Source organism: Candidatus Binataceae bacterium, from assembly GCA_036495685.1.
Taxonomy (GTDB): domain Bacteria; phylum Desulfobacterota; class Binatia; order Binatales; family Binataceae; genus JAFAHS01.
This window is the reverse complement of the sequence record DASXMJ010000206.1, coordinates 1-50,379: the sequence shown is the minus strand read 5'-3', so window position 1 is coordinate 50,379 and position 50,379 is coordinate 1. Positions and strand designations below refer to the sequence as shown.

Sequence of the window (50,379 nt, the reverse complement as noted above, 5' to 3'; positions counted from 1 at the left end):
TCTAGTAGAACCACGCGCCGGCCGAGGTGCGCGGCCTTTAGCCTGCCGCGCTTCACTTCGAGGCGCAGAAAAGGAACCGATACGCTCAGGCTCCTCGCCAGTTCCTCGAACGTCCATCCGAGCTTGGGACTTTTGGATTGGGTTTCCTGATCCATGATCACACCCAGTGAATTGGAGTCGCGCGCGGAGTTACTGAAGAGGCCCGAGGCGCACCGCGCGCTATCTAAACATAGGCTCGATATGGCGGAATTGTCAAATTCCATAATCACAATGCGAGAGCAGGCTTTGGAGCTGATCTCAGGGTCTGCAGGCCGCCGGTTGGCATCTAGACGCTTATCCCTCCAGAGTGGACCGCGAAAACGAACATGGCCGAACTCATGGCCTAGGGTCATCGGAAGCCGGTTCTCGTAACGCGGATCGGAAAGCCGCTTCGCGATCAGGACCTGTGGCTTTCGATCGAAAAAGAAATCCGCGTGCCCGTCCAACTCTTCGGGCAGATGCGCATACATATCGAGATCGTCAGTTTCGCTCTCGATCATGCGGATGATGTCGTCGGGTGGGTACGGGAAGCCTGAAGACGCCCGAATGTCGATACATGAGGGCAGCTACGATCTGCTCACACTCTTCGTCCAGTTGCTCCAGCTTGAAATAAAGCAGAGGATTTGGCCGGTCCGAGCGGATCGCGAAGCAACTTCATTTTCGCTTGCCACTCGGTAATTTCACCCCCAGCGCCTTGCGGAATGCTCGGTAGGCGGCTTCGACCCGTTCCTGGTCGGCCTCGGTCTTGACGTCTGGCGGCTGCCGGTTCGCATGAAAGCACAGCACATCGGGCGAGATGCCGACAATCTTCGCCATCTGCTCGATCAGGTGGTCTTCTGGCGATGGTCATGTTCGACTGCGTTCAGATATGGAGGATCGATGTGACGCCCGTCTTCACGCTTCAATCGCGCCGCAAGCTCCCTCTGCGTAAGCCGCGCTTTCTTCCGAGCGTCTCTGAGCACCTGGCCGAAAGTTTTCATTTCAAGGGATCAGCGCCGTTCATCAAAGCTCGCCGCCTCCACTTCGCTACAGTAATGCACCGTACAAGAAACGTCATCAAACCCTACAATCGTAAAATTCCGAAAATCCACAACTATGGCCATAACTGAGCGATGAACCGCTACGTCCTCGGTAGGTATGGGGAACCTCGGCTTCTGTTTATGCGAGCAATTTAAGGGCGCGCTCTCCTCACCCGAGTTTGGGAGAGCGCGGAAGATTCCAGACGCGCTCAGTGGAGCGCTGCACGGCGTCACAAGCGCAGCGTTCGGCGTCGGCGCCGATGGCACGCCGTGTCCAGCGGAGCGAGCGCCACCGAATTTTGCCTGTTTGCTAGCCTATCTGTGGAGCGTTATTTTCCTCGGCAAAATGCATATTCGAATTCTCATGGTTTTGCCGGTGTTACTTGCGACCGGTCTTTCGATGGCCCAGGCGGCGCCCTCTACCTCTTCATCCGAGGCTCCTAAACAGATTCCCAGCTTTGATCTGACCGCGCTCGACAAAACCGCGGACCCTTGCGTGGATTTCTATCAGTACGCCTGCGGAAACTGGCTCAGGAACAATCCGATTCCGCCGGACAAGACGGTATGGGGCCGCTTTGCGTCTCTGTCCGAGCACAACCTATATGTCCTGCGCGACATCCTCGAAAAAGCCCAGGCTCCAGGACCCCATAGCGCCATCGAACAGAAAGTTGGCGACTACTACGCCTCTTGCATGGATGAAGCGACGATTGAGAAAAAGGGCACCACGCCGCTGCGGCAGGAGATGGAGCGCATCGCCGCCATCAAGTCGAAGAAAGACCTCATCCTGCAAGTTGCGCACATGCATAGCAACGGGTTTGAGGCGTTGTTCAACTTTGATTCGATGCCCGACATGCACGACTCGAACCTCACTATCGCGAACCTTGACCAGGGCGGCATCACGCTGCCTGACCGCGACTACTATCTCAAGGCGGACGCGAAATCGGTGGAAACACGGCAGAAGTATCAAGAGCATGTGCAGAAGATGTTCGAGCTTGCCGGCGACAAACCCGAAGTGGTCGCTGCTGAGGGCAAAACCGTGCTTGCCGTGGAGACCGGGCTGGCCAAGGCCGCGATGGATCGCACCGAACGCCGCGATCCCAGGAAGCGCGATCACATGATGCAGATGGCGGAAATCGCCGCCGCCGCGCCTAATTTCAATCTCACAGAGTATTTCGCCAACAATGGCTCTCCGAAGTTCTCAAAGTTAAATGTGGGCAATCCGGACTTCTTCAAGGCGGTGAACGAGCAGCTCAACGTTGCGACGCTCGATGATTGGAAGACCTACCTCCGCTGGCGCACGCTGATCACATTCACGCCGGTATTGCCCAAGGCGTTCGTCGACGAGGAGTTCGAGTTCGGCCGCAAATTTATGGCGGGCCAAAAGGAAATTGAGCCGCGATGGAAGCGATGTGTGCATTCTACCGACGATCTTGTCGGGATGGCGTTAGGCCAGCTCTACGTCGATAAAGTGTTCGGCCCGGATAGCAAGTCGCGCACATTGAAAATGGTGCAAGCCATCGAGCAAGCGATGCATAGCGATATCGGGCAAGCATCATGGATGTCGGAAGCGACCAAGCGGCAGGCGTACGCGAAGCTGAAAGCGGTCGTCAACAACATCGGATATCCCGATAAATGGCGCGATTACAGCACGGTCGTCATCACGCGCGATGACTACGCGGGCAACGCGGGGCGCGCCTTGGCATTCGAAGTGCAGCGTGAGAACAAAAAAATCCAGAAGCCGACCGACCGCAAAGACTGGGAGATGACCCCGCCGACGGTGAACGCTTCCTACAGCGCCTCACTGAATGATATCAACTTCCCGGCCGGGATCCTGCAACCGCCGTTCTACAACAAGGAGATGGACGATTCCGTCAACTTCGGCGGCATCGGCCTCGTGATCGGACACGAGCTGACCCACGGCTTCGACGATCAAGGACGCAAGTATGACGCGGCGGGTAATCTCAAGGACTGGTGGACTCCCAATGACCGCAAGGCCTTCGAACAGCGCTCCGCCTGCATCGCGGACGAGTATTCCGGCTTCGTAGCGGTGAAGGATGACAAAGGCGAAGTGCATCTTAACGGCAAGCTCACTCTGGGCGAGAACACGGCGGACAATGGTGGTCTCAAGCTGGCATACGTGGCGCTGATGAACATGATCGGTAACACCGCCGTGAAGCCCATCGACGGGTTTACGCCGCCGCAGCGCTTCTTCCTCGCATACGGCCAGATCTGGTGCCAGAACGTTACCGATGAGCAGGAGCGCGTGCTGGCTATCGTCAATCCGCATTCGCCGGGACGATGGCGGGTCAATGGCGCAGTACAAAACTCGGCCGCCTTCAAGGAAGCATTCGGATGCAAAGCCGGCCAACCTATGGTTCGTCAGCCCGCATGCGGGGTGTGGTGACCAAGATTTCTTCAGCCGAACGGTTCGAACGCGAGGGGTCGTTCCGAAGCCCCAGTATGGAAAGCAACCTAAGCTCGAGCTGCCGGGCTACCCGCGATCTCGATCTAAGATCTCCACGAATCTCACGCTGCGGTTCGGAGTAGCGACTTCTGCGCGGTGTACGGCGAAGTGGGCGATCTGAGAACTGCTGCATCAAGAAATGCACCTGATCGTTTTTGACATTGATGGGACCTTGACGGACATGGGCACGGTGGACTCGGAATGCTTTTGGCAAACCGCGAAGGAAATCTTTGGGCTGCCGTCCAACTATCCCACCTGGATTGAAGGATTGAAGGACGTCACGGGTCTCGGAATCGTCGCGCAACTGTGCGAACAGGCGTTGGCTCGAAAAATTAGCGATTCTGAGGTGGATCGTTTCAAAGGTCGGCTGGTCGCCGTACTCGAAGCCGTAGTACGCAAGGACACGGAGTGTATCCGTGCACTGCCCGGGGCCGCAGCGGTGTTGACCACGCTCCGTTCGATTGCGGATCTCAAGTCCGCTATTGCGACCGGATGCTTCCTCGCTGAGGCCGAGCTGAAGCTCCGCAGAGCCAGGCTGTTCGATCCTGGTATTCCGATGTCGAGTTGCGACGATGCGCGGTCTCGCGAGGAGATCATGACGATCTCTGCTCGCAAGGCCGTCGCCTGTTATGGCGGCAGCTTCTCCGCCGTCACATACGTGGGAGACGGAGTCTGGGACTGCCATGCTGCGCAGCGTCTGGGCCGGAACTTCATCAGGGTTGGTAGCGGCGATACGGCCCAGCGATTGCTGGATGCAGGCGCAGCAACGGTGTTGCCGGGCTTCCAGCCGAGCGGTGCGTTTTTCGATTCGATGCCATATCCAACGCGGCGATCCGTCGTCAGCCAAGTGGGACGTGACGGTGAACGCGATGGAAAAGACCGCGCTACGCGTCGACACCTGACCTTGTACGCAAGGCGCCTGATTTCCCCCCACCTTTTTCGACCACCGCGAAGTTCTTCATCAGGGAAGTTGGCACCTTGAGATGGGTGAGCGCGACCGACGAGGAAGTCTCGAATTTGGACAATCGCTTGCGACCTGCCAAACATTTGACGCAAGCATCAGAGTTTCACCCACCCTTTATCCGCCTCCGCGGCCTCCCAGATCGAGAAGCTCCAATGTTTCCTCGCTTCTCAACGAACTGTCAGACAGTACCCAGGGTCAGCATCAAGAAGCTGACTTCACGCCAAGCCCGCAACAGAGCAATGCACATTTTTGGCATTTTCCGCAACAGCGAGTTGATTTCACGTTGGCTCTGGAAGCGGAAGTACGAAACGTCGAGGCGAGTTACGAAGGTATACTCAGAGTTACATGACGTTTCATCGCGATTTCTAAGAACTCGCTTGTGCGCGGCTTTTCGGCTCGCAATACATTGCTGTCACGCCAAGCGCGAGTCCGGGCAGCGGACACTCCTCAACGAAGAGCTTTACGCCCTCTTGAGGACGGGCGTTGATAGTCTTCGCGTCGGGGCCGGCCAACGCAAGGCCGTGGTCAATAAACGCTTATCGTCGCGAAACTGACCGATCAAACGGCCAATGAGTGCGCACGAACTCACTATACAACCGGGCCATGGCAGGCGGGAGTAGCGCGGGCTCACGCCGTGTGATGATTAGGACCCCAGAGTCCACGTGGGGCACAGGTCGGAAAGCTGCAGCCGTTAGGTGCCGACCAAGGCGGAATTCCCACCAGGGTAACCACGTTGTGGAACGCAGCGTGGAGGGAGATAACGCCGCGCGCTTGCGCGCCACTTCCCACTGCACGATGAGATCGGCCCGTTCCAGGGCCATGTACGGATTTTCTAACAGGCGGCGAAGGACGTCGGTCGTATGTCCGAAAGGAAGAGATCCGATCACGCGGAACGGCCGGCTAGGAAGGGACAAGGAGAGAAAATCGCCTTCCACAACTCGCACGTTGTCTGGAAACGCCTCGCGGGTACGATCGCGCAGTCGCTCGGCCCACACCGGGTCGATCTCGATGGCGACTACCTCAACCTGGCGCCTCGCCAGGGCGATAGTGATTGCGCCGAGACCGGCACCGAGCTCGATGACGAGCTCGCCGGGGAGAAAGTCCGCTTCGGCGACGATGCGGTCAGCGATTTCGGGACGAAGGAAATTTTGACCGAGGCGGCGTCGTCGCTCGTCGCGCGGTGTCCGCCGAGGGGCGGACACGGAAGGTCACCATCATGGGCATGGCCGTACTTTACTGTCGCCGATGCTTGGCAGCAAGGAGATCCGCTGAGCCGGCGCCCCCTTAGCTCAGATGGATAGAGCAAGGAAATAGCCGTTAGCCTACGCTGGTCGCTTTGATGGCGACCGCGCTCGTGCTGGGCCTTTTCCTCCTGACCAGCGGCGTCAGCCTGATAGAAGGAATCGCGGTCTGTGCGGTCGCCGGCGCCGTGATGTACTGTGCTCGCGCACCGCACCTTCGTCTGAACCTGCCGCGGATTCAAGCTATCCCGCGCTTCGCCATCGCAAACGCGATTTTGGTGAAACGCCGACCGCGCGTGAATCGTATTGGTTAGTGGAGCGATGTCGATCGAGGCTCCAGACGTGGGAGGTATCAGTTCATGACGCGGCGATTTTTGATGGCGATTGTTGGCGCGGCGTTCATGTTCGCGATGCCGGTCGCGGCGCTGGCGCAGAACTTCGGCGGCTACGGTGGAGGGTCGTACGTCTCCGGCGGCGGTTATGGATGCGCTAGCAATCCTCAGGTCGCCCAGTTGATGCAGAAGCGCGAGGACCTCAACAACCAGATTTCGCAGGCTGACTACTATCACGACTATAACAGCGCCCATCAGTTTGCTTCCCAGCTCGACTCCGTCATCCAGCAGATCGGCCAGCTCGGTCCGAATGGATGCGCGCCTTCCGGCAGCGGCTATTCGCAGAACCAGCCCTCGTTCGCGCCGTCTGGATCGCCACAACAGTACATGAGCCAGGGTAACGGCTACGGCGCTGACGCTCAAACAGGGATATGGCGCGCCGCAAGGGTACAGTGCGCAAGAATACAGTGCGGCGAATGGCGGCGCCCCAGCTCCGAGCGGGTCTGGCTCCCTACTCGGCGCCCTCACCGGAATGGGAGCGCAGAACGGCGCACCCGGTTCCAGCGGCACAGCCAACCCCAACGGCGCAGCAGGCAGTCCGCTGACATCAATGATCGGTCCGCTCCTGCAGGGCTTCATGCACGAGCATCACCTCTGTCCCTGCACTGCTTACATTCGTCGCACATCAAAATGTCTCCGTTGGCGGTTTGCTTGCGTGGAATTCCGACGATTCGGGCGCAGGGCACTCGCTGGAAGGTTGAAGGTGTAGAGTGATTGGATCGCAGATAAAGAACAAAAAAAGCGACCTTGTTCTCGAGCATGCGCGCCCTGACGATCTCAGAGCCCTGACGCAGGTACTCATGGTGTTGGCGTCTCTTGCGCTGGTCTGGTGCGCCGCAGTGGCGAGCTCTGACATTTCGCTGTGGCTCACGTGCGCGGCGGTGCTGCTAATAAGCCTTTTCAACATCCGCGCCTTCGCGTTGATGCATGAATGCGGTCACGGGAGCTTGTTTCGAACCCAGCCTCTCAATCGCGTATTCGGTTTTGTCCTGGGCGTCGTATGTGGGATGCCGCAATTTGTATGGTCGCAGCATCACAGCTATCACCACGCCACCAACGGCGACTGGGAACGATACCGCGGACCGTACACCACACTGTCGGTCAACGAGTACGAATCGATGAGCCATAGCCAGCAGCGGCTGTATCGCGGCAAGTGCAGCATCGCTCTCGCGCCGTTCGTCGGGTTCATCTACTTGATTTTCAATCCTCGCTTCACCTGGCTGAAAGGCAGTATGGAGCTGATCAGCCACATCGTGGCGGGTAAAATCGCAAGACCGCATACGTCGATGCGGACGATCGCCTCCGGCTTTGAAACCCCCTGCTGGCAATCGCGAAAACAGTACTGGCACATGTTTTGGAACAACGTGGCGCTGCTCAGCGGATGGGCACTGATGTGCTGGGCGATCGGCCCGACGCGGTTCTTCGCGATTTATGTTGTCGCCTTATCGCTGGCGGGTGGCGCGGGGATATTGCTGTTCACGGTGCAACACAATTTCGAGCACTCCTACGCGAGCGACACCCGGCACTGGGACCACGAAACCGGCGCTATCAAAGGAACCAGCTTCCTGATTCTGCCGCGATGGCTGAATTGGTTCACAGCGAATATCGGCTACCATCACATCCATCACCTGTCCCCTCGGATTCCCAACTATCGCCTCGTCGCATGCCACGACCGATATCGAGATCTATTCGTCGGTGTGGCACGCGTGAAATTGTCTTCCGTCCCACGCGCTTTGAAATTCATTCTCTGGGATGAGCGCACGCAGCGGATCATTTCAGTCGCGGAATATCGGGCGCCGGTGGATCAGCCAGTATAGCCAGGTTGGCTAGTGGGTGGTTAGCAAAACCGCCTGTGCGCAGCAATTTGCGTCGCACCTGGGCCAGACAGCGCGCCAATTTCATCATCTGGCGGCGAGTTCGGCAAACCCTCTCTCGCCGGTAACAATCACCGCATTTCATTCTGTCCATCGCCGGATCTCCCTTTTCCCAACGGAGAAGGATCGGAGCCCTCCGCCCGCTCCGCTCGTGCATCTAGAAATCTGCGCAGGCACCTCCAGTTCGGTTTGAGAGCAACTGTCCCCAAGTCTCGAGATCGGGAAGCTACGTACAATAAGCCCATTGGAGCAAAACTGCCGCTCTTCGCGAGCGACGCAGTTACGACTAAGTCGATTCCGATTCACGCACTCACGCCGACAGTCCTACAAGTTCGGCGCTGTCGTTCCAGACGCTGACCATTAGGTCGTCGCGCCGCGCTAGCTCCGAGGGCTCCGGCCAGGTCAGCTGCCCGCGTCGAAGCGCCGCATAAACTCTCCCGTCGGGAGGACGTGTTTTCGCGAGAGCAAGCTCCGACAGCGTACGGCCCGCGTCCTCTATCGTGTTTGATTTACGCAGAATCAGCCGTAATGGCGCCGCCAGAGGTCCCCACGCGAATCGGACAAGCGCGCCCTGGTCGCGAACCAGTCCAGTGCCCGGAGTCGGTCCCGGATCGTACGCGACTACCCCGATTCCCCGAGCCCGAGCATCGGCGCGCGCCGCGAGTGCACGGGCCGTGAGGATCACGCAGAGTTTTGACGACGCATAGGCTCGCGCCGCCGCCGCCCTCGGCGATTGATCCAGATGCGGATCGATCTCGGGCTTCGCGAGCCATAGCGCATTCGCGTGACGCGGGGGCGGAATCACGGTACGTTCCGCAGGATCATGGGTGCCGCTCGTCGTGAGCAGTACGGTTCCTCCGGGACTGACACGCTCCCATAACAAGCGGACCAACAGGTAGTGGGCCAAGTGATTCAGCACGAAGGTCATCTCATAGCCTTCGGGAGTACGACCGCGGGCATAGCCGCCGGCGTTCAGAATAAGTGCGTCGATCGTGGAGTTTCCAAGCGCCCGTTCGACCTCCGCGGCGAAGATCCTCACCTGGTCGAGTTTCCTCAGGTCGAGAGGGAGGGTCTGCTCGGCGAGACGATCGCTGCTTCGCGCACCCAGGAGGAGTCTCAGGTTCTCTCCGAGGATTCGTTGCGCCGCTACTGCCCCGAGTCCCGACGTTCCACCTGTCATCACGACTGTGCCCATAAGCCTTGTCCTTTGATTTATCTTGCTGATGATTATTTGACATTACTCAGGCGACTTCATGTCGCACACATCCCACCCAATTTTCTGCAGGTTGAACTCTTCGTCCGCAAATAATGCAGACGTCCATTTTCAGCTCCCCTCTCATGGTGGCTTCTCCATAGCGAAGGCTCCTTTATTGCGCGCACAGAGCGATCGCCTTGCTCGCAGCCCGCATGGCGTACGCCAACCGACGCAGCGGCGGTCCCTTTTTTGACAGAACGCGGCTCTTCAGGATTTCGTGCTCGATTTGCTCCCGAGAGAGATCTGCTCTGGTTGCCTGGGCTTACGAATCGTGGCTGCTGGAACCGGGTCACTGGCAATGAACTTTCACCATTATCACGGGGGGGCGAATAGGCTGATCGAAGCGATTCACGATCGAATGTCGGTGATTCTCGACGAACCAACTGCAGAAGACTGGATGATTCCTGGCGAACTAGCACCGGCCCGACTGAAATCGCTACTGATGCCCGCTGCCGACGATAGTCTCGTCCTCAGTCCAGCGTCATCACTCGCGAACAGTGTGAAAAATAATGGGCCCGAGTTGCTCGTGCCCATCGAACTATCCTTGCGCAACGGAGCTTGTTTTTAGAAAGCGCGATCCGGACGCGCATTGGATGGTCACACTCTAATCGGAAAGCCTCCCGCGCACGAAAGTTCGTCGAGAAATTGTTCTGCTCCCCGCGCTGAGTTCCGGCCAACTCGCACGTAGTATGTTCTGGACCGCTCTTTCCGTAACTACTCTGTATTTACCTTCGATGTATTTTCGCCACGGGGCGTCTGGGTCATCTATCTATCGACAGGTTGATCACTCGGTTGATCGTTAACGAGCGAATGTCAGCGCTATCTACTGATAGGACAAAGGTCGGGGCAGATTCGAGATCCTCTAGCTGCGCCGCGTGTCAGACAGTCTCGTTCAAACCTGACCTCGCGCCGCAGACATGTTGCGAGCTGAGCGATGTCAACGCAGCAAACTGCTGCCACGGCTGTGGCGACCGAGCAAGTCATTTGAAAAGATGGGCAACTCCGGGTCGATCTATCGATAGGTCAACGGCCTTTTTGGAGGATGCTCGTGCGGATTTGCGAGTCGCTCCCTGCGCAACGATGGAGCCATTGGACGCCGCCCGGCGAACGAAGGTGTCGCTTGATCAGATATGAACCGGATATCCTGAGCACAGGCCTAGACGTGATTTTCTGCGGCCTGAATCCGGCCGCGAGCGCTGCAAGAGCCGGCCATAACTTCTCTAGTCGAAGCAATCGCTTCTGGACGGTGCTGCATCTTGCCGGTTTCATGGACGTTCGGCTCCAGCCAGAAGACGAGCATCGTCTGCTCGAATATGGCTGCGGTATCACAGCGGTCGTCGGCCGGCCGACCAAGCGACCGAATGAGGTGTTGCCCGAAGAATTCATGAAGGCTCGACGCAGGTTTGAAACCAAGATTCGGCTTTATGCTCCTCGTTCGATCGCCTTTCTCGGAAAGCGCGCCTTGTCGAGCATGATCGGCCGGCCAGATGTCGAGTGGGGCCAGCACGCGATGGGATTTGCACGCACGATGGCCTGGGTTCTTCCCAATCCGAGCGGTCTCAATAGGAGTTTCTCGCTTGATGCTCTGGTGACGTCGTATTCCGAGTTTCGGACGGCGCTGCTCGGCAGCTCGGCGAAGCGGGTGCCCAGGTCGATATGATCTTTGACGACATCGATCGTCCGGTCACGCACGAGTACGCTCGCGATGAGCCCGGGATATCCTGATGAAATTGGAGATAACCAGGAAAACATCCAGCCTGCGGAGGTGCCCCGGCTAACCGCTCGCTTCCGTGCGCGCGGGTCTTCGTTTTATCGAAGACAGGCTGGACCGAAGAGCGAGCACAGCCGTCTGACTTGAGCACGCGGACCGCCGGACGCGGAAATTTCTCCGGCCTGTCGACAAGCCGGATTGAACCCGTTGTGTTTTGAGGAGGCAAGGAGCTATCTATCAACAGATAGTGGTAGAATGGACCGATGAGTGACATGAAGGCTGCGATCATGGATGCGGCCGAACGGCGTATACAGCAGGGCGGTTTCGGGGGCTTCAGCTTCCGAGAAATCGCCGCGGATGTGGGCATCAAAAGCTCGAGCGTCCACTACCACTTCCGGACAAAGGAGAATCTCGCGGCGGCCGTCATTCGTCGCTGGGCGGAATATACTTCCGAATTGATCGACAAGGAGCTGAAGAAAGACCCTGATCCCGTTCGTGTCTGGACGAAGGCTTTCCGAGGAACTGCTTACTCCGAAGCTCGTATGTGCCCCTGTACCGTACTGGGCGCCGCCTCGCAGGATCTGCCGCAACCGGTTGCGAAGGAAGTGAAAGGCTTTTTCAAGATGTGCCGGGACAAGCTAGTCGCGGAAGGGCTCTCGGCAGGCAATGCGGCCGAAGTGCTATCGACCATCACGGGCGCCCTGGTCGTCGCCAATGCCCTCGGCGACACTGCCGAATATGACCGGGCCACCCGCGACTTGCTGCGTCAGCGCGCGATAGCTCCAACGGATCGTCACGGACGCCGTGGACCACGAAGGAAGCGTCTTGCGAAAATGGCCGCGAGTGATTGATGAGGCCGCTGGCCCGCGAGGCACAGCCCTCAGCGTGTAGAGGCGCGCTGGGGTGGTATCATCCCGACTGTGCCATCACTTATCCGCGCAATTCACGAATGTATGGATATTTCGTATCTAGGTTGCTGCGGTCGCCAGGGAACCGCGGATCGATGCGTCCAACCCGAATGACTTAACCCCGAACATTGCCCTTTCCTGATCAGATAGCGAACGGTACAGGTCGTCGTGCATGCTGGCGGCGTAACCGTCTTGCGGGTGTGTTTGCCCTGTCGAAATCGCGCGTTGGGCGAGGGAAATCATCGTAAAGCATGTGATTCTCCTGTCATCTCTACGACCGCGAGGCGGAGGCTGGCGGCGCGACCTCGTCTCGTGAAACCGATTTCCGCGCACGCCATTTCTCCAACATCCGCGGCAGTTCGTGTTGAATGAACTCAAAAAACGACAGCGTCTCGGCAAGTCGCCGGCCCGCCCCACTGTTGCGGCCGACCACTTCGAGTCCTTCACGCAGGCGATCCTCTATCTTGCTGAGTGTACGGTCGCGGCGCGCGATCGCCTCATACCAGACATCTTCCTGAACACAGTAGAACTCGCGCCGTGAGCCAGGTTCGCCTTCGCGGGTCAGCAGGTTGACCTGGCTCAGGTAGCGCACCGCGCCGGACACGGCTGCGGGGCTTACCTTGAGCAAGGTGCACAGTTCGGCGGAGGTGAGCCGCCCGGAATCCGACCCGAGCAAGGCTGCGAATACCCGCCCAGGCATTCGGGGAAACCCCGCCTCGATAAGTGCGTCAGCGAAGCGCGCGATGAATCGTCGCAGAGACACGTGTTCGTGCTTCACTATCTTCACATAATTGTGAATATAGTGTAGATAATGAATTATGTCAATTGCAATCAAGGTCTCCGCACTCCGCAAGTCCTTCGGTCCGGTTAGTGCCCTCGACGGGCTCAATCTCGCCGTCCATGCCGGCGAAGTCCACGGCTTCCTTGGGCCCAACGGCGCCGGTAAGACCACCACGATCCGTATCCTGCTCGGCCTGGTCCGCGCCGACGCTGGGATCGCGCGATTGCTTGACACCGACCCCTGGCGCGACCGCGTCGCACTTCATCGCCGCCTAGCCTACGTTCCCGGCGACGTCACACTCTGGCCCGACCTCTCCGGCGGCGAAGTGATCGATCTGCTTGCGCGGCTGCGCGGAGGAATCGATCCGGCGCGAAGACGAACCCTGCTCCAGCGGTTCGATCTCGATCCCACAATGAAGGGGCGCGCCTATTCGAAAGGTAACCGACAAAAGGTAGCGCTGGTCGCGGCGCTCGCCTCCGATGTGGAGTTGCTGATCCTCGACGAACCCACCTCCGGACTTGACCCCCTGATGGAGGCGATGTTCCGTGAGTGCATCAGCGACGAGCGCCGGCGCGGGCGGACCGTGCTGCTCTCCAGCCACATTCTTGGCGAGGTCGAAGCGCTCTGTGATCGGGTGAGTATCGTCCGGGCGGGCCGCACCGTCGAAAGCGGAACGATCGCCGACCTGCGTCATCTCACCCGCACCTCGATCACGGCCGAACTCGCGAAGCCCGCAGACAGGGTGGCCGCACTGCCCGGGGTGCACGACGTGGCCGTCGATGGCGGGCGTCTCCGATGCCTGGTCGAAGGCACTGAACTGAACGCCTTGCTTCGCCACCTCACGACGCTCGGACTGAAAAGCCTGATCAGTCAACCGCCTTCGCTCGAGGAGTTGTTCATGCGTCACTACCGCGACGAAACCGACGGCAGTGCGCAAAGGCAGATTCTTCGATGAACTCACTAGCGGGCACCGCCTCGATGCTGCGCCTGCATCTGCGGCGCGACCGGATAGTACTTCCGGTCTGGATCGCACTGTCCTCCTTGCCCCCGCTAGGCGTCGCCCTCGGCATTGCGAAGCTCTACCCGACGCCCGCCGCGCTTCGAGGATTCGCAAACGAATGCATGAGCAATCCAGCGATCGTAGGCATGCTGGGGCCGATTCTTGAGCCGACACCCGGCGCAATCGTAGCGTGGCGAACTGGCGTGATGGGGATGCTGGTCGGTGGAATTCCGAGTCTGCTGCTCGTCGTCAGACATACGCGCGGCGAAGAAGAAAAGGGGCGACAGGAACTGCTCGAGGGATCAGTGATGGGCCGCCATGCTGGCCTTACCGCGGCACTGATAGTGGTCATGCTGTCCAACCTGCTGTTGGCCGCGCTGATTGCTGGCGCCTTGATAAGCGTCGGGCTTTCCGCGGCGGGATCGATCGCGGTGGGAATCTCATGGGCTGCTGCGGGATGGATGTTTGCGGCGATCGGGGCTGTGACCGCGCAGTTGACCGTAACCGCGAGCGTCGCCAATGGTCTTGCGCTCTGGCTGTTCGGAGGATTTTTCATTCTCCGGATGGTGGGTGATTCGGGCGGCGAGCGCGGCCCGCTCGCATGGGTGTCGTGGTTGTCGCCGTTAGGATGGACGCGACTTACGCGCCCATTTGCGGGCGAACGCTGGTGGGTATTCGCGATGGTGGTCGGTTTCACCGCCGCAATGACGGCGGCAGCATATGCACTTGCCTCGCGGCGTGAGCTCGGGGGTGGTCTGCTCCCTCTGCGCGCGGGGCGCACCGCGGCCGCTCCGTCCCTCAGCGGTCCGTTCGCGCTCGCTTGGCGCCTACAGCGCGGTATGCTGTTCGGATGGATCGGGGGCTTCGTTGCGCTTGGCGTGCTGCTTGGGGCTGTCGGCCATAACCTCACCCCGCTGCTCGACACTGCAACGCTGAATCGTTGGCTTGCGCAGATACGCGCGCACGATCCCGCCCACGCCTTCCTTCGCTTGGTCATCTACACGTTGGGCCAGGTGATCTCCGCCTACGCGATCTTGGCCGTGATGAAGCTGCGGGAGGAGGAAACCGCTATCCGCGCCGAACCGATCCTTGCCACCGCGGTGAGCCGCGCGCGATGGGCCGCGAGCCATCTGGTCTTCGCTGCCGCGGGACCGGCGCTCGTGTTGACCGCTTCGGGGCTAGCGATCGGCCTGGGCTATGGAGTGGTCACCGGAAACCTCAGCCATGAGGTTCCGCAGATGCTGGCTACGACACTGCGCACCTTGCCTGCGGTATGGGTGATGGGCGGCATCGCGATGCTCTTAATCGGGGCCGCGCCGCGCTACGCGAACTTCACGATCTGGCTCGTGCTTGCCTCCTACCTGTTACTAGAACTGGCATGGGAGCTGAGGCAGGTTGGCCAATCGTTGTTCGATCTGTCGCCGTTCGCCTACGTCCATTGGACGTTGGGGCAAGGGAGCACCGCGTCGTTTGCTGGCTTGGCGGTGACCGCTGCTGCCTTGACCGCGGCGGGCATGCTCGCTCTCGGCCGTCGCGATATCGGGTGATTTAGCCGATTCACCAGCGGTTGGGATGTTTTCGCGAAATTTGAATTGGGCTCACGTAGCCGTCGCGGGCTGAACGGTCGCCCCAAATCGATACGGCTCAGGGGTCGGCCCACCTTGCTACCTGTGCGGGGTAATCTTGTCAGTCTTTTTGTTGTACGACCCGTCCTTGGTAGGTCACGATCTATCGCTCACCACGAAAGGCCAGTTCCCACCAACCGTCCAGGGAATCGTCCGGAGGACGGTGGCTTGGGCTTCTTCGGTGGTGGACGCCAGCCCCGAGGGTACTTCCGAGTCCTTACGCTCCCACATAGCAGCTATGTAGTCCGCCTGGGGTGCGCCGAGCTGATGTATCTGTCCGTCGTCGACTACAATGACTCCGGAGCTCTCGAAGCAACGGTCCCCTCAATCTTCTAGGACAGTTGTCTCCACGGCACGACAAATGCCGAACTGAGTCTGAGGACCCAATGCCTGCCTGGGACAAGGCCGCCTTCCTCAACGATAGGCGAACGTTCATCGAGCACCTGTAGATACTGGAGGCAGAGGGCTGCCGATGGTTGGTCGTTCCGCTCGCTGAAGACGAGTCATCCGAAACCTTCCGATGCAGCAAATGCGAGATGATCGCGTCGGACGCCGCACCTTTATATTCGCCGCTCATCTTCAGGGAGCGATTCTAACTTTTTCTCGGCAGCCTTGGTTTGCTGCATCAAGACATTCATGTGGGCACCGTAAAGCTCCCGCACTTAATTTACTGGCGCTAGCCGAGAGGCCCAGCAGAGCTAGCGATTGCCGAGCAAAAATACTCCTACTTCCCTATGTAGGGCCTTCGCGAATTCGTCTACCATCGCTTCCCCATAGGGATGCCGATAACGATTGCCGGATTTGCATCAATTTCGTATTCCCCGGAAAATCTACTAGTTCTCACCGAGCTTAGTCTGAGCTGATTTTTTCAATTCCCTGCCTTCAATGGTCCTTCTCGTGCTTCATCGAACACGAATCGTATGGCATTGGATCAGTGCTCTCAACGCCGCTTCGCTTGGGCGCGGGCGCTATCGAAGTCATCCAGGCTGGCGCGCACCTTTTCCGGGGTATGCGCGGCGCCCTCGCGGACATTGGTCATGAAGCCGAGCAGTTCGTGCGCCAGATGGAACCCAGCGTCCTGCACGTGCCGCTGCTGCAGTTGCCGGCGAACGATTTGCTTGCTCATCAGGCGCGCGAGCTTGGGCATGCGGAGGATACGGGCGGCGATGGCGCGAGCGCGAGGCATCAGTTCGGCATGCGGCAGCACTTCGTTGACCATGCCCAGACGGAGCGCCGTCTGCGCGTCTATCGTCTCGCTGGTGTAGAGATAATAGGCCTGTTGCTTGGGATTCATCAGGTGCTGGAAGGCGAGGCCCAATCCGTCGCCAGGCGCGAGGCCAAAGTCGGCGTGAGGATCCTTGAAGACAGCATCATCGGCGCACAAGGTAATGTCGCACATGAGCGCGGTTTCGAAATGCACGAATGCAGGACCCTGGATTACTCCGATGGTCGGCACATTCAGGCCGAAGACGACATTCTCCGTATTTTTGAGGGCGTCGTAATATAGCCGGAAGGCATTCTCCGCGGTGCACGCGCCGGCGAACGCCGCGCGCATCTCGTCAGTGATCTCGCCTGTCCGCCCCATCTGATACTCGATCCACTGGTCGCCCGAGCCGGTGACGATGATCACCTCGTTCTCTGGATCGTTGCCCATCTCGAGCCAAGCCTGGCTCCAGACGTTGAACCATCCGCTGGCGCCTTGCACGCCACCGTTATGATGCAGGCGTGCTTCGAGCACGCCATCGTTGCGTTCGAACGCGAATACGTGGCCATACTTCTTCGCGTAGTCCTCCAATCGTGGCCGCGGAACGTCGCCCCTAAGGTTGGCGCCCTGGCTTCTTTGCTCACTCATCGTTTTGCTCCTTTCGTGCGCCTCTGCTGAATTAGAGTCGCCATTTGCGGCGAGCCTACCGAACTAAAAGCGGACTACATTCCGCGTGGAGGCTCGCTAAATTTCAAGGCGACTGTCTTCAGAATATCCGACCTACCACGCCACTCCTTCCGCCTTAAAGGCTAGGATTTCGTCCATCGTATAGCCGCAGACCTCCTGGAGTATTTCGTCCGTGTGTCGGCTGAATTGTGGGGCCCCTTTCTTCAGCGGGGCCGGCGTCTTCTCGAGCTGAAAGGGACTCGACACCGTCTTGAGTCCATTATCCAACTCCACCAGGTACTCGTTACTCACGACCTGCGGGTCGGTGGGCAGGTCGCTGACCCGGTTCACCACCGAGAACCAAAACTCCTTCTCTCGAAAGAGCCGCTCCCAGTGATCCCGCGGCCGAGCGGCAAAGGACCGGTCGAGGAGAGCAATCAGCTCCGTGCGATAGGCCGCCCGTTTGTCATCGGTGGTAAAGCGTGAGTCATGTTCCAGCTCCGCAAGTCCCATGACCTGACAGAACTCCGGCCAGAACCGCTGTGCGACCGCCATCCCACATGCGATCCACTGCCCGTCGCTACAGCGGTAGAGATTCATCAGCGGGTTGGCAACCTTGGTGCGATCGTAGGGTGCGAAGTCTTCCCCCATGTTGAGATACTGAGCCACGTTATAATACTGCAGCCACATCATGGTGCTGAGCTGAGACGCCGACACTGCCTGGGTGACGCCGTGCCGCTCGCGCGCGAGCAGCGCGGTCAGGACCCCGAAGCCGAGCATAGTGCCGGACAGAATGTCGCTGAGAGCGCCCGTCAGGTAGACCGGAGAACCATCAGCGGCAGGAGTGTTAAACATTATGCCGGCGCGAGCCATCCCCACGGTATCCTGGCAGGGATCCTCGGCGTGCGGGCCGCGCGGACCAAACCCGGTCGCATGCGCATATATAAGATGGGGGTTGACCCCGAGGAGCGTCTCACGATCGGCGCGAAATTCTCGCAGTGCACTCGGGTGCAGGTTGGTCACCAGCGCATCGGAATGTTGCGCGAGCCGATAGAGCACCTGCTGCCCCTCTGACCGTCGGAGATCTACGCTAATTGACTTCTTGTTACGATTGGCGAGCTCGAACATGAGATTGCGCCCGTCGGGGAGAAACTGCGGCTGCCCGAACAGGGAGCTGATTCCTCGTGCAAAGTCGCCCTGCCCGGGTTTCTCGACCTTGATCACTTGGGCTCCCAAATCCGCGAGCACCATTGCGGCTGTTGGTCCTTGAACCCAAATCGTCAAGTCGATGACCCGGATCCCTTCTAAGGGCATCCGGTATGTTTCTTCCATCAGGTCCTCCTTTAGGACCAAGCCGACGTCATTGGCGGCTTCTGGAGGACAGCTGGTCCTTAGAACCTAACGTTCTGACCCGCTTTCTCTCGAGTCCGAAGCAGCCTTGCAGATTCGCCTCGTTTCGCGTGTCGTCCCTCGCGATGAGTTACCGTCCACTGCCAAAGAGTTAGAACGCAAGATAGCCTCGAATCCGGCCAAAGCCCAAGTTACTACCGACAGTGAGGGATAACCTCGCGGGCGAACAGCTCCATAGAACGCCGGACCACGGCGGGCTCAACGAGCCCGCCCTGATTGAAGTAACAGATAAATTCATTCATCCCGAATTCACGTTGCAGCGCGCGCACCCGCTCCACACAGTAATCCGGATCGCCGAAGGCGGCTCCTAAATCTTCCACCTCCTCGTATGTAATCTTTGCGAGTCGATCGACGGCCCGTTGCAGCGATTGATAGCTTTCCGGCAGTGCCTGTATATCGGGTCGCCGTTGATCGAGGAAGCTGAAAAAGTGCATAATGCTCGGTTCAACTTCGCGGCGCGCTTGCTCACGACTGGGTGCTGCATGAACTGGGAAAGCGACCGCGACATCCTGCTTCACCCCGGACGGAAGACTGTCACGATGTGCGCCAATATACTCTCGCAACTTCTCCATCGAACCGGCAATCAACGGGGTGGCAAAGATCGGCAGTCCCAGACGGCCAGCTATCGTATAGGTTTCGGGGCTATTGGCCGCAATCCGCAGCGGCGGGTGCGGCTTTTGGACCGGCCGGGGAAAAACCTGCAAGTCCTGCATACGCCAGTACTTTCCCTCAAAGGTGAGCCGGTCGCTGGTCCAGGCCTGGCGGATAACCGCGAGTGCTTCCTCGAACCGTTCGCGGGTCTCCTCCACCGGCACATTATAGGCGGTGAACATCATCGGTGCGGCGCCTCTGCCTACTCCCAATTCCAGGCGTCCGTCACTAAGAATATCGACCGTGGCGGCATCCTCAGCGATTTTCAGCGGATTGTGTAGCGGTAAGAGGGTAACCGCGGTGCCCAGGCGAATGCGTTCAGTCCGCTGGGCGGCGGCGGCCAAAACCGTAAGCGGCGACGCAATACGAGAAACATTGGGAAAAAAATGAATCTCCGCCAGCCACGCCGTATCGAACCCAACTTTATCCCCCAGCTCGATCTGGCCCAGAATATCGCTGTAGCGCTGGCCCTCAGACTGCCACTCCGCACACGGTAAATGATCCATAAAGCCAAAACGCATTTTTTTCTCCTTCACTCACAAGCCGGGCTGGAATTCCGATGCAGCATCGTGGCTATTTCAGAAGCGACCGACTGCTCTGATAGCTTCATACCTGGATAGAATCGCACCAGCGCGCCGTCGGGCGAGCAGGAATAATTTCATCGCGTGCATCATGGCGTCATCTGAGCCTCGTGCGTGACCCAGTAGACGCGTATCAGCGGCTTGATTCTATCTTCAGAGCCGTTCGCAAGAATCCATCCCTTGTTGGGCGGTTCCTGGTTCTTTGCATACTGCAGCAGCTGCGGCGTCCGGTCGTTGGCCGGATCAGGGGTGACCATGAGCATCGTCGCCTCGGCGGCGGCCCCCGGTAACAGGGCAGAAGCCACCGAGCGCATCTCGGCGACCATCATCTCGCATACCCCTTTACATATGATATCGGTGCCAAAGCACCATGCCTCCGCATGCCCCGACTCGATCTTTTGTCTTCTACTTCTTTGTCCCTACCCCATCGAGGAACGTGGTCAAAGCGGTCTCGGTCTCCATGGGTCTCTCAATCCAAAAGCCGTGGCCGGCGTCCGGAACGACTACCAGCTTGGCTCCTGGAATAGCATCGGCCAAGTCTGAAGAGAGATGGGGCGGGACCATTCTGTCTTCGGCCCCGGTGATGACCAGGGTCGGGCAATGCACCGCCGAGAGACGATCGGTCGTGCCACCCCACGACACCAAGGATTCCCCTCGCCGCTTTACACCAACCTGGTTGAGAGGTAGCGCTTCACGCTGTCGCACCAGCTCCAGTACGACCTCAGGGTGAGATTCGATGAAGCCGCACGCAAAGAGCACGCTGGCCACAGCCGTCGCGCGCTCGGAGGCCGTATACTGGCGGTCCGTCGCGGTCGAGGCGGTCGCCGAAGTCATGTCTGCTGATGCTGATGCGTCCCTTTCGCTCAAGCGCCGCACGTCGGACGTCGTACAGCCGAGGACGAGGCTTAGAACCTGGTCCGGATGCCGAAGAACGACCTCCTCCTGCGCGATCACTCCACCCATCGAACAACCCACCACATGCGCCGGGCTGAAGCCCGCGTGCTTCATCAACTCTACGGTCTCGTCCGCGATCAGCTCCACCGTATAGGGTTCGTCAGGTTTGTCGCTCTGGCCGGTACCCCGCTGATCAAACAAAAGGACACGGTTCCGCGCCTGGAGCATTCGAACGAAGCCGCCCATTAGCAGGTGGTCACCTTGGAAGCCGTGGATCACGACAACAGGCGACCCATCCTCGCCATGCACTTCGTAATACATTCGTACGCCAGTCACCGTTGTAAAAACATCAAGGGTGGTCCTTATCTGTACCTCTAGCCGTCTCGGTCGCGACGCAGGATGCCCTTCAACGAGAGTGCTGGAGACGTCGCCGGATTTGCCGCGGTTGGGCGGCTTCTATCGACTCGCCGCGCTGGCTCCCTCACGATCGGCTCCAGAACCGGCATTTCTTGGATTGCCGGTAAAACCTCCTTGGCGAACAGACGCAAGCTCTTTTCTGCGAATTCCATTGGCATTCCGCCAAATTTCATCGCGGCCGCGATGTGGCTGGGATGCACCAACTCGCGTATGTCTTGTATAGTACTCAAGGCTTGATCTGGCGTCCCGACGGGCATCTGGGAAAAGACCTTATCGAATAACTGCGTGGCTACATTCACGGCCGAGGCTCCTGGCGTCTGTTTCGCTAACTCCAGCTGAGCCTTTTGCAGACCGGCGTAGTACTCGTAGCCTCTGATCTGATTGATTGCCCGGGTTTTCATTGTTGAACAGTGCGAAGCCTCAAGGGGTTCTCCAACCTATTCCCAAAATCGAGACTCGCGAGCACGTGCCGATCGCCGTGTGTGCTCGCAAAACCTGCGGTTCTTGTTTCCGCGCGCTCTCCGGAGACTTTGTCTACAACGACCCCGGCGCAGCTGCTTACCAGCGACTCCAGCGCACCTGTGAACTCAAATCACTGCGCAGCCGCGCCCGCCTTTTCGGCTTTCAGCTACTCGATCAAACTACTGGCGAAGTTCTAAATGCTTTTTCGTAGAAAAAGACACAGGGCTGGTCCCGAGCGTAAGATTCATCGAAAGTCAGTTAGGCGCTCTCACTTTTAAAGGAGGACTTGGATGCCACAGAATGCTGCACCCAATATTATCGTCATCATGGGTGACGACATCGGGTGGTTTAACCTCGGGTCGTATCACCAGGGCATGATGGCGGGCCGAACGCCGAACCTCGACCGAATGGCGGCCGAGGGCATGCGCCTTACCGACTACTACGCGGAGGCGAGTTGCACGGCCGGTCGAGCCAACTTCATCACCGGACAGTTGCCGATCAGAACCGGTCTGACTACTGTCGGCCAAGCGGGCGCGAAAGTTGGGATACCGGCCGAAGCACCCACCATTGCTACCACTCTCAAGGCGATGGGCTACGCGACGGGCCAGTTCGAAAGAATCACTTGGGCGATCTCAACGAATATCTGCCCACAGTTCACGGCTTTGAAGAGTTTTTCGGCTATCTCTATCACCTCGACGCTATGGAAGACCCGGCGCATCCCAACTACCCACCGGCTCTCATCGACAAGATCGGCCCACGCAACATGCTGCACTGCTGGGCGACCGACCAGAACGATCCGACCGTCCAGCCTCGTTGGGGCGAGATCGGCAAGCAACGGATCGAGGACGCGGGCACGCTCTATCCAGATCGGATGAAGACCGTCGATGACGAGATCCTGGCACACACCATGAAGTTCATCGACAGGGCCAAGGCTAGTGGCAAGCCGTTCTTCTGCTGGCTCAACCCGACGCGCATGCACGTCATCACCCACCTCTCCGAGAAATACAATAAGCTGCGCACGCCGGAGAACGGCTGGTCCATCCACGAGGCCGGCATGGCCCAACTCGACGACATCGTCGGCGCGGTCATGAAGAAACTCAAGGACGATGGCCTAGACGACAACACCCTGCTCGTTTTCACGACCGACAACGGGACCGAGAATTTCACTTGGCCGGACGGGGGCCAGACGCCATTTGCGGGCGGCAAGGGAACCGTGCTCGAAGGTGGCTTCCGCGCTCCATGCCTCGCTCGCTGGCCGGGCAAGGTCCCAGCCGGCAAGGTCGAGAACGGGATCATGTCGGGGTTAGATTGGTTCCCGACCCTAATTGCTGCCGCCGGAAACCCGAACATCGCCGAGGAGCTCAAAAAGGGCAAACAGCTCGGCGACAAGACCTACAAGGTCCATCTCGACGGCTACGACCAAACCAACCTTATCACCGGCAAGGGACCGTCGAATCGGCACGAGATCTTCTATTTTGCCGAAGGCACCTTGGGCGCAATCCGCTTCAACGATTACGAGTACCGCTTCATCGACCAGCCCGGCGGCTGGCTTGGCGCCACGCAAAAAGTCGATTGGCCAATCCTGGTCAACCTGCGGCTGGACCCGTTCGAACGCTGCGGTGCTAGCGGATCGCTGGCCTTCTACGATTGGTTCAAGTACGAGTTCTGGCGCTTCGTCTTTGTGCAAGAGGTCGTCATGCGGGCGGCGCAGACCTTCATCGAGTTTCCGCCGATGCAAAAGGGCGTCTCCTTCAACATGGAGTCGGTCAAAGAACAGGTCGCAAAAGCGATCGCGTCACACTCCGGGAATTGACGCGGTACCGAATAGGCTGCACCGCCGCGTTCGACAAGAACGCAGCGGCGACAGACATGCTTAAACTTTTGGTTGCTACTCATCCAGCGGATCTAGGCGGGGGTTGAAGGTTTATATGGCAGCCACCTTGTCACGTGGATTCGCCGGAGCAGGCAGATGGTTACGCAAAGAGTTCGTCGCCCTCTTGCCCGTCTTCCTCTTTTTTCTGGTGGGATTCTTGCTCCTAATTACGCTCATCAAGCTGGCGCTCGCGCAATTCTCGGTTGAGATGACGGTAGTTTCCCGCGCGGTAATTGGCGCCCTGTTGGCTGCCAAAGCAGCGCTCGTACTTGACGAGACGCCGCTCGCACGCAGCCTCGAGCATGATCGCCGGATTATCGCGGTCGCCGTCAAGGTGCTTTTCTACGGGGTCGCCAGTCTGCTCCTCCTTAGTGTCGAACGAGTGCTGGAAGCGCTACCTAAGGTTCACAGCTTTGACGCGGCCTTCCGATACGCATTCGAGCACGCGACTCGATATCGGGCCCTGTCCTGGGCGCTGGGAATAAGTATCGTATTTGCGCTCTACTTCGCGTTTCTCGAGATCAACGAGCGCATGGGCGAGGGGGAGTTGTGGAGACTGTTTTTCGAATCGTCAAAAACTGCCACAAATTCGGGCCGACCCTCGACTTTTAGTACGGGCAAACGTCGAAGCTGAGGCGGTTTGCGCTGGATGCCGTCGACCAGGGCTCGCTAGATGTCACGGATAACGCGAGAACTTGGCGGGCAATTATGCCTAGCAAAGGTGATGCTACTGGTTCTGGCTACTGCTGCTGACTAGCACGTGGGTTGCTATGAGCGGACTATGCCTGCCTGAGTCAGAACCGCGACTTCGCTCATTACTTTTTGGCTTCAGCGTTTTCAAATTCTTTCAGATCGTGAGAGAGGGCGGGGAGCAACGCAACTATCTCATCGGCGCACGCCAATTTGGACTTTTGCTAGTGAGCATCGGCCTGATCTCGCTGGTACTGGCCACGCTGCAGTATCGGCAGAATATTCGGATGCTGGGCGAGGAGTATTAAGGCCGCCCGCGCTCGCCGGCGGTCATCGTGGCGGGGCTAATTTCAATTCTCGGCGACCTCGCATTGACTGTAATGATTTTTCGTCAATGATTCCTTAACAGTTTCGAAAGGACCTGCAAGCTCCTTTTGACGCGCACTCCGAGTCAATTTCGAACGACATAGCCGTAAGGGATGAAATCTCATGAGCAATGGAAACTATGACATCATCATTATCGGCAACGGCGGCGGCACGCTGGCGCGTCACCTAGCGCCCACGGGCAAGAGCATTTGAACGGACTTCACCACGAGTGCTGCCTCTCGGCCCGTGCTGCATGACTGTCGTTGAGTTTTTGTGGACGACAGAGAAGACTCATCACTGCCCAAAGCGGAAATCAGCGACGGGCCGGTTGAAGAATACTAAAACATGATTTTAGCCTCAGACAAAACGTACATTAACCGGAAGTGATCGTGGCTGGTTTGGTTTGTACGAGGCTCGTTGCTGCGGACTTCACCAGTTGCCCAACAAGGACGACGTACGGGTGAATTCGGCTGCCGCAGATGCCGCCCGCCTGTTCGAGATCGTAGGCGTCAACATACTGCTGAGCGGCGATAACGCCATCGCCGTCGGAATGGCGATACACAACCTGCCCACGACACAAGGGCGGATCGCGTCGGCGGCGGGAATCGGCGCGGCCATACTGCTGCAGATTGCTGCGACGTTGACGGTGGCGCGGTTGCTGAAACTGCCGGCGGTTTCGTTAGCCGGCGGATTCCTGCTCTGCGTTATCGCGATCCGTCTAACGCGTAAAGATGGAGACCTCCCGCAACCCACTCCTCATGCTTTCCCCGATCAGGGTTTGTATCGCTCGATCATGACGGTAACCGGCGCTTATTTCGTCATGTGTTTTGACAATATCCTGGCCATCGCGGCGGTCGGACGCGGTCATCCGGTGCTGCTGGTCGTTGGAGTGCTGCTCAGCAGCGCGGTGATCATCCCCGCCAGCCTGGTGATCGCCAACCTGATGAAGCGCTATCCGGTAATGCTGGCCATCGGTTCCGCAATTTTGGGCTGGGTCTCAGGCTCGATGCTGGCCGCGGTGGCGTCGCGGCTGGGCCATTTGCCTATCGGTCCAGTCTTAATCCCCGCTGTGATTACAGTGATCGTAGTGACCTCTCCGTGGTGGTGGCGCTCCAGGAATAGGAACGCGCAGCCGGACTTACCCACGTTATTGAGTTGAAGGCTGCGTCGGTAGACCGTTGCGTCATCTGTAGCCGTTTCAAAAAGAACCGGCGCCGTTGTAAGCCACCCGCCAAAATGGTTCCGGCGAGAGGTTTTGAAAATGCCTGGAGAACTTCGTTCGGCACTACCGGTGTGTGTCGCCGGGACAGCTTTCACGACGCCATCGCTCGCTGACCTCACGCGCGAGCCTTTGGAAGTGCAGCGTGCCGACGTGGAATGCGCACAGATCGCTCGAGTCAAGGTCTACGCTGAAGTTGCGCCTGCATACCACGCGCAGGACCGATGGAGTAAATGATTGCCGCCAACCCTGACGGTTTGGCCAAGTGTTCTTGACCACTTGTGAGTGTCCCCCGGTTGCATCCTGGTCCTCCCTGAACCCGACGGTCCCAGGCAAGAGCGACGAAGAATGCGCCGTACGGTGGTCCATGAAGACTAAACAAACGTTCCCTCGAGGCTCAGGTGTCTTTCATGGCGGGCCTGATGGCGCCCTGGTTGCTGGAGTTGCTATTCGCGCTGATAATGCTTCAGTCGGTCTATTTCGAATTGACCAAGAAGGGCGACGACATCTTGCCCAAGGGCAGCCCGGTTGCCGCGCGCCTGGAGCTGGGGGGCGCGAATTGCCCAGCTCCGGCGGTGGCGTGGCGCTGCATTATGGCGTGACCAACCTGGCCGGCGGCGGCGCTATGATGGTCATCGCCGGGTTGATGTCGGGTCTGCTGGGAATCGGATCGGGGTCGCTCAAGGTGATTGCGATGGACTACCTGATGCACATTCCGCTCAAGGTCTCCAGCGCGACCAGCAACTTCATGATCGGCGTCACTGCCGGCGCCGGCGCGCTGGTGGGCAGCCGTATCCTGCCCTACGCCGACGTAAAATGGCTGCGCATCGGCTGCGTGATAATCCTGGCCGTGATCGCGATCGTGATGGGCTGGCGCGCACTTACCCGAATCTGAGCATGAAGGCACAAGACGAAGATCGGATCCTGTGCGTGTGGACGCCCGTAATCCTGCGCACGGTGCTGGCGGCGGCCGGGATTGTGCTGATCGCGGGCCTAATCGCAATCAGCCTGACGCGGGGCCAATATTTCATGCATTTCCGGGCCGTGCAGCACAACGCTGGCGTAAAGGACTACCTGACATTCGGGCACCTGATGATGCGCGCGTTGCAAGGCAACACACGCTCAATCATGACCCGAGGGCTGATGAGCCTAACGCTGGTGCCGCTGGTGCGCGTCGCCTTCTGCCTGCTTTTCTTCATCAAGACCCGCAACAGGGCTTCGTGGTTTTCACCGGGTACTTGGTGGCCGGCGTACTGCTGGGCGTATCAGGTGAACTATGGTGAGAATTCTGGTTAAGTCCGAATCGGTCCGCGCGCCTATCTCCGAGCCCACGTCCGCCGGCTCGGGTGGACTGAGTAATCTTCAACTCGTCACGATGGCGATAGCTGCTGCCGTCACTGCCGCTAATCTCTATTACTGTCAGCCGCTCCTGAGTCAGATCGCGCGCAGCCTTCACATGACTGCGCGCGAGACCGCCGATATCCCCATGCTCACCCAGATCGGTTACGCCCTGGGACTTCTGTTCTTTGCGCCGCTAGGCGATATGGTCGAGCGGCGCAGACTCGCGACGGCGCTGCTTCTGATCGTCACGGTAGCGCTCATGGGGATCGCTTCGGCTCCAGACCGCTGGGTGCTGCTGGCAACCTCGCTGATAACCGGGATATTCAGCGTGGTGCCGCAAGTGATGGCGCCGATGGCGTCGGCGCTGTCGAAAACGGAGGCGCAGGGGCGGGCGGTGGGAATCGTGCTGGGCGGCATGCTCATCGGAATTCTGCTTGCGCGCACAGTGGCTGGCTTCGTCGGCACCTGGTTCGGCTGGCGCGTGATGTATGCCGCTGCCGCGGTGATGATGGTCGCCATGGCGGGACTGCTGCGAGCGATATTGCCGGTTAGCCGCCCCGATGCGCGAATCCGATATCGAGAGCTTCTTTCGTCACTAATTCCGCTCGCGCGCAAGCTGCCAGCGTTGCGCCAGGCAGCGATCATGTCGGGCTTCGCCTTCGGCGCCTTTTGCGCCTATTGGACCGCGCTGGTCTTCTTTCTGGAGAAGCCGCCCTATCACTATGGTGCTCAGATGGCCGGATTGCTCGGGCTGGCCGGTGTTGCGGGCGCGCTGGCTGCTCCTGCGGCCGGATGGCTCTCCGACCGTGGCTACCCGCGGCTCGCATCGGGATGCGCGTTGTCGATCGGGATGATCGCGTTTGGGTTGCTGTGGACCTTAGGAAGAACGATAGCTGGTCTCGCTATCGGCGGCATTGTTCTGGACCTCGGCACGCAGGCTAATCTGGTCACCAATCAGACGCGCGTCTACAGGTTGATCCCCGAGGCACGCAACCGCATCAATACTGTCTTCATGGTCACGTACTTTGTCGGCGGCGCGCTTGGCACCTTCCTGGCTGGCTTTGCGTGGACCCTGTGGCAATGGACCGGCGTCTGCACGTTGGGTGGGTCGTTCTTCGGCGCCGCGCTAATCGTATGGGCTGCCGGAAGCTGGGAGTCAGAGGTCGGAGTGCAACGTGCCGGAGCGGTCTGAGTTCAGGCCGGTGACAGACTTCGAGCGCAAGCCGCAGCTGGCCCGATCCTGCAAGAGATCTGACAATCTTTGTCCGGCGGTATGACGCCTTTGCCTCTTCGGAGATCATCTTGAATCGCTCTGAGCGCACGTGAGCGTTGGTCGAGGAACGACGCGCCGGTGGCCCTCTTATCGGGGACGCAAATGTCGAGCACTTTCTCCGCCAAGGATAATAAGGCGTTGGTGGCGATCTGCATCGCTTGCGAGAAGACAATACCGACCGCGTCGATGATCAGTTTAGCCGATCGAGAAAATGACCAGGTTAAGCACTTTCCGGTTTGCCTTATCGTGCGCAAATGAGGGCTGGCTGGCGACCGCCAGGGTTCAGCGGAGTTTATCAACCACCTTACGCGTAACGCATCTTTGCGAATGCCCGTCCGGCCATCGATAGGGTTGATCCGGTATCAAGAGCGCTGGCTCTGGACGATGATTTGTGCCTTGGTGGCTGCGGACCCGGCGCCGCGCCTGGATCAAGTAAATCCGCTCGGCCGTGGCTTCACGATTCTTTGTCCGTGTCGGCCGGTCAGTTCTTCCCTTGCTGCTGGCCGGTTTTGGCTCTCTAGTGATTGGTCTTGAAAATGGTAGTTGCTGGATTTCGAAAAGCGCAGTATCTGCGGAACCATTTGCAAGCACGCTCGTCCATTTGTCGGATAGCCCCGTGACACTGATCGCAGAGAATTAGGGTTTTCCACTTACCGGAGATAGCGGGGCCGTGAATGGAGCACCGCCTACCTGGCCTGCCGCAGCGCTCGCACGCATCTCCCATTGCATCATCATGCGCCGTGGACGGCCGGAAAGCGAAAGGGTGCAACCTTTTTGATCCGGCCCGCTGGTCCGCGACCCGTGCTTGGCGAACATTGACCCCTGGCGTATTGGGCAGGTCGTTTTACGAGGACCGGCGGACCCGTGAAGAGAAGTGATGGCTGGGAGAGGCTTACGCGCACTATGCGATTGCATCGGGCAGGTTCGCGACCGCGAAGGCTCTCTCACTTCGCGGGCGACTCTAACCACCAGGCGCGGATTCGCCGCCATCTGCGAAATCGAATTCGGCTTGGACTCGCTTCTAATCGAGCGGCTGGCGGTACTCGGCGATTGTGATAGCATTTCAGTTACGCGGGTGATTGCATGAAGGGGCTTTCAGTGATTCCATCTCCAATCCACGAGGCGCTCGGAGCGGCAGACCAAACCCTGCGGGCTACGCTAGCCGAACTTGCTGCTGACAAGCGCAAGCAAATGCCGAACATCTCGGACCGCGAGCTGGCGGAATATCTTGCCGATCAGATGGGCTATCGCGGTCCCGGCAACGTGCGAGCGCTGGTAGCCTCGCGTGAGCGAATAACCAAATCTCGACGAGCGGTCGGTTTGCACAAGTAACAGCGCTGGCCGGTCGTAGCTTTCTCAAAACTTGATTCGCGCTGCGAGCGCAGGGATGAACCTTGGTGACGATCAAAACCGTGGTGCGTAAAGACTAACTATCGCTGGGCAACTCTGCGGCTCTGCAACTATGAGATAGTTCGTGCGCGACGCCATTTCGGCTGCGTTAAAATAGAGTGCATCTGGTGGATCGGGTTTTGAGAAGCGAAGGTGAAATGAGAATTGAGGACTCAATGCCGATGTGGGACAAGGCAGCACTTTTCAAAGACAGGCAAGCGTTTATTAAGCACCTGCAGCGGCTGGAGGCGGAGGGTTGTCTATGGCTGGTGGTTCCGCTCGCAGAGGATGAATTGTCGGGATTATTCAAGTGCAGCAAGTGCAAGACGGTCGCTCCCGACGCGGCACCCCTCTATTCACTCGCGACGCACATCGCATTTGAACAGGAAGTGTTGCGCGCGATCGAGGCTAGTAACTCGGACACCGAATTCGAGAGCATGGTTTCCCGAATCGTCGAGGAAGAACCGACCCCGATGGTATGCGCCTCATGCTGTCCCCGCGGTAAGCCCCACCGTCACGACCTGAACCACGCTTTCTAGTCATCGAATTTGACGACCCGATAGCCGCAGAATTCCGTTCCCAAAGCGGTGTCTATCCGGGGACTCCGCTAGCGTTGCGAGGAGCGTGGTTGCGCGCGGCGGGGCGTCCATGCGATGCATCGCATATTCCGCTATCACGAGGCATGATCATGACGCAGGAATTCCGCCGAATCGTCACCGGACATGACGCCGAGGGAAGATCGATTATCCTGAGCGACGGGCCGCCGGCTCCGATCGCAGAATTCTGGGTCACTGACGGCGCCCCCGCCGACAACTCGACTTCGGGCGATGCTGCCAAGCGTCCACGAAAGCTCGAGCCGCCGTCCAACGGGAGCAAGTTCCGCTTTTTCATGGTCGAGCCCGAGGATCCGAGTATCCCTGCCCCACAGCGCGAGGAGATGGCGGCGCGCCGGTTCGAGGCGATGGGAGCGTCACATTGCCGCGTCGACATCCGGCGCCATCCTGCGATGCACAAGACAAGCACGGTCGATTACATAATCGTGCTCTCGGGCCAGGTAACGATGCTGCTCGATAAGGCCGAAGTGGACTTAAAGCCGTTCGACGTCGTGATCCAGCGCGGGACCAACCATGCGTGGGTGAACAAGGGCAAGGAGCCGGCGCTGCTGGTGGCGGTGCTGATTGACGCGAAACCTGTGTAGGTCTTTCGCGATGGATTCAAACGCGGTCTTGAGAAGTGCTGCAAATTCCCGATGATCCGCCGAAAAGGATCCTCTGACTTCAGAATTTCGTCTCTCAGTCGGATCGACAACGACAGCGACCGCTACAGTGAAATTGATTCCATGGAATGCTTCGTTTAGTCCTCGGTAGTTGGAGCAGAGACGGCTATCGAACCTACGTCGGATGGACAATCGATCTGGACCGGCGTCTGGCCCAGCACAATGCCGGCACCGACGCTCGCTCAACCCGAGGGCGGGTCTGGGTCTTGCTTTATGCGGAGCGGCACGCGACGCGAAGCCATGAGCAATGAGTGGCACCTGAAACGTGATCGACAGCTGCGCAGGCGGCTGACGCGGTGGTGGCACGCCGCATGAGCGAAGACGCAGTTCATGTAAGGTTGAGGCTGCACGTCAACACCGCGACATGGAGAGACACGACCCCGTTCGACTGTGGGGACTTTCGTGGGACTCTGGGTACAAATCCGTATCAGCCAGTACGTGCAGCTAGTGTCGGCCAGAATTTAGAAAACCCTTCTGCCACAAGGGTTTCGCACCTATTGAGTGATCTAGGCTGATGGCCTACGAAAACGGCGGTCATGGTTGCGCGTCGGGATCGAGTCAAATAGAGTCACCTGGATGGTTAGGCGCTCGGCCATCGTGCTGCTGTCGGTGCTGATGGTTTTATCGTTGGGCGGAATCTTGTGCGCGCAAGTCTATGCTGGGAGCGCAGCCTATTGTTGCAAAACGTCGTGCCCTAAATCGCAGCATCGCGATCCGGTGAAATGCTGCGCCGTCAATCCCGCGAAGACCACGGCCGAGGTCGCATCAACTCATCAAGTCGCCCCTGACCCGACCTGGATGGCGCGGGTGAGTTCTCTAGCACCCTTTTCGGCCAAGCCAGAGCTGAGAGCGGTCGCATTCGAAAGGACCCACCCGCCGCCCGGGTTGGCGCCATCACCTGAGCGGCTCTGTTCGCTGCAAATCTGATCCGGTTCCATCGCATTCTCTGATTGCGTCCGCGGCCTCGCGCTTGTCACGAGATCGCCGACGTTCAAGGGCGACCCGCTCACGCGCGTCGCGTGCTCGCACCGATGTAAATCACCGGCTGCGACCGAAACGATGGATGGATACAGATGACGCTGCACTTACGTTATCGGCGTCTGATGCTTTGTGGTGCTCTGCTAGTGCTAATGCTCCAGACCGCTGCGGTCCGAGCTGAAACAACTTCATCGCGCCCTGGACCGGAGCCGATCGCTATCGAGGCGCTCGTCGCCGAGGCGATGCGATCGAATCCCGAGATCGCCGGCGCGCGAAGCCATTGGCAGGGCACGACCAAAGTTCCGCGGCAGATAGGCACGCTCGACGATCCGCAGATATTTCTTCAGGAATTTACCGTCGGCAGCCCCGCGCCAGCATCGGGTTACGAGACCAGCGATTTCTACTACACGGGCTTTGGCGCATCACAGGACATCCCGGGGCCAGGCAAGCTCCGGCTGCGCTCGCAGCATGCGGAAAAAGACGCCGAGTATGCGCGGGCGAACGTCGAGTCGATCGAGAGGCGCGTAACGGAAAAGGTGCGCGAGTCCGCCCTCAACCTGTTCTACCTGACCCGGGTGACTCCCCTTCTGATGCGGACTCGTAGCGAGCTGCAGGACATCGCGCGCAGCGCAGAGCAGCAATATCGCACCGGGATGGCGCAGCAACAAGACGTGCTGAAAGCGCAGCTCGCTGCCACTTCGATTCTCAAAGAGAGCGAGATGAACCGGAGCGATATAGAGGCGGCCGAGGCAACGCTGAAGGCGTTGCTGGGGCGCGAGCAGGACACCCCCGACATCGCCATCGCCGAAGTCTCGCCGAACTCGTTCAATTTCCCCGAAGCGCAGCTTACCGATGCTGCCGACGCGGGTTCGGCCGATCTCAAGATGGCACGCGCGATGTTGGCGGGGAGCAAAGACGCGCTCGACCTCGCGCGTCAGGACTATTGGCCCGATTTCAGCATCGGCTACCAGTACAACAAGACGGGGCCCGGCTTCCGCGACTATTACATGCTCACGGTCGGAGCGAAGGTCCCGCTGTACTTCTGGCGCAAGCAGACTCCTGCGGTCGAACAGGCGGCCGCGGAAAAGCAATCAGCGGAAAGCCAGCTGCGCGCGGCGCGCCTGAGCACGGTTTCCGATTTACGCAGCGCGGCGGTTGAAGCGCGCAGCCAGGAACGCGTCATCAATCTCTATCGCGACGGACTTATCCCGCAGGCCGAAGCTACGCTGGGTTCAGCCACGGCGGCATATCGTACCGGCAAGGTCGACTTCCAGACCCTGCTGTCGGCGGTGACCGACCTGCTGAACCTGCGCGAAGGCTACTATCGCGCGATTGCCGATCATGAAATCGCCGTCGCACGAATCAAACAGATCATCGGTGAACGGTCATGAAGTACCTATTCAAGAGCACAGCACTGTTTCTGGCGTTCCTGGCAGCGTCTCAAGTGGCGAACGCACAGACGAATCTCGCGCCCATCGAAATTTCGCCCGAACGCCGCCAGCTCATCGGCCTTCAGACTGCGACGGTCGAGGAAAAGGATCTCGTCGGAAAAATCGCTACCACCGGAACGGTCGAGGCCAACGAGCAACTCGAGGGAGCGGTGCAGACCCGGTTTGCAGGATGGCTACGGCAGGTGTTTGTGAATCAGACCTACCAGCCGGTCCGCAAAGGGGAACCGCTCTTCACGATTTACAGCCCCGACCTGGTCAACACTGAAAACGAATATCTGATCGCGCAAAACGCGAGTGCCCACCTGGGTCAAAGCACGGTCGATGGCGTGGCGAATGGCGCGCAGTCCCTGACCTCTGCGGCGCTCGATCGTCTGCGGCTATTCGGCGTACCGGGGGCAGAGATAGCGCGGCTAAAGAGAGAGGGTAGGGTGCGTGAAGCGGTCGAGATCGATTCTCCGATGACAGGCTACGTGCTCGAGCGGAACGCACTGCCCAACATGTACGTGCAGCCCGACACTAAGCTTTACGGGATCACTACGCTCTCCAGCGTTTGGATCTATGCGGCCGTCTTCCAGGACCAGCTAGGCGAGGTGAAAGTCGGTGATCCGGTCGCCGTGACGGTTGATGCCTATCCGGGCCGTTCATTTTTGGGCCGGGTAGATTTCATCTGGGCAGCGATCGATTCGAACACGCGCACCGCTCGGGTGCGATGCAGCTTTGACAATCCGGAGCGGCTCCTCAAGCTCGGCATGTACGTCAATATAGCGATCGCTCCCCACTTCGGGCGGGGACTGGTGATTCCCGACTGCGGAGTGTTCCGCACCGGGACTCACAACGTGGTTTTTGTCGATCGCGGGGACGGCTACCTGACCCCGGTCGAGGTTGAATTGGGAGCGCACCTAAACCGAAGCTTCGTAGTGCTAAAGGGCCTCAGCCCGGGGCAGCGGATCGTCAGCTCGGCGAACTTTCTCATCGACTCCGAGAGTCAGCTTCAGGCCGCGGCGGGTTCATATGCGCCGCCTCCGCCCGGTGTGAGCTCGGCGGCAGGGCAACCTCAGGGCCAGGGTCCGAGTGCAAACGCGGTTTTGACCAGCGATCCGAATCCGACCGCTCGAGGAAAGAACAAACTGACCGTAGTGGTCACGGATAGCTCGGAGAAACCTGTTTCAGGTGCACAAGTTTCAGTCACGTTCTACATGGCAGCGATGCCCGCCATGGGAATGGCGGCGATGAAGGCGCAGTCAAATCTCACCGAACAGGGGAGCGGAACTTACACTGGCACCATCGATCTGCAAAGCGGCGGGACCTGGCAGGTGACGGTGAGCGCCAGCAAGGGAGGTCAGGCAATCGCCGGAAAGCAGTTCAACGTTTCGGTGTCCGGCCCGATGGCGATGTGAGGAGCGGGTACGATGATCGAAAGAACCATCGATTGGTGCAACGAAAATCGCTTTCTGGTCTTTATCGCGGTTGCAGCGCTGGTGTTCGGTGGAATCTGGTCCCTGAACCAGATTCCGCTCGATGCGCTCCCAGATATCTCAGACGTTCAAGTTATCATCCACACCGAGTGGATGGGGCAGCCGCCGAACATTATCGAGGATCAGGTCACTTATCCGATCGTAACAGCGATGCTAGCCGCGCCCCATGTGAAAGCGGTTCGCGCGCAGACCATGTTCAACGATTCGTACGTCTTCGTGGTGTTCGAGGATGGTACCGACATCTACTGGGCGCGAAGCCGGGTGCTCGAGTACATGCAGCAACTGGAAGGCAGCCTTCCAAGCGGCGTGCATCCAGTCATTGGGCCGGACGCAACTGGAGCCGGATGGGTTTACGAATATTTGCTGATTGATCGACGCCACAACCTCAATCTTGCGGACCTGAGAAGTCTGCAGGATTGGCAGGTCCGCTATGCGCTCGAAACCGTACCGGGTGTTGCCGAAGTGGCGACCATCGGCGGATTTGTCCGGCAATATCAAGTCAAGCTGGATCCCAACCGCCTGCTTGCGTTGCATGTCCCCCTACAAATGGTGATCGACAAGATTCGGGCGAGCAACAACGAGGTTGGAGGGCGAGTGCTTGAAATGACGGGCGCCGACTATCTGGTGCGCGGCCTTGGTTACATCAAGTCGCTGGATGACATCGAGAACATCTCGGTCGCGACTAACAATAGCACGCCCGTACTCATCCGCGACCTTGGGGTCGTTTCCTATGGGCCCGATCTTCGCGAGGGCGTCTCGGAATGGAATGGAGAAGGCGAGGCGGTCGGCGGCATTGTCGTGATGCGCTACGGTCAGAACGCGCTCAACGTGATCAATGGCATCAAGGCAAAAATCGCCGAAGTCAAAAGAAGCCTTCCGCCAGGCGTTGAAATCGTTTCCGGATACGATCGGGCGGGATTGATCCAGGCTTCAATCGACACCTTGAAGCGGGATCTGATTGAGGAAGCGATCATCGTGAGTCTCGTGATCATCGTCTTCCTGTTCCACATCCGTTCGGCGCTGATTCCGATTTTGACGCTCCCGCTGGCGGTGCTCGCGACCTTCATCCCGATGTACTACTTCCAGGTCAGCTCCAACATCATGTCGCTCGGCGGTTTGGCGCTTGCGATAGGTGTGCTGGTCGACGCCTCGATCGTGATGGTCGAGAACGGCTACCGGCACCTCTCCGAACGGCAGCACGAAGCGCACATGACTGGCGAAAAGGTAGACGAGCCCGAACGGCAGCGTTTGCTGCTGAGAGCAGCCAAGCAGGTCGGACGCCCGCTTTTCTATTCGCTGCTGATCATCGTGGTGTCGTTTCTGCCGGTTTTCCTCCTGGAATCGCAGGAAGGGCGAATGTTTCGCCCCCTGGCAGACACCAAGACGCTGGCCATAACGTTTTCCTCGATTCTGGCGATTACTGTCGTGCCGGTACTGATGGTGCTGCTGATCCGCGGTCGACGCCTGAGACCCGAAGAAGACAATCCGGTTTCGGGGTTCTTTCAGGCGCTCTATCTGCCAGTAATCAGGTGGTGCCTGCGGCACCGATGGGCGACGATCGCGGGCAACATGGTTTTTCTCGTGGTGACGCTACCCTTGGCCTTCAAGATCGGCAGCCAGTTCATGCCCCCGCTCTATGAAGGGTCCGCTCTGTTTATGCCCACGGCGCTCCCCGGAATTTCGATAACGTCAGCCAGCGATCTCCTGCAGAAACAAGACCGAATCATCCGCAAGTTCCCGGAGGTCGAGAGTGTGTTCGGCACGATAGGGCGCTCCAACAGCGCAACGGACAACGCACCGCTCGACATGTATGACACCACCATCATGCTCAAGCCGCGCGAGCAGTGGCGCAAGGGTATGTCGTACGAAAATCTGATCGCTGAAATGGACAGCCAACTCAGGTTTCCGGGCCTGTCGAACAGCTGGACGATGCCGGTTGAGAACCGGCTCGACATGGAACTCACCGGCATCAAGACTCCGGTCGGCCTCAAGGTGCAGGGCCCCGACATCGGAGAGATCCAGCGGATCGGCTCAACGATCGAGGAAATTCTCACTCCGGTCGAGGGCACCCGCGCGGTTTTCGCCGAGCGTGTATCGCAGGGCTTCTACATCAACATCACCGTGGATCGTCAGTCGGCGGCACGCTACGGACTCACCGTGGATGACGTCCAGATGGCGATCAGCTCCGGTATAGGCGGCGACAATATCGCTTCCACGGTGCAGGGACGTGAGCGATATCCGATCAACGTCCGCTACCTGCAGGACTACCGCAACGACCTGGACGCACTCAGGGCCGTGCTGATCATGACACCAACCGGAGCACAAATACCTCTGGGTGAGGTCGCGAAAGTCGAACTCAGCCCCGGCCCCTCCATGATCCGCGACGAAGATGGCCGCTTGACTGGGTATGTGTATATCGATTTGGCCACCAGCGACTATGGTGGTTACGTAGCGCGGGCGCAGCGGGTGCTCGACAAAAAACTACAATTACCCTCGGGGTACGCTCTGAAGTGGTCGGGCGAGTATGAGTTCCAGCTGCGCGCACGCAGGCGCCTTTCCTACATCATGCCCATCGTGTTCGGCGTGATCTTCGTTCTCCTATATATGCTGTTTCATTCGGCAACCGAAGCCGCGGTATTGATTTTCCCGTGCCTGTACGCGATGACCGGCGGCCTGCTCCTGCAATACCTGATGGGTTTCAACTTCAGCGTGGCGGTGTGGGTCGGATACATTGCGCTGTTCGGAATCGCGGTCGAGACCGGAGTGGTGATGGTGATTTATTTGCACGAGGCGCTGGACAAGAAGATCTCGGCGGGAGTGGTGACCGATGCGGACATCGAAGCGGCGACCATCGAGGGCGCCGTGCAGCGTCTACGGCCGAAACTGATGACAGTGGCGGTGGTGATGCTGAGCTTAGCGCCCATTCTGTGGGAGAGCGGCATCGGCTCCGACGTGATGAAGCCCATTGCGGCCCCGATCGTGGGTGGCATGATTACATCGACCATTCATGTGCTGATTCTGGTCCCGGTGTTCTTCGCCATGATGAAAGAGCGCGCGCTGCGTGTTGGAGCATCTGAACGAGGAGCTCTGATTTGATCGCGGACGGTGCGGGACGATGCGGATAACCTGAGGTGCGGTCCTCGAACATGCTGCCCTTGACCCACTAGTAGGACAGAACCACCAAGTCGATCATAACCGGAACCTCAATGAGCGGGCCGATGACCGCAATGAGCGGGCCGATGACCGCGGCGAAAGCCGCACCGCTATCGATTCCGAACGTCGCTACAGCGACGGCGATTGCCAGCTCGAAATTGTTCGACGCTGCCGTGAAAGAGAGGGTGGCACACTGCGAATAATTGGCTCCTACTCTTCTGCTTAGGACGAATGAAACCGCGAACATGAACTCGCGGATAAAGTGCCACCAGGAGCGCCGCACGCTCAGAACGCCGTACTCGCGAGTTGCGTGAGAGTGCGGTTGTGAGAATCGCGTCGCGCATCGTGAGCAGAAAGCCGCTTGACCGGCATCGTCAGGACTCCGGGGCTGACTGCTTTTTTGAGAAGCACCCCGAAGCTTAATACGCTTGTCCTGCCGGCGCGGCGACGACCGCGGCACAGGCGGGCGGCAGGTTGCCAAGCCGCAGCGGTTTGCCTGGTAGTGACGGAGGCGGGTGCAGCGCCCCTTCCGTGAACCACCAATCGAGCTCCTTGCCGCAGCCGTCGCCTGGCGGCGGTGGTGCTTGCTTATGACATTGAGGGTTGCCGCTCGGGCAAGAAAGCCTGACATGGAAATGGTAATTGTGCCCCCACCACGGCCGAATCTTTGTCATCCAGGCCCGCTCCGGCCCGCCCTCGCGGCACAGCGCCCGCTTGATCGCAGGGTTGACAAAAATGCGCTCCACCAAGGGTTCTCGGGCGACCGACTCCAGCAGACGACGATGCTGCGGTGTCCAGGCGGTCGGGTCCACATCCCTCCCATTCCCCGCGACAACGTCTTTTGCCGAGATACGGTCCCGCTCGGCCGGACTGAGCCGCCGATTGGGCATTGGCGTCAGCCAAATATCGACATCGAGCCCGATCTGATGCGATCCGTGGCCCGTCAGCATCGGTCCGCCGCGCGGCTGCGCGATGTCACCGACGAGAAGCCCGGGCCAACCGGCCTCGCCCGGCAGTTTCTGCGCCAACCGCTCGAGAAAACCGATCAGCACAGGGTGGCCCCAAGCCCGGTTCCGCGACGGGCGCATTACCTGCCAGTTCGGCCCGTCGGCCGGCAGTGCGATAGCGCCGCTTAGACAGCCGCGGTCATAGGACCCGATCGCCTGCGGCAGCCCCGCCGCCGGCGTGCTCTCGAGTCCGAACAAACCTTTTGCCGCATCCGGCGGCAACTTCGCCATCACCATAGCTCGGCGTTGCGCCTCCTCGGCGGCAGTGTCCTGCGCCGAAGCCTCTCCGGGGCCAAAAGAGGCCAAGAGTATCAACACCCCGCACAGACAGACGCTTCTCATAACGGCGACTCTCCAACCTATCTTCCGAGATAAGGGCAGTGTTTGCCCGGACTACTGCCAATCGAGAGCCAGCGACTACCGTAGCGGTCCGAAATCGATCGGTTGCGATCCTCCGCGCTAGAACACGAAGGTCACAGGGTTCGAAGGACAATTGGCGGTTGGACGTTGAGCTTACCGCCGCGCTTGCCACGGCAGCGGCATCGCCGCGTTGTCGGCGTGGCGGACCTGCACCGGCGCAGTGCTCAGCGCGGCAATCAGGACCATGTTGGTGTTCCCGGTATTGATAATCTGATGAATGACGTCGGCCGGGATTATCAGCGTTGAGTTCGGACCAAAGGCCGTGTCCTGACCTTCGATGGTAAGGGTTCCGGATCCCTCAAGAATTACGATTGCTTCTTCGCAGGCATGACGATGGACCGGCGTGGCCGCGCCCGCCTCGATGGTCTGTCCCCAAACCTCGAGACCTTTCATCCCGTGCTCCGGGCCGGCGAGCGTGCGATGGTTCAGGCCCGGCAGGTTGAATTCTTGCAGCGAAGCGTTGTTTACGACAGCCATGGGCGATCTCCTTGCGGTCCGCTCCGATTTATCACTTCCGATGCTCGATGAGAAAATCGAGCACGGCGCGGTTGAATGCTTCGGGCTGCTCAATATTACTCAGGTGCCCCGCACCTTCAATGATCGTGAGACGAGAACTCGGGATGCGCCGCGCCATCTCACGCGACAGGGCGGGTGGGGTGAGCGCGTCCTTTTCTCCCACCACGACGTGGGTTGGCGCGCCAATCTTTTCGAGGTCGAATTTTCCCGAATAGTTCACCGTCCCCGCGATCGTTTTCAGATAAGACTGCTTGTGCAGCGCCGACATGCTGGCAACCAACTGCTCATATACGCCCGCCCGGGGATTCTTGCCCAGCAGAGACTGCGCGACTGCGCGCGCGATGTCACGAGGTTCCTTGCCTGCCAGGAGAGGTTCCTGCCGCAGCCGGATAAACTCGGCGCGCCGCGCTTCTGGCAGATACCCGAAACCCGGAGACGAGTCGCACAGGGTCAGTGTCGCGACGCGATCCTGGTAGCGTGAGACAAAGTCCAGAGCGATCACACCACCCATCGAGAGCCCAATTAGATGCGCGCGTTGCGCACTGAAGTGATCGAGGACGCGCCGCAGGTCGGCGGCGAAATCGCTGAAGTCGAGCGGGCCTTCATAGTCGTCGCTGTCGCCATATCCTCGCGCATCCCACGCGACTGCGTGAAAGTCCCGGCTAAATGCGGGAAGCTGATCGCGCCAGTTTGTGCGGTTCCCCCCGATTCCGTGCAGGAAAATCGCCGGCGGCCCCGCGCCGATACGTTCCACGGCGATCCGCGGCGCCCCCGGCACCATCACTCTCTCGGGCCCTGTCATTCGAGTTCCTCCGTGGTGTCACATCCGATAGCAGAAAACTCGGTGTGTTGCCCATTCGCAGATTTGATTTTCCCCTTCGTTTATATGAGCGTAGTTGGAAGGAGCTAGAGACTGTGCCCTGTTGCGCGCTCGCGGCCTTCATTCTGGGTCAGGTGCTGATTGGCCTGGACGGAATCAAGCGGTTTTTCGGAATTGCCGCTTCCGCGACACCGAATAACTCGGCCACTGAATGGCGTCTGAACAGCATCGCGCCTCAGCGAAAGTCGCGGCCGCGTTTGGGAGTTCGATGGGCAGCCGTCGTGGCGATACTCGAGATTGCGCTCGTAGCAGGCGGCGCCTATGGTCTGCGCGCCCATTTCGGACCCGGCCACGATTCCAATCTCGCGCAAATCGAGCAGTGCCCGCGATAGATTCCCCGGAGGACAGCCATGGCCGTTGCAGCTCATGAAGTCGTCCAGCAGTTCATCAGCCGCGATGCGGTCAAAGGGCCGATAACCGCCGCCCGTCAGCGCCGCACACTTCTCATCTACCTCGCGATGTGCATCCTCGGGCTGCTCCCGACCATCTTCGGGATGCCACCCGCAATGAAAGCGGCCGGCGTCGGGCTATGGATTCCGGGCGGCGGCTTCGTGGCTTCCGGCGGATGGGCCGTGCTGCTCTTTCCCGTAACGTTCGCGCTCTTCGCGCTATCAGTGTTCGCGTGGTTCGGCGCCGGGATGGTGATAGCTCCGATCATCGTATGGCTAGGCAGCGCGATACTGGCCGGTGCGATGACCGGTGATGCGATCTGGGTGCCCGCGCTGTTTTTGGTTCCCGCCATCGTAGCGGCGATGGCGATCTACGCATATCAGCGGGCCGGCGCCCGCAAGCAGGCTGAGCTGCAGCGCTTCGAGATGCGTAAGAAGGCGCTGCCAGGGGCGATCGCGGAAGCGATCGAAGTCGCCGCTCCTGTTCCCTCTCGGAACGAACGCGAGCTTTCCGCAGAAGATCTCGCTGCCGCGCGGTACCTCTTCGATCGCGCGCTGCAACCGGTCGGCGAGATGAACGGCTACGACAAGGTTGATCAATTCCAGACCTCGGCATGGCGTTACCAGATCAACAACATCGGCTACACGCTCGCCTCGCTCCAGTGTCACTACGCGCCGAACTTCCATGGCTATCTCACCCAGGCGCAGCGCAATCTGATCGATCTCTATCTTCAGAAGAAAATCTGGAGCTACTGGATCTATGAGTCGGCGTGGGGGCATCTGAATCTCAGCAATCCCGATCCCGCCGACAAGGACAACATCATGCTCACAGGATGGTTCGGGCTGCAGGTTGGCATGTACTTGCTGAACAGTGGCGACCGCCGCTACGCCGAGCCCGGCAGCCTGACGTTTCGGCTGAACCGCCATCGCGCGTTCCCGCACGACATCCACAGCCTCGAGCATTCCGTGCTGCGTAACTTCCTGGGCGCGCCGTTCTGCCTGTTCCCGTGCGAGCCCAACTGGGTTTATCCGATCTGCAATCACTTCGGGATGACTTCGATGGCGGTGTACGATCGCCTGTTCGGAACCAAGTATGTCGCATCCGCCCTCGATAAGTGGGTGAAAAGCCTGGAGACTGAGTTCACCGATTACAGCGGCAGCGTCATCGGCTTGCGCTCGGAGCTGACCGGGATTCGGTTTCCGTTTCCCGCGGGCGAGGCGGGATTCGCGATTTTCGAGAACTGCTTCGCGCCGGAGCGGGCCCAGCGGATGTGGGCTGTCGCGCGCAACGAGCTCAAGTTCATAGTCAAGCCGGATGCAGAAGGACACAAACGTATCATGCTGCCAGGGCGCGGCTTCGATTTCGGCAACTACCGTCCCGGGTTCGCGGGCGCGTACGCGAGCATAATGGATTCCGCGCGCGAGTTCGGCGACTACGAAACCGCCGATGCCGCGCAGCGCGCTCTCGACCAGGATTGCGGGCGTACCGATGAAGGGGGAGTGTTCCGTTATTCGAAGGGATCAAACCTGTCGAACATTATCGCGGTGAAGGCTCGCCTGCATCGCCGCGACGATTTCCGCAAGGCCGTGATCGAGGGACCACCGGAATCTTCCCTGCGCGGCCCGATTCTCACTGGCCTGAAATATCCGGAGGTGCTGGTAGGTCGTGCGTTCAGCAACGGCGACGATCTCGAACTCGTGCTCTATCCCGGAACCTTGGCCGGTACGCGGCAGATTCGTATCGAGCGTCTGCGCCCAGGCGCGAGCTACGCGATTCACAACGGCTCGGAGCATCGGTTTGTCGCGGACAGTTCAGGAGCGGCGGATTTGTCCGTCGAGCTAAAAGGACGCACCCCGCTGCATATCGCGCCGGATTAGGGTGAGTATCACTCGGTATCCTCGATGAGCCTGGCCGGAATTCAGAAAACCGCTGCGGCGCCGGGGTCTGAAGCGTACTGAGCGATCCGGAGTGACACTGGCGAAAATCGCCGTTCCTCTACTTTTGATTCCAAGCTTCGCGGAACGGCGCGATGGTGGCGTGTCTCGACGATGAGCTACTGATGGCGCTGCCGCCGAGATTCCTGACCCAAGCGATCGGGGGGATGAAACGGCTCTAGGCCTGCGCTATCTCATCCCGCGGTACGGCATCCAATCAGACGCACGCGCAGGGCTCGCGGTGTCGTCCGGATCGAAAGACAAGAGCTAACTGGACGAGGGCGGCTTGCCGGGTTCGACCGGACCGCCGGCCGCCTTCCAAGCGTTGAATCCTCCGCCCATGTGACAGACCGGCTCCAGGCCCATGCGCTGTAGAGTCTGCGCTGCCAGCGCAGACCGTCCACCACCCGCTCAGAAGAAGAGAAACTTCTTGCCCGAGGCGAAGATTTCCCTGTGATAGGGACTTTCCGGATCGACCCAGAATTCGAGCATCCCGCGCGGCGCGTGCACCGCACTCGGGATCCGCCCGTCGCGGGAGAGCTCACGAATATCGCGGATGTCAACGAACACGATGCTGGGATCGTCCTTAAGTTTAATCGCATCCTCGGCGCTGATAGTTTCGATTTCTGTGTTGGCCTCGGCCAGCATCTGCTTGACGGTCTGCTTGAGCTTGAGCGGCATCTGAACACCTTCGCGCCCGGCTAAGCGCTTCTTCACCTTGTAACCGGAACCAAGGCGCATTGCGAGCTCATCGCCCCACGAACAACTACCACAAGCACTTTCCAATTAATTGAGGAGCGCGTTCTGTGCCGCTTCCGACTCAGGGTCCGCCGCGATTTTGAACTGCGGTCTCCTTTGGCCTTGCACTCTCACGTATTCGCAAGACTGCGAAAGTATGTTCGTACCAGTAGACTCCTCTCGTTTTGTAAACGCTCACAGCACGGCCGGCGCAGGAGCGCCGGGTTGTGATTTGAATCCAGCAGGTAGACCGCGTTCGGGTGTAATTCGAATCGTCACGATCTTGCCCGAGTCAAAGTTTGCGCGCTTGGGGCCAAACAAGCCAAGCCTGGCGAGAAGGTATTTCCGCGGAATCCGCTCGATCATCTGATCCTGCACCGAGCTCTCTGTCTCGAATTCAGCCTTACCGATAAAGGCCGGCCCTGTTCGAGACCCCATCCAGACGATTACCGGACTGCCTCGGCGGACCCGCCTCGCCTTCCAGCTGTCAGTGTTGGTATCGATGAGAATCTGACCCTGGGGGGTCGTCACGAACCATACCGGCACCGCGCGGCTTTGGCTGCCGTCCTTGCGGATGGTCGCGATGTAGATGTAGCTTGCGTCGGCGAATGCGTTCACCTCGATCGGTGATGAGGCGCACCGCGCTGTTGGGCCGATCGCGACCACGAGCATGGCGCTAATGAGCGCTGCCTCTAGACCTTTCATGATCTAACTCTCCTGGCTTGGTGGATGGCCGCAGAAATCGACCGAGTTTCGATCGCTGCTTCTTCTGGACTACGAGCAACCAAGCAATTTGCCGTAAGAGCTCCGAGTCTGGTCGAGGCTTGCGACCGGAGAAGCGTGATGAAGCCGGGTCGTTTAGCAGAATGTGCATGAAGGCTTTCGGGCCCATATATGTTCAGCGAACAGTGTTCGATGAGTATCTATGTGATCGCCAGACACGAGTCAAGCAAGGCCAGCATCCTGGCTGCAGCAGACGCCCGACGCTATGGTTTTCGCGCTCGGAGAATGATTCATTTGAAACGTCATGAAGCATGCTGTCACGCTGAAGCCTGCTCTCCAAAAAGCGATGGGCCGTTCCAGGCGCACCCGTAAACCAAGAGGGATGGGCCACGAACGGCACCACGAGATAATCGCGGCCGCGAAACGGCTCTTTCTGAAACATGGCTACGAGAATTTCACCACGCGGAAGCTCGCCGAACGGGTGGGCCTCTCCCAGACCGGACTGTACGTTTATTTCAAGAGCAAGGACGAACTGCTCGAGGCGGTCTGCCGCGCCACCTTTGCCGGTCTGGTGGAACGTTTTCGCGAGATCGCCGCGAAGCGCGACGATTCACCTGACCTTCTTCGGCGTCTGATTGAGGCTTACGTGCAATTCGGCGTCGAGCATCCCGACGAGTACCTGATCACCTTTATGGTCGGGCGGTCGGCGCCGAAGTTCGTGCGACGCAAAGACCTCGCAGGGGCCTTTGAGCGGCAGGGAATCGGCGTGCAACTGTTCCTGCTGTTCCGCGAACAGATCGCACGGATGATCGAAACCGGACGTTTGCGCCAGCGCGACGCTACGTTAGTCACGCAGGCTGTGTGGGCCGCCGCGCACGGTCTCGTGTCGCTAATGATCGCGCGCCCAGGATACCTGATCTCTGAAAACCGCGCCCTGGTCGCTACGATGGTGAGCGCGCTGCTCGAAGGCTTGCATCGCCAATCCATTCCGGCTAAATAATCGCAGTTAACTGTTCAGTGAACAGTTGATGGATATCGCTTTGAACGCCCATCCCAGTAACGACACGGAGAGAAGCCATGGCTGCGAATGTTTCTGAAACGTCAGTGATGCGCGCGGTCGTGCTCGATCCTTCGGCGAATGGGAAGTTTGTGCTGCGAACAGTCCCGCGCCCGGAGCCTGGACCGGGCGTTCCTTTGATCCGAGTGGCGGCCTTCTCGCTCAATCGCGGCGAAGTGCGCAACGCCCTCGCCGCGCCGAGTGACGGCACCCGTCTCGGATGGGACATCGCCGGCACCATCGAGCGTGCCGCGACTGATGGCGGGTCGCCGCCGGCCGCCACCCGAGTCGTCGCGCTCGATTCCGGCGCCGGCTGGGCTGAGTTCAGCGCGGTGCCGAACATCATGCTCGCGGCGCTTCCGCCAGGCGTCAGCTTTGAGCAGGCGGCGACTTTGCCGGTCGCGGGTCTAACGGCCTGGCACGCGCTGAGAAAGGGCGGACAGCTTCGTGGCAAACGAGTGCTGGTCAATGGCGCAAGTGGGGGCGTCGGCAGCCTCGCTTGTCAGCTTGCTCGCCATCTGGGTGCGGAGGTTGTAGCCGCGATACGCGACGGTCGACAAGAAACGTTCGTGAGAAAAATGGGGGCCGAACGGGTTGCGGTTGGACCGGATTTGTCCGCGGCGAAGCCGATGGGCCCCTTCCATCTGATCTTGGAATCGGTCGGAGGCCCGTCACTCGGCGCTGCACTTGGGATGCTGGCGCCGGGCGGGACCTGCGTATTGTTCGGTGTTTCCCAGGCGACAGAGGTCACGTTTGACGCGGCAACATTTTATCGGACCGGCGCCACCACTCTATATGGCCTCGCCCTGCGTAATGAGTTCCAACACGAAACGCCTTCTGCCGGACTGGAACGTTTGTTGGCGTTAACGGCCGAAGGCAAATTGTCTCCGCCCGTAGAGGTAACGGCGCCGTGGACGCGGATCGCAGAGATCGCGGCCGGCTTGATGGAGCGCCGCTTCCTCGGCAAAGCAGTTCTGACGCCCTAAAACTTAGTCCATGGTGAGTTTTTGAAATGAGAGGCGTACATCATCGCTGCGGATGCCTTGCTGCCTGACGGCCGCCCTGTTTGGCCGACTAGTTCGCTTGAAGTCCCTTCATAGCGGGCTCTGAGGGTCGCGTCCGCACGCACCTCCAAAAATCTTAGGACAATCCCGGCGAGGTTTATCGCCTCAGCACCCGGATTCCGGCGAAATTCGCCGAATGCGAAAAGGTTCGCAAAATTTCTTAAAAGTGATGCTGTGGTGGGCTCAAATCATTTAATTTAGAAGTAAATTATTTATGGCATGACTATCGCAAGCCCTCCTAATGATGGTGCAGGAATTGACTTCCCACCCGCGACGGCCTTCCCCGATATTTCGGCGAGAGCCGCGCAAAGGAGTGTGCGTTATGAGAGCATCTCGTTCGCCAACAGTTTTTATGATCGCGCTAGCCGCGGTCTTTTTCCTCGCCCCAGCCGCCGACGCCCTGGTAAAGCCCGGCGACGTCATTACCCCGAGCAATTCAGCGAAAGTCGCGAATTTGGTGAGCCCCGGAAATTACCAGCTCGTCCGGCAGGGCATGGTCATGAAAATTGTTCCGAGCTCTCATCTTGAGTGGCCTCCGCCTTACAAGGCGGCCACCGAACAATACTCGCCCCAGGTTGTGCTCACGCCCGGCGGAAATCTCATCAACTACAAGGCTGGACAGCCGTTTCCGCTCGTCGATGTGAACGATCCGCAAGCCGCGACCAAGATCATCTGGAACTTCGAGTTTCGCCCGCTTAACACGGATGATCTCGACGCGCCCGGCATCGAGGCGGTGAGCCATCGGCCAGGCCAATCGGAACCAGTCGAAGTAATGAGCTTCGGTCACTTTGGCTTTTACAAGAGCATCGGCCGCACCGAGGTGGAGCCGACACCGATTGACAAGGACATCTATCAGACCGGTCTCGCCTACCGGTTCGGCGCTTTCCCGATCCTCGAGCCCTCGGAGATGCGGGGCGCTGGAATAGTGCGCGAAGGTTCCGTCCTGCCGGGCGTTGAGGACAACGCGTGGGAATACAGCGCTGAAAGCCGGCGGCTCCGGCGTCTGCCGGCCAGTGAATTGTCCGATTCGTTCGGGGTCGCAGCAATAAGTAGTGCCGGCTCGAAGTCCGGGGCTGGCGGCGCGACGACGTATGCGTCGACCCTCGATCCCGACTCGGCTTTTGGATTCGCGGGAAAACCCGCCGACTACAACTACCGATTGATGGGCGAGCGTTCGATGCTGGCAAGCGTGAATGCCAACTCGCCGGCAATTCCGTGCGCCCAGGACGGCGGCCGGACCGTGTGTCCCGAGAACTGGCAGATGCGTCGTCTTTATGTGATCGAGGCCACCGCCAAGAATCGGCCCTTCCTCGGTGGGAGCACGATCGTTCCGCGACGTGTTTTGTACATCGACTCTGAAGGATGGTTCATCACCGCCTCGGACCTATACGGCCCCAACGGGCAGTTGTGGAAGACGATCGCAAACTTTCATGCCTATAGCGATCGAGCCACGCCGAACGCCCGAGTAGCGATCTGGCCGTACAAGCGGATGTTTGAAACCGCCCAGGTCGACGAAGATCTGACTACCGGCTTCTCTACTACCCTGTATTCCCCACCACAGAGCGGCAGCGAAGGCTGGTACATTAATTCAGGCGCAGTAGACAGGACGTTTTTCACCCCAATGCGCCTCGAACAAAGCCACTGATCGTCTGGTCTTACCCATCCGGTGCACGCGGCGGACTCACCGCCGCGCACCGGATTGTCCGACCTTCCGAATCCCCACGCCGGCCCTGCGTATCTGAGCCATCGCCCGATGTGAATCCCGGCGCGAAATGCGGGGTTGCCCCGCTCGGCGCGTTCCTTTATTTCGTTTAGAGATAAATCAATTGTTTCCATGACCATCGTACGGAAGGTTCTCATGCCCTCAAAGCCGTCCATCCCGGCCGAGAAAGATTCTCTGAGATCGCAAGTCACCGCGCCGGCCGATCAACCGTTCCTCGACCTCTCGCGGGCGTTGCTCAAGGCGTCTTTCCTTTTCTCGAATCATCCTGAGCGGGCGATTCATGCATATCACCTGTCGCTCGCGCAGATGGACGTTCTTACGGTCCTCGCCGATGCGGTGGACTCCAGCGTCACCTGCTCGGAAATAGCCGAGAAAACCCTGATCACCAAGGGCGGCATCACCGGCATCCTCGATCGACTCGAAGCCCGCGGCCTAGTCAAGCGCATGCCCTCGCGCGACGACCGCCGTAGCGTTCAGGTGCGATTGAGCGCCAAGGGCATTGAGCTTCTCCGCAAGCTGTATCCCGAGCTGGCGCGCAGCAATCGGGCCCTGTTCGAAAGAGCGTTGCGCCCTGAACAGATGAGGGAATTCGCAAAGTCTCTCGACCTGCTGATTCGCGGCCTGGAAGCCCAAAGCGAATCGTAGAGACAACTTCAGGTGTTTATCGGAAGATCAATTTCGCTCCTCATCACGGCAGGGTCGGCTCTCGCGATACACGTCATTCCCGAAGGGCTTCAGCTCCGCCTGTGCAGCGAATCCGAGGTGGTCGAGTCCGAAGAGATCTTCGAGGCTGCGCAAGAGCGCGTAGTGATTGTAAGGGTCGTCATCGCAGCCTGGCCTTACGTACTTGGAAATTATCAATGTACCAGTTCGACCGCCCCCAGGCCCGGTTTGGCCGGGTGCTACGGTGTTCGGGCCTACGGGTTCATTGCAGCATGAGGTCGCGTCCGTTTGTTGTGCGACAACCTTGCCACCCTTGATATCGATATCTGCCTCGTCAAACGTAATTATCAACATCCCGTCTCGCTGGTAGGCGGCTGAAGCTAGAATTTTGCTTACCAGCGGACGTAAAAAGCGATCGGCCGATATGAGGTGCCCCCCTTCGCAGATATCGGACGCCCTATCATGGCCATCGTGACACAAATTCGGCGTGATGAACGCAAGGTTTGGTGTCTGCGCGACTGTCTGCAAATCGTGGTCAAGTTGCGTAAGGGGCACAACGTGTTCCACGCACGTGGGATGATCGATTATCGAGTGAAAGTAGACAAACGGGTCATGTCGCGTTGCGTACTGTGACTCTTTGCTCGCATAGATGTGGCTATCGAACCGTCCGAGGGCTGGGTGCTCACAGCTCACGCCCATATCTTCCATATATCCCTTCCAGGTCAAGCGCTTGTCGTCGAGCTGGTTTGCGATTGTTCGAACGGCCTCTGGATAAACGCACCCGGCACCCAGCGCCTGACCATTTCGGTCGAGCTCATTCACCAACGTGCGGAAATCGTAGTAGGTCAAGCAGTCGTTCTGAGTATAAGGGTTCGGCCCCTGGCCACTGACCATCGCGATGTAATTGTCAAGGCTAAAGTGACCAATGCCGTAGTACCGCCTTAAGAGCACACCCTTTGGAGCGAGTTCTCGAGAAAGATAGGGTGCAGGTGAGTTTTTGCCGAAAGTTGTTTCAAAACCCTGATTCTCGAGGACGACAATGAAAACATGCCGCGGTCTGACTTGAGCCGTCGATGGGTCAGTCTCCTCGCCTAGCCCGACCGACCGACAACAGAGGCTTAAAATTGCGTAAACCAAAATTGCACGCGCGACTATGAAGTGGAGGTTGCTTTTGCTCATCGTTGTACCCTGCTCAAACTCGCTCCCCACAGGAAGTGACATC

At 59.2% G+C, this 50,379-nt stretch carries 47 protein-coding genes; 29 read left to right on the top strand and 18 right to left on the bottom strand.

Annotated features, from left to right (window positions below; translation table 11 throughout):
- The 3 genes from VGI36_19275 to VGI36_19265 form a co-directional block, all read right to left on the bottom strand.
- Window positions 1–539, bottom strand: a 539-nt coding sequence (locus tag VGI36_19275) for a hypothetical protein (protein ID HEY2487291.1), incomplete at its 3' end; no start/stop codon positions are given.
- 154 nt (window positions 540–693) lie between these two features.
- Complete coding sequence (locus tag VGI36_19270) at window positions 694–855, bottom strand: hypothetical protein (protein ID HEY2487290.1); 162 nt, start codon at window positions 853–855, stop codon at window positions 694–696.
- An 8-nt stretch (window positions 856–863) separates the two neighbouring features.
- A complete protein-coding gene (locus VGI36_19265; protein ID HEY2487289.1) occupies window positions 864–1,019 on the bottom strand; it encodes a hypothetical protein in 156 nt (51 codons plus the stop codon).
- A gap of 415 nt (window positions 1,020–1,434) precedes the next feature.
- Between VGI36_19265 and VGI36_19260 the strand changes: the two genes are divergently transcribed.
- Both VGI36_19260 and VGI36_19255 read left to right on the top strand, forming a co-directional pair.
- Entirely contained in the window at window positions 1,435–3,462 is a 2,028-nt protein-coding gene (locus VGI36_19260; protein ID HEY2487288.1) for a M13 family metallopeptidase, read from the top strand.
- Window positions 3,463–3,661: 199 nt separating this feature from the next.
- Window positions 3,662–4,504, top strand: a complete 843-nt coding sequence (locus tag VGI36_19255; protein HEY2487287.1) for an HAD family hydrolase — start codon at window positions 3,662–3,664, stop codon at window positions 4,502–4,504.
- A 518-nt stretch (window positions 4,505–5,022) separates the two neighbouring features.
- On the opposite strand, the gene VGI36_19250 is transcribed toward VGI36_19255, so the two are convergent.
- On the bottom strand, window positions 5,023–5,688 hold the full coding sequence (locus VGI36_19250) for an rRNA adenine N(6)-methyltransferase family protein (protein HEY2487286.1): 666 nt from the start codon (window positions 5,686–5,688) through the stop codon (window positions 5,023–5,025).
- Between the two features lie 137 nt (window positions 5,689–5,825).
- On the opposite strand from VGI36_19250, the gene VGI36_19245 reads away from it, so the two are divergent.
- Genes VGI36_19245 through VGI36_19235 form a run of 3 tightly spaced genes read left to right on the top strand, consistent with a single transcriptional unit; the run spans window position 5,826 to window position 7,936 of the window.
- Window positions 5,826–6,041, top strand: coding sequence for a hypothetical protein (locus VGI36_19245; GenBank protein ID HEY2487285.1), 216 nt, complete (start codon window positions 5,826–5,828; stop codon window positions 6,039–6,041).
- A gap of 45 nt (window positions 6,042–6,086) precedes the next feature.
- Complete coding sequence (locus tag VGI36_19240; GenBank protein HEY2487284.1) at window positions 6,087–6,833, top strand: hypothetical protein; 747 nt, start codon at window positions 6,087–6,089, stop codon at window positions 6,831–6,833.
- Entirely contained in the window at window positions 6,830–7,936 is a 1,107-nt protein-coding gene (locus tag VGI36_19235) for a fatty acid desaturase (GenBank protein HEY2487283.1), read from the top strand. The genes VGI36_19240 and VGI36_19235 overlap by 4 nt, the downstream gene beginning before the upstream one ends.
- 367 nt (window positions 7,937–8,303) lie before the next feature.
- Here VGI36_19235 and VGI36_19230 read toward each other — a convergent pair whose 3' ends face one another.
- Entirely contained in the window at window positions 8,304–9,188 is an 885-nt protein-coding gene (locus VGI36_19230) for an SDR family NAD(P)-dependent oxidoreductase (protein ID HEY2487282.1), read from the bottom strand.
- Window positions 9,189–10,368: 1,180 nt separating this feature from the next.
- Between VGI36_19230 and mug the strand changes: the two genes are divergently transcribed.
- Together mug and VGI36_19220 are read left to right on the top strand one after the other, a co-directional pair.
- Window positions 10,369–10,908 carry a G/U mismatch-specific DNA glycosylase gene (mug, locus tag VGI36_19225; GenBank protein HEY2487281.1) on the top strand — a complete coding sequence of 180 codons (540 nt, stop codon included), beginning with the start codon at window positions 10,369–10,371 and terminating at the stop codon, window positions 10,906–10,908.
- A 314-nt stretch (window positions 10,909–11,222) separates the two neighbouring features.
- The gene (locus VGI36_19220) at window positions 11,223–11,810 is read left to right on the top strand and encodes a TetR/AcrR family transcriptional regulator (GenBank protein HEY2487280.1); all 588 of its coding nucleotides are present in this window, start codon (window positions 11,223–11,225) and stop codon (window positions 11,808–11,810) included.
- Between the two features lie 328 nt (window positions 11,811–12,138).
- On the opposite strand, the gene VGI36_19215 is transcribed toward VGI36_19220, so the two are convergent.
- Window positions 12,139–12,630, bottom strand: coding sequence for a MarR family transcriptional regulator (locus VGI36_19215; GenBank protein HEY2487279.1), 492 nt, complete (start codon window positions 12,628–12,630; stop codon window positions 12,139–12,141).
- A 55-nt stretch (window positions 12,631–12,685) separates the two neighbouring features.
- Between VGI36_19215 and VGI36_19210 the strand changes: the two genes are divergently transcribed.
- Window positions 12,686–13,603, top strand: coding sequence for an ABC transporter ATP-binding protein (locus tag VGI36_19210; GenBank protein ID HEY2487278.1), 918 nt, complete (start codon window positions 12,686–12,688; stop codon window positions 13,601–13,603).
- Window positions 13,600–15,195 carry a hypothetical protein gene (locus VGI36_19205; GenBank protein ID HEY2487277.1) on the top strand — a complete coding sequence of 532 codons (1,596 nt, stop codon included), beginning with the start codon at window positions 13,600–13,602 and terminating at the stop codon, window positions 15,193–15,195. The genes VGI36_19210 and VGI36_19205 overlap by 4 nt, the downstream gene beginning before the upstream one ends.
- A gap of 1,018 nt (window positions 15,196–16,213) precedes the next feature.
- Here the strand turns inward: VGI36_19205 and VGI36_19200 are convergent.
- The 5 genes from VGI36_19200 to VGI36_19180 form a co-directional block, all read right to left on the bottom strand.
- Window positions 16,214–17,125: an enoyl-CoA hydratase/isomerase family protein gene (locus VGI36_19200; protein HEY2487276.1), complete on the bottom strand. Its 912-nt coding sequence runs from the start codon at window positions 17,123–17,125 to the stop codon at window positions 16,214–16,216.
- Window positions 17,126–17,257: 132 nt separating this feature from the next.
- Complete coding sequence (locus VGI36_19195; protein ID HEY2487275.1) at window positions 17,258–18,475, bottom strand: CoA transferase; 1,218 nt, start codon at window positions 18,473–18,475, stop codon at window positions 17,258–17,260.
- A gap of 212 nt (window positions 18,476–18,687) precedes the next feature.
- The gene (locus VGI36_19190) at window positions 18,688–19,725 is read right to left on the bottom strand and encodes an LLM class flavin-dependent oxidoreductase (GenBank protein HEY2487274.1); all 1,038 of its coding nucleotides are present in this window, start codon (window positions 19,723–19,725) and stop codon (window positions 18,688–18,690) included.
- A gap of 149 nt (window positions 19,726–19,874) precedes the next feature.
- Window positions 19,875–20,135 carry an SCO family protein gene (locus VGI36_19185; protein HEY2487273.1) on the bottom strand — a complete coding sequence of 87 codons (261 nt, stop codon included), beginning with the start codon at window positions 20,133–20,135 and terminating at the stop codon, window positions 19,875–19,877.
- 55 nt (window positions 20,136–20,190) lie between these two features.
- Complete coding sequence (locus VGI36_19180) at window positions 20,191–21,015, bottom strand: alpha/beta hydrolase (GenBank protein ID HEY2487272.1); 825 nt, start codon at window positions 21,013–21,015, stop codon at window positions 20,191–20,193.
- Between the two features lie 1,165 nt (window positions 21,016–22,180).
- Between VGI36_19180 and VGI36_19175 the strand changes: the two genes are divergently transcribed.
- From VGI36_19175 to VGI36_19110, 14 genes are all read left to right on the top strand, one after another.
- A complete protein-coding gene (locus tag VGI36_19175) occupies window positions 22,181–23,371 on the top strand; it encodes a sulfatase-like hydrolase/transferase (protein HEY2487271.1) in 1,191 nt (396 codons plus the stop codon).
- A gap of 115 nt (window positions 23,372–23,486) precedes the next feature.
- Entirely contained in the window at window positions 23,487–24,065 is a 579-nt protein-coding gene (locus tag VGI36_19170; GenBank protein ID HEY2487270.1) for a hypothetical protein, read from the top strand.
- 220 nt (window positions 24,066–24,285) lie between these two features.
- Window positions 24,286–24,429 carry a hypothetical protein gene (locus VGI36_19165; protein HEY2487269.1) on the top strand — a complete coding sequence of 48 codons (144 nt, stop codon included), beginning with the start codon at window positions 24,286–24,288 and terminating at the stop codon, window positions 24,427–24,429.
- 494 nt (window positions 24,430–24,923) lie between these two features.
- Window positions 24,924–25,646: a YjbE family putative metal transport protein gene (locus VGI36_19160; GenBank protein ID HEY2487268.1), complete on the top strand. Its 723-nt coding sequence runs from the start codon at window positions 24,924–24,926 to the stop codon at window positions 25,644–25,646.
- Between the two features lie 461 nt (window positions 25,647–26,107).
- Window positions 26,108–26,308, top strand: a complete 201-nt coding sequence (locus VGI36_19155) for a hypothetical protein (GenBank protein HEY2487267.1) — start codon at window positions 26,108–26,110, stop codon at window positions 26,306–26,308.
- Window positions 26,287–26,601, top strand: coding sequence for a TSUP family transporter (locus VGI36_19150; protein ID HEY2487266.1), 315 nt, complete (start codon window positions 26,287–26,289; stop codon window positions 26,599–26,601). Before VGI36_19155 ends, VGI36_19150 begins: the two co-directional genes overlap by 22 nt.
- 2 nt (window positions 26,602–26,603) lie before the next feature.
- The gene (locus tag VGI36_19145) at window positions 26,604–27,002 is read left to right on the top strand and encodes a DUF1634 domain-containing protein (protein ID HEY2487265.1); all 399 of its coding nucleotides are present in this window, start codon (window positions 26,604–26,606) and stop codon (window positions 27,000–27,002) included.
- Window positions 26,986–28,239, top strand: coding sequence for an MFS transporter (locus VGI36_19140; protein ID HEY2487264.1), 1,254 nt, complete (start codon window positions 26,986–26,988; stop codon window positions 28,237–28,239). Before VGI36_19145 ends, VGI36_19140 begins: the two co-directional genes overlap by 17 nt.
- 1,179 nt (window positions 28,240–29,418) lie before the next feature.
- Window positions 29,419–29,652 (top strand): hypothetical protein, encoded by a 234-nt coding sequence (locus VGI36_19135; protein ID HEY2487263.1) that lies wholly within the window; start codon window positions 29,419–29,421, stop codon window positions 29,650–29,652.
- Window positions 29,653–29,867: 215 nt separating this feature from the next.
- Window positions 29,868–30,248, top strand: coding sequence for a hypothetical protein (locus VGI36_19130; protein HEY2487262.1), 381 nt, complete (start codon window positions 29,868–29,870; stop codon window positions 30,246–30,248).
- Window positions 30,249–30,397: 149 nt separating this feature from the next.
- On the top strand, window positions 30,398–30,907 hold the full coding sequence (locus VGI36_19125) for a cupin domain-containing protein (GenBank protein ID HEY2487261.1): 510 nt from the start codon (window positions 30,398–30,400) through the stop codon (window positions 30,905–30,907).
- A gap of 1,151 nt (window positions 30,908–32,058) precedes the next feature.
- A complete protein-coding gene (locus VGI36_19120) occupies window positions 32,059–33,354 on the top strand; it encodes a TolC family protein (protein HEY2487260.1) in 1,296 nt (431 codons plus the stop codon).
- A complete protein-coding gene (locus tag VGI36_19115; protein ID HEY2487259.1) occupies window positions 33,351–34,811 on the top strand; it encodes a FixH family protein in 1,461 nt (486 codons plus the stop codon). Before VGI36_19120 ends, VGI36_19115 begins: the two co-directional genes overlap by 4 nt.
- Before the next feature lie 12 nt (window positions 34,812–34,823).
- Complete coding sequence (locus VGI36_19110; GenBank protein ID HEY2487258.1) at window positions 34,824–37,985, top strand: CusA/CzcA family heavy metal efflux RND transporter; 3,162 nt, start codon at window positions 34,824–34,826, stop codon at window positions 37,983–37,985.
- Between the two features lie 67 nt (window positions 37,986–38,052).
- On the opposite strand, the gene VGI36_19105 is transcribed toward VGI36_19110, so the two are convergent.
- The 4 genes from VGI36_19105 to VGI36_19090 all read right to left on the bottom strand — a co-directional run bounded on the left by VGI36_19105 (window position 38,053) and on the right by VGI36_19090 (window position 40,787).
- A complete protein-coding gene (locus VGI36_19105; GenBank protein HEY2487257.1) occupies window positions 38,053–38,325 on the bottom strand; it encodes a hypothetical protein in 273 nt (90 codons plus the stop codon).
- 136 nt (window positions 38,326–38,461) lie between these two features.
- Window positions 38,462–39,280 carry a penicillin-insensitive murein endopeptidase gene (mepA, locus tag VGI36_19100; protein HEY2487256.1) on the bottom strand — a complete coding sequence of 273 codons (819 nt, stop codon included), beginning with the start codon at window positions 39,278–39,280 and terminating at the stop codon, window positions 38,462–38,464.
- 282 nt (window positions 39,281–39,562) lie between these two features.
- Window positions 39,563–39,946 carry a cupin domain-containing protein gene (locus VGI36_19095; protein ID HEY2487255.1) on the bottom strand — a complete coding sequence of 128 codons (384 nt, stop codon included), beginning with the start codon at window positions 39,944–39,946 and terminating at the stop codon, window positions 39,563–39,565.
- Window positions 39,947–39,977: 31 nt separating this feature from the next.
- Window positions 39,978–40,787, bottom strand: coding sequence for an alpha/beta fold hydrolase (locus VGI36_19090; protein HEY2487254.1), 810 nt, complete (start codon window positions 40,785–40,787; stop codon window positions 39,978–39,980).
- 113 nt (window positions 40,788–40,900) lie between these two features.
- On the opposite strand from VGI36_19090, the gene VGI36_19085 reads away from it, so the two are divergent.
- A complete protein-coding gene (locus VGI36_19085; GenBank protein ID HEY2487253.1) occupies window positions 40,901–41,197 on the top strand; it encodes a hypothetical protein in 297 nt (98 codons plus the stop codon).
- Window positions 41,198–41,215: 18 nt separating this feature from the next.
- Window positions 41,216–43,132 (top strand): hypothetical protein, encoded by a 1,917-nt coding sequence (locus VGI36_19080; protein HEY2487252.1) that lies wholly within the window; start codon window positions 41,216–41,218, stop codon window positions 43,130–43,132.
- Between the two features lie 324 nt (window positions 43,133–43,456).
- On the opposite strand, the gene VGI36_19075 is transcribed toward VGI36_19080, so the two are convergent.
- Both VGI36_19075 and VGI36_19070 read right to left on the bottom strand, forming a co-directional pair.
- A complete protein-coding gene (locus VGI36_19075) occupies window positions 43,457–43,837 on the bottom strand; it encodes a rhodanese-like domain-containing protein (GenBank protein ID HEY2487251.1) in 381 nt (126 codons plus the stop codon).
- 285 nt (window positions 43,838–44,122) lie between these two features.
- Window positions 44,123–44,632 (bottom strand): pyridoxamine 5'-phosphate oxidase family protein, encoded by a 510-nt coding sequence (locus VGI36_19070; GenBank protein HEY2487250.1) that lies wholly within the window; start codon window positions 44,630–44,632, stop codon window positions 44,123–44,125.
- 400 nt (window positions 44,633–45,032) lie between these two features.
- On the opposite strand from VGI36_19070, the gene VGI36_19065 reads away from it, so the two are divergent.
- From VGI36_19065 to VGI36_19050, 4 genes are all read left to right on the top strand, one after another.
- Window positions 45,033–45,650, top strand: coding sequence for a TetR/AcrR family transcriptional regulator (locus tag VGI36_19065; GenBank protein HEY2487249.1), 618 nt, complete (start codon window positions 45,033–45,035; stop codon window positions 45,648–45,650).
- A gap of 77 nt (window positions 45,651–45,727) precedes the next feature.
- Window positions 45,728–46,693: a zinc-binding dehydrogenase gene (locus VGI36_19060; protein ID HEY2487248.1), complete on the top strand. Its 966-nt coding sequence runs from the start codon at window positions 45,728–45,730 to the stop codon at window positions 46,691–46,693.
- 400 nt (window positions 46,694–47,093) lie between these two features.
- Window positions 47,094–48,416: a DUF1329 domain-containing protein gene (locus VGI36_19055; GenBank protein HEY2487247.1), complete on the top strand. Its 1,323-nt coding sequence runs from the start codon at window positions 47,094–47,096 to the stop codon at window positions 48,414–48,416.
- A gap of 213 nt (window positions 48,417–48,629) precedes the next feature.
- Window positions 48,630–49,139 (top strand): MarR family transcriptional regulator, encoded by a 510-nt coding sequence (locus VGI36_19050; GenBank protein HEY2487246.1) that lies wholly within the window; start codon window positions 48,630–48,632, stop codon window positions 49,137–49,139.
- A gap of 27 nt (window positions 49,140–49,166) precedes the next feature.
- Here the strand turns inward: VGI36_19050 and VGI36_19045 are convergent.
- Window positions 49,167–50,379: alkaline phosphatase family protein (locus VGI36_19045; GenBank protein ID HEY2487245.1), on the bottom strand; the 1,213-nt coding region annotated here is incomplete at its 5' end.

Bases quoted from the DNA above. Each gene is read 5' to 3' on its own strand.
- VGI36_19270 (HEY2487290.1), bottom strand. From the start codon at position 855: ATGGCGAAGATTGTCGGCATCTCGCCCGATGTGCTGTGCTTTCATGCG.
- VGI36_19265 (HEY2487289.1), bottom strand. From the start codon at position 1,019: ATGAAAACTTTCGGCCAGGTGCTCAGAGACGCTCGGAAGAAAGCGCGG.
- VGI36_19255 (HEY2487287.1), top strand. From the start codon at position 3,662: ATGCACCTGATCGTTTTTGACATTGATGGGACCTTGACGGACATGGGC.
- VGI36_19245 (HEY2487285.1), top strand. From the start codon at position 5,826: ATGGCGACCGCGCTCGTGCTGGGCCTTTTCCTCCTGACCAGCGGCGTC.
- VGI36_19240 (HEY2487284.1), top strand. From the start codon at position 6,087: ATGACGCGGCGATTTTTGATGGCGATTGTTGGCGCGGCGTTCATGTTC.
- VGI36_19230 (HEY2487282.1), bottom strand. From the start codon at position 9,188: ATGGGCACAGTCGTGATGACAGGTGGAACGTCGGGACTCGGGGCAGTA.
- VGI36_19220 (HEY2487280.1), top strand. From the start codon at position 11,223: ATGAGTGACATGAAGGCTGCGATCATGGATGCGGCCGAACGGCGTATA.
- VGI36_19210 (HEY2487278.1), top strand. From the start codon at position 12,686: ATGTCAATTGCAATCAAGGTCTCCGCACTCCGCAAGTCCTTCGGTCCG.
- VGI36_19205 (HEY2487277.1), top strand. From the start codon at position 13,600: ATGAACTCACTAGCGGGCACCGCCTCGATGCTGCGCCTGCATCTGCGG.
- VGI36_19200 (HEY2487276.1), bottom strand. From the start codon at position 17,125: ATGAGTGAGCAAAGAAGCCAGGGCGCCAACCTTAGGGGCGACGTTCCG.
- VGI36_19195 (HEY2487275.1), bottom strand. From the start codon at position 18,475: ATGGAAGAAACATACCGGATGCCCTTAGAAGGGATCCGGGTCATCGAC.
- VGI36_19190 (HEY2487274.1), bottom strand. From the start codon at position 19,725: ATGCGTTTTGGCTTTATGGATCATTTACCGTGTGCGGAGTGGCAGTCT.
- VGI36_19170 (HEY2487270.1), top strand. From the start codon at position 23,487: ATGGCAGCCACCTTGTCACGTGGATTCGCCGGAGCAGGCAGATGGTTA.
- VGI36_19145 (HEY2487265.1), top strand. From the start codon at position 26,604: ATGAAGGCACAAGACGAAGATCGGATCCTGTGCGTGTGGACGCCCGTA.
- VGI36_19130 (HEY2487262.1), top strand. From the start codon at position 29,868: ATGAGAATTGAGGACTCAATGCCGATGTGGGACAAGGCAGCACTTTTC.
- VGI36_19125 (HEY2487261.1), top strand. From the start codon at position 30,398: ATGACGCAGGAATTCCGCCGAATCGTCACCGGACATGACGCCGAGGGA.
- VGI36_19120 (HEY2487260.1), top strand. From the start codon at position 32,059: ATGACGCTGCACTTACGTTATCGGCGTCTGATGCTTTGTGGTGCTCTG.
- VGI36_19115 (HEY2487259.1), top strand. From the start codon at position 33,351: ATGAAGTACCTATTCAAGAGCACAGCACTGTTTCTGGCGTTCCTGGCA.
- VGI36_19110 (HEY2487258.1), top strand. From the start codon at position 34,824: ATGATCGAAAGAACCATCGATTGGTGCAACGAAAATCGCTTTCTGGTC.
- mepA (HEY2487256.1), bottom strand. From the start codon at position 39,280: ATGGCGAAGTTGCCGCCGGATGCGGCAAAAGGTTTGTTCGGACTCGAG.
- VGI36_19095 (HEY2487255.1), bottom strand. From the start codon at position 39,946: ATGGCTGTCGTAAACAACGCTTCGCTGCAAGAATTCAACCTGCCGGGC.
- VGI36_19090 (HEY2487254.1), bottom strand. From the start codon at position 40,787: ATGACAGGGCCCGAGAGAGTGATGGTGCCGGGGGCGCCGCGGATCGCC.
- VGI36_19080 (HEY2487252.1), top strand. From the start codon at position 41,216: ATGGCCGTTGCAGCTCATGAAGTCGTCCAGCAGTTCATCAGCCGCGAT.
- VGI36_19070 (HEY2487250.1), bottom strand. From the start codon at position 44,632: ATGAAAGGTCTAGAGGCAGCGCTCATTAGCGCCATGCTCGTGGTCGCG.
- VGI36_19065 (HEY2487249.1), top strand. From the start codon at position 45,033: ATGGGCCACGAACGGCACCACGAGATAATCGCGGCCGCGAAACGGCTC.
- VGI36_19060 (HEY2487248.1), top strand. From the start codon at position 45,728: ATGGCTGCGAATGTTTCTGAAACGTCAGTGATGCGCGCGGTCGTGCTC.
- VGI36_19055 (HEY2487247.1), top strand. From the start codon at position 47,094: ATGAGAGCATCTCGTTCGCCAACAGTTTTTATGATCGCGCTAGCCGCG.
- VGI36_19050 (HEY2487246.1), top strand. From the start codon at position 48,630: ATGCCCTCAAAGCCGTCCATCCCGGCCGAGAAAGATTCTCTGAGATCG.